59 protein-coding genes, 8 tRNA genes, 1 other RNA gene and 1 pseudogene are annotated in these 56676 nt (G+C 47.6%); 39 read left to right on the forward strand and 30 right to left on the reverse strand.

Translation table 11 applies throughout. The features are described 5' to 3' along the window. Window positions 1–176: 176 nt before the first annotated feature. The 11 genes from acpS to rpoE all read right to left on the reverse strand — a co-directional run bounded on the left by acpS (window position 177) and on the right by rpoE (window position 9274). Complete coding sequence (gene acpS, locus L4D76_RS19885) at window positions 177–557, reverse strand: holo-ACP synthase (RefSeq protein ID WP_428442624.1); 381 nt, start codon at window positions 555–557, stop codon at window positions 177–179. Between the two features lie 2 nt (window positions 558–559). Further along, entirely contained in the window at window positions 560–1291 is a 732-nt protein-coding gene (gene pdxJ, locus L4D76_RS19890) for a pyridoxine 5'-phosphate synthase (RefSeq protein ID WP_428442625.1), read from the reverse strand. Continuing rightward, window positions 1288–1998: a DNA repair protein RecO gene (gene recO, locus L4D76_RS19895; protein WP_428442626.1), complete on the reverse strand. Its 711-nt coding sequence runs from the start codon at window positions 1996–1998 to the stop codon at window positions 1288–1290. Before recO ends, pdxJ begins: the two co-directional genes overlap by 4 nt. A gap of 8 nt (window positions 1999–2006) precedes the next feature. After that, window positions 2007–2912: a GTPase Era gene (gene era / locus L4D76_RS19900; RefSeq protein ID WP_428442627.1), complete on the reverse strand. Its 906-nt coding sequence runs from the start codon at window positions 2910–2912 to the stop codon at window positions 2007–2009. Further along, the gene (gene rnc / locus L4D76_RS19905; RefSeq protein WP_428442628.1) at window positions 2909–3583 is read right to left on the reverse strand and encodes a ribonuclease III; all 675 of its coding nucleotides are present in this window, start codon (window positions 3581–3583) and stop codon (window positions 2909–2911) included. The genes era and rnc overlap by 4 nt, the downstream gene beginning before the upstream one ends. 10 nt (window positions 3584–3593) lie before the next feature. Further along, window positions 3594–4493 carry a signal peptidase I gene (gene lepB, locus L4D76_RS19910; RefSeq protein ID WP_428442629.1) on the reverse strand — a complete coding sequence of 300 codons (900 nt, stop codon included), beginning with the start codon at window positions 4491–4493 and terminating at the stop codon, window positions 3594–3596. A 130-nt stretch (window positions 4494–4623) separates the two neighbouring features. After that, window positions 4624–6417 carry a translation elongation factor 4 gene (gene lepA, locus L4D76_RS19915; RefSeq protein ID WP_428442630.1) on the reverse strand — a complete coding sequence of 598 codons (1794 nt, stop codon included), beginning with the start codon at window positions 6415–6417 and terminating at the stop codon, window positions 4624–4626. Between the two features lie 76 nt (window positions 6418–6493). After that, the gene (locus tag L4D76_RS19920; RefSeq protein ID WP_428442631.1) at window positions 6494–6991 is read right to left on the reverse strand and encodes a SoxR reducing system RseC family protein; all 498 of its coding nucleotides are present in this window, start codon (window positions 6989–6991) and stop codon (window positions 6494–6496) included. Continuing rightward, window positions 6988–7986 (reverse strand): sigma-E factor regulatory protein RseB, encoded by a 999-nt coding sequence (gene rseB / locus L4D76_RS19925; protein ID WP_428442632.1) that lies wholly within the window; start codon window positions 7984–7986, stop codon window positions 6988–6990. Before rseB ends, L4D76_RS19920 begins: the two co-directional genes overlap by 4 nt. Continuing rightward, a complete protein-coding gene (locus L4D76_RS19930; RefSeq protein ID WP_428442633.1) occupies window positions 7986–8672 on the reverse strand; it encodes an RseA family anti-sigma factor in 687 nt (228 codons plus the stop codon). The genes rseB and L4D76_RS19930 overlap by 1 nt, the downstream gene beginning before the upstream one ends. Before the next feature lie 23 nt (window positions 8673–8695). Beyond that, on the reverse strand, window positions 8696–9274 hold the full coding sequence (rpoE, locus tag L4D76_RS19935; RefSeq protein WP_428442634.1) for an RNA polymerase sigma factor RpoE: 579 nt from the start codon (window positions 9272–9274) through the stop codon (window positions 8696–8698). A 516-nt stretch (window positions 9275–9790) separates the two neighbouring features. On the opposite strand from rpoE, the gene nadB reads away from it, so the two are divergent. Continuing rightward, a complete protein-coding gene (gene nadB, locus L4D76_RS19940; RefSeq protein WP_428442635.1) occupies window positions 9791–11413 on the forward strand; it encodes an L-aspartate oxidase in 1623 nt (540 codons plus the stop codon). Window positions 11414–11558: 145 nt separating this feature from the next. Here the strand turns inward: nadB and L4D76_RS19945 are convergent, their stop codons facing one another. After that, window positions 11559–12008: a protein YgfX gene (locus tag L4D76_RS19945; protein ID WP_428442636.1), complete on the reverse strand. Its 450-nt coding sequence runs from the start codon at window positions 12006–12008 to the stop codon at window positions 11559–11561. Next, entirely contained in the window at window positions 11977–12237 is a 261-nt protein-coding gene (locus L4D76_RS19950) for an FAD assembly factor SdhE (protein WP_428442637.1), read from the reverse strand. Before L4D76_RS19950 ends, L4D76_RS19945 begins: the two co-directional genes overlap by 32 nt. A 355-nt stretch (window positions 12238–12592) precedes the next feature. On the opposite strand from L4D76_RS19950, the gene ygfZ reads away from it, so the two are divergent. The 4 genes from ygfZ (at window position 12593) to L4D76_RS19970 (ending at window position 15777) form a co-directional block, all read left to right on the forward strand. Continuing rightward, window positions 12593–13582 (forward strand): tRNA-modifying protein YgfZ, encoded by a 990-nt coding sequence (gene ygfZ, locus L4D76_RS19955; protein WP_428442638.1) that lies wholly within the window; start codon window positions 12593–12595, stop codon window positions 13580–13582. Between the two features lie 3 nt (window positions 13583–13585). Next, a complete protein-coding gene (locus L4D76_RS19960; protein WP_428442639.1) occupies window positions 13586–14047 on the forward strand; it encodes an aminoacyl-tRNA deacylase in 462 nt (153 codons plus the stop codon). 221 nt (window positions 14048–14268) lie between these two features. Continuing rightward, on the forward strand, window positions 14269–14670 hold the full coding sequence (locus L4D76_RS19965; RefSeq protein WP_428442640.1) for a hypothetical protein: 402 nt from the start codon (window positions 14269–14271) through the stop codon (window positions 14668–14670). A 141-nt stretch (window positions 14671–14811) separates the two neighbouring features. Continuing rightward, window positions 14812–15777: a LysR substrate-binding domain-containing protein gene (locus tag L4D76_RS19970; RefSeq protein ID WP_428442641.1), complete on the forward strand. Its 966-nt coding sequence runs from the start codon at window positions 14812–14814 to the stop codon at window positions 15775–15777. A gap of 51 nt (window positions 15778–15828) precedes the next feature. On the opposite strand, the gene L4D76_RS19975 is transcribed toward L4D76_RS19970, so the two are convergent. Then, the gene (locus tag L4D76_RS19975; protein WP_428442642.1) at window positions 15829–16302 is read right to left on the reverse strand and encodes a NifB/NifX family molybdenum-iron cluster-binding protein; all 474 of its coding nucleotides are present in this window, start codon (window positions 16300–16302) and stop codon (window positions 15829–15831) included. 115 nt (window positions 16303–16417) lie between these two features. Further along, window positions 16418–16693, reverse strand: a pseudogene (locus L4D76_RS19980) (DUF134 domain-containing protein); the annotation flags it as partial. Window positions 16694–17223: 530 nt separating this feature from the next. Here L4D76_RS19980 and L4D76_RS19985 point away from each other — a divergent pair. Beyond that, on the forward strand, window positions 17224–17427 hold the full coding sequence (locus tag L4D76_RS19985) for a DUF1107 domain-containing protein (RefSeq protein WP_428442643.1): 204 nt from the start codon (window positions 17224–17226) through the stop codon (window positions 17425–17427). A 118-nt stretch (window positions 17428–17545) separates the two neighbouring features. On the opposite strand, the gene gcvH is transcribed toward L4D76_RS19985, so the two are convergent. From gcvH to L4D76_RS20005, 4 genes are all read right to left on the reverse strand, one after another. Further along, window positions 17546–17938 (reverse strand): glycine cleavage system protein GcvH, encoded by a 393-nt coding sequence (gene gcvH / locus L4D76_RS19990; RefSeq protein ID WP_428442644.1) that lies wholly within the window; start codon window positions 17936–17938, stop codon window positions 17546–17548. Window positions 17939–18315: 377 nt separating this feature from the next. After that, complete coding sequence (locus tag L4D76_RS19995) at window positions 18316–19524, reverse strand: FAD-dependent 2-octaprenylphenol hydroxylase (protein ID WP_428442645.1); 1209 nt, start codon at window positions 19522–19524, stop codon at window positions 18316–18318. A 267-nt stretch (window positions 19525–19791) separates the two neighbouring features. Continuing rightward, complete coding sequence (gene ubiH, locus L4D76_RS20000; protein WP_428442646.1) at window positions 19792–20997, reverse strand: 2-octaprenyl-6-methoxyphenyl hydroxylase; 1206 nt, start codon at window positions 20995–20997, stop codon at window positions 19792–19794. A gap of 23 nt (window positions 20998–21020) precedes the next feature. Beyond that, window positions 21021–21668, reverse strand: coding sequence for a UPF0149 family protein (locus L4D76_RS20005; RefSeq protein ID WP_428442647.1), 648 nt, complete (start codon window positions 21666–21668; stop codon window positions 21021–21023). Window positions 21669–21944: 276 nt separating this feature from the next. Between L4D76_RS20005 and zapA the strand changes: the two genes are divergently transcribed. The 5 genes from zapA (at window position 21945) to serA (ending at window position 25524) form a co-directional block, all read left to right on the forward strand. Further along, a complete protein-coding gene (gene zapA / locus L4D76_RS20010) occupies window positions 21945–22247 on the forward strand; it encodes a cell division protein ZapA (RefSeq protein WP_428442648.1) in 303 nt (100 codons plus the stop codon). Window positions 22248–22254: 7 nt separating this feature from the next. Next, window positions 22255–22436: non-coding RNA, 6S RNA (gene ssrS / locus L4D76_RS20015), on the forward strand. 105 nt (window positions 22437–22541) lie between these two features. Continuing rightward, window positions 22542–23144, forward strand: a complete 603-nt coding sequence (locus tag L4D76_RS20020) for a 5-formyltetrahydrofolate cyclo-ligase (protein WP_428442649.1) — start codon at window positions 22542–22544, stop codon at window positions 23142–23144. A 213-nt stretch (window positions 23145–23357) separates the two neighbouring features. Beyond that, the gene (gene rpiA, locus L4D76_RS20025; RefSeq protein ID WP_428442650.1) at window positions 23358–24017 is read left to right on the forward strand and encodes a ribose-5-phosphate isomerase RpiA; all 660 of its coding nucleotides are present in this window, start codon (window positions 23358–23360) and stop codon (window positions 24015–24017) included. Window positions 24018–24294: 277 nt separating this feature from the next. After that, window positions 24295–25524 carry a phosphoglycerate dehydrogenase gene (gene serA, locus L4D76_RS20030; RefSeq protein WP_428442651.1) on the forward strand — a complete coding sequence of 410 codons (1230 nt, stop codon included), beginning with the start codon at window positions 24295–24297 and terminating at the stop codon, window positions 25522–25524. A gap of 217 nt (window positions 25525–25741) precedes the next feature. Here the strand turns inward: serA and L4D76_RS20035 are convergent, their stop codons facing one another. Both L4D76_RS20035 and L4D76_RS20040 read right to left on the reverse strand, forming a co-directional pair. Next, window positions 25742–26446, reverse strand: coding sequence for an oxidative stress defense protein (locus L4D76_RS20035; protein WP_428442652.1), 705 nt, complete (start codon window positions 26444–26446; stop codon window positions 25742–25744). A gap of 167 nt (window positions 26447–26613) precedes the next feature. Next, window positions 26614–27510, reverse strand: a complete 897-nt coding sequence (locus L4D76_RS20040; protein WP_428442653.1) for a LysR family transcriptional regulator ArgP — start codon at window positions 27508–27510, stop codon at window positions 26614–26616. 147 nt (window positions 27511–27657) lie between these two features. On the opposite strand from L4D76_RS20040, the gene L4D76_RS20045 reads away from it, so the two are divergent. Both L4D76_RS20045 and L4D76_RS20050 read left to right on the forward strand, forming a co-directional pair. Continuing rightward, entirely contained in the window at window positions 27658–28290 is a 633-nt protein-coding gene (locus tag L4D76_RS20045; RefSeq protein WP_428442654.1) for a LysE/ArgO family amino acid transporter, read from the forward strand. Beyond that, a complete protein-coding gene (locus L4D76_RS20050) occupies window positions 28280–28801 on the forward strand; it encodes a YbaK/EbsC family protein (protein WP_428442655.1) in 522 nt (173 codons plus the stop codon). The genes L4D76_RS20045 and L4D76_RS20050 overlap by 11 nt, the downstream gene beginning before the upstream one ends. A 103-nt stretch (window positions 28802–28904) precedes the next feature. On the opposite strand, the gene mscS is transcribed toward L4D76_RS20050, so the two are convergent. The 5 genes from mscS to tkt all read right to left on the reverse strand — a co-directional run bounded on the left by mscS (window position 28905) and on the right by tkt (window position 36064). Beyond that, window positions 28905–29789 (reverse strand): small-conductance mechanosensitive channel MscS, encoded by an 885-nt coding sequence (gene mscS, locus L4D76_RS20055; RefSeq protein WP_428442656.1) that lies wholly within the window; start codon window positions 29787–29789, stop codon window positions 28905–28907. A gap of 217 nt (window positions 29790–30006) precedes the next feature. Continuing rightward, complete coding sequence (gene fbaA, locus L4D76_RS20060) at window positions 30007–31083, reverse strand: class II fructose-bisphosphate aldolase (protein WP_428442657.1); 1077 nt, start codon at window positions 31081–31083, stop codon at window positions 30007–30009. A 145-nt stretch (window positions 31084–31228) separates the two neighbouring features. Continuing rightward, the gene (locus tag L4D76_RS20065; protein WP_428442658.1) at window positions 31229–32392 is read right to left on the reverse strand and encodes a phosphoglycerate kinase; all 1164 of its coding nucleotides are present in this window, start codon (window positions 32390–32392) and stop codon (window positions 31229–31231) included. Window positions 32393–32482: 90 nt separating this feature from the next. Then, complete coding sequence (epd, locus tag L4D76_RS20070) at window positions 32483–33553, reverse strand: erythrose-4-phosphate dehydrogenase (RefSeq protein ID WP_428442659.1); 1071 nt, start codon at window positions 33551–33553, stop codon at window positions 32483–32485. A 498-nt stretch (window positions 33554–34051) separates the two neighbouring features. Beyond that, window positions 34052–36064 carry a transketolase gene (gene tkt / locus L4D76_RS20075; protein WP_428442660.1) on the reverse strand — a complete coding sequence of 671 codons (2013 nt, stop codon included), beginning with the start codon at window positions 36062–36064 and terminating at the stop codon, window positions 34052–34054. Between the two features lie 395 nt (window positions 36065–36459). Here tkt and metK point away from each other — a divergent pair, with 395 nt between their 5' ends. The 7 genes from metK (at window position 36460) to ruvX (ending at window position 42153) form a co-directional block, all read left to right on the forward strand. Next, a complete protein-coding gene (metK, locus tag L4D76_RS20080; RefSeq protein WP_428442661.1) occupies window positions 36460–37614 on the forward strand; it encodes a methionine adenosyltransferase in 1155 nt (384 codons plus the stop codon). A gap of 147 nt (window positions 37615–37761) precedes the next feature. After that, window positions 37762–38244: a SprT family zinc-dependent metalloprotease gene (locus tag L4D76_RS20085; protein WP_428442662.1), complete on the forward strand. Its 483-nt coding sequence runs from the start codon at window positions 37762–37764 to the stop codon at window positions 38242–38244. Window positions 38245–38377: 133 nt separating this feature from the next. Beyond that, a complete protein-coding gene (gene endA, locus L4D76_RS20090) occupies window positions 38378–39100 on the forward strand; it encodes a deoxyribonuclease I (protein ID WP_428442663.1) in 723 nt (240 codons plus the stop codon). Window positions 39101–39273: 173 nt separating this feature from the next. Further along, complete coding sequence (gene rsmE / locus L4D76_RS20095) at window positions 39274–40005, forward strand: 16S rRNA (uracil(1498)-N(3))-methyltransferase (protein WP_428442664.1); 732 nt, start codon at window positions 39274–39276, stop codon at window positions 40003–40005. A 30-nt stretch (window positions 40006–40035) separates the two neighbouring features. Further along, complete coding sequence (gene gshB, locus L4D76_RS20100) at window positions 40036–40989, forward strand: glutathione synthase (protein WP_428442665.1); 954 nt, start codon at window positions 40036–40038, stop codon at window positions 40987–40989. Window positions 40990–41164: 175 nt separating this feature from the next. Continuing rightward, window positions 41165–41728, forward strand: a complete 564-nt coding sequence (locus tag L4D76_RS20105) for a YqgE/AlgH family protein (RefSeq protein WP_428442666.1) — start codon at window positions 41165–41167, stop codon at window positions 41726–41728. After that, a complete protein-coding gene (gene ruvX, locus L4D76_RS20110) occupies window positions 41725–42153 on the forward strand; it encodes a Holliday junction resolvase RuvX (RefSeq protein ID WP_428442667.1) in 429 nt (142 codons plus the stop codon). The genes L4D76_RS20105 and ruvX overlap by 4 nt, the downstream gene beginning before the upstream one ends. Window positions 42154–42412: 259 nt before the next feature. On the opposite strand, the gene L4D76_RS20115 is transcribed toward ruvX, so the two are convergent. Both L4D76_RS20115 and L4D76_RS20120 read right to left on the reverse strand, forming a co-directional pair. After that, window positions 42413–43519 carry a PilT/PilU family type 4a pilus ATPase gene (locus L4D76_RS20115; RefSeq protein WP_428442668.1) on the reverse strand — a complete coding sequence of 369 codons (1107 nt, stop codon included), beginning with the start codon at window positions 43517–43519 and terminating at the stop codon, window positions 42413–42415. Between the two features lie 50 nt (window positions 43520–43569). Further along, complete coding sequence (locus tag L4D76_RS20120; RefSeq protein ID WP_428442669.1) at window positions 43570–44607, reverse strand: type IV pilus twitching motility protein PilT; 1038 nt, start codon at window positions 44605–44607, stop codon at window positions 43570–43572. A gap of 23 nt (window positions 44608–44630) precedes the next feature. Here L4D76_RS20120 and L4D76_RS20125 point away from each other — a divergent pair, with 23 nt between their 5' ends. From L4D76_RS20125 to hemW, 7 genes are all read left to right on the forward strand, one after another. Next, window positions 44631–45332: a YggS family pyridoxal phosphate-dependent enzyme gene (locus L4D76_RS20125; RefSeq protein ID WP_428442670.1), complete on the forward strand. Its 702-nt coding sequence runs from the start codon at window positions 44631–44633 to the stop codon at window positions 45330–45332. An 82-nt stretch (window positions 45333–45414) separates the two neighbouring features. Continuing rightward, window positions 45415–46233 carry a pyrroline-5-carboxylate reductase gene (gene proC / locus L4D76_RS20130; RefSeq protein WP_428442671.1) on the forward strand — a complete coding sequence of 273 codons (819 nt, stop codon included), beginning with the start codon at window positions 45415–45417 and terminating at the stop codon, window positions 46231–46233. Between the two features lie 9 nt (window positions 46234–46242). After that, window positions 46243–46797, forward strand: coding sequence for a YggT family protein (locus L4D76_RS20135; protein WP_428442672.1), 555 nt, complete (start codon window positions 46243–46245; stop codon window positions 46795–46797). Further along, window positions 46794–47090: a DUF167 family protein YggU gene (yggU, locus tag L4D76_RS20140; RefSeq protein WP_428442673.1), complete on the forward strand. Its 297-nt coding sequence runs from the start codon at window positions 46794–46796 to the stop codon at window positions 47088–47090. The genes L4D76_RS20135 and yggU overlap by 4 nt, the downstream gene beginning before the upstream one ends. Before the next feature lie 147 nt (window positions 47091–47237). Beyond that, on the forward strand, window positions 47238–47666 hold the full coding sequence (locus tag L4D76_RS20145; RefSeq protein ID WP_428442674.1) for a DUF4426 domain-containing protein: 429 nt from the start codon (window positions 47238–47240) through the stop codon (window positions 47664–47666). A gap of 169 nt (window positions 47667–47835) precedes the next feature. Beyond that, entirely contained in the window at window positions 47836–48429 is a 594-nt protein-coding gene (locus tag L4D76_RS20150) for an XTP/dITP diphosphatase (protein ID WP_428442675.1), read from the forward strand. After that, window positions 48429–49586: a radical SAM family heme chaperone HemW gene (gene hemW / locus L4D76_RS20155; protein ID WP_428442676.1), complete on the forward strand. Its 1158-nt coding sequence runs from the start codon at window positions 48429–48431 to the stop codon at window positions 49584–49586. Before L4D76_RS20150 ends, hemW begins: the two co-directional genes overlap by 1 nt. 142 nt (window positions 49587–49728) lie before the next feature. Here hemW and glsB read toward each other — a convergent pair whose 3' ends face one another. Beyond that, entirely contained in the window at window positions 49729–50649 is a 921-nt protein-coding gene (gene glsB / locus L4D76_RS20160) for a glutaminase B (RefSeq protein ID WP_428442677.1), read from the reverse strand. 139 nt (window positions 50650–50788) lie between these two features. Further along, window positions 50789–51526 (reverse strand): tRNA (guanosine(46)-N7)-methyltransferase TrmB, encoded by a 738-nt coding sequence (gene trmB, locus L4D76_RS20165; protein WP_428442678.1) that lies wholly within the window; start codon window positions 51524–51526, stop codon window positions 50789–50791. Window positions 51527–51756: 230 nt separating this feature from the next. Between trmB and mutY the strand changes: the two genes are divergently transcribed. From mutY to L4D76_RS20225, 12 genes are all read left to right on the forward strand, one after another. Further along, window positions 51757–52827 (forward strand): A/G-specific adenine glycosylase, encoded by a 1071-nt coding sequence (gene mutY, locus L4D76_RS20170; protein WP_428442679.1) that lies wholly within the window; start codon window positions 51757–51759, stop codon window positions 52825–52827. An 83-nt stretch (window positions 52828–52910) separates the two neighbouring features. After that, the gene (locus tag L4D76_RS20175; RefSeq protein WP_428442680.1) at window positions 52911–53183 is read left to right on the forward strand and encodes an oxidative damage protection protein; all 273 of its coding nucleotides are present in this window, start codon (window positions 52911–52913) and stop codon (window positions 53181–53183) included. Between the two features lie 144 nt (window positions 53184–53327). Further along, window positions 53328–54464, forward strand: coding sequence for a membrane-bound lytic murein transglycosylase MltC (mltC, locus tag L4D76_RS20180; protein ID WP_428442681.1), 1137 nt, complete (start codon window positions 53328–53330; stop codon window positions 54462–54464). A 163-nt stretch (window positions 54465–54627) separates the two neighbouring features. Then, window positions 54628–54703: transfer RNA gene (locus L4D76_RS20185), tRNA-Phe, on the forward strand. 64 nt (window positions 54704–54767) lie between these two features. Then, a tRNA-Asn gene (locus tag L4D76_RS20190) sits at window positions 54768–54843 on the forward strand. Between the two features lie 43 nt (window positions 54844–54886). Then, window positions 54887–54962: transfer RNA gene (locus L4D76_RS20195), tRNA-Thr, on the forward strand. A 66-nt stretch (window positions 54963–55028) separates the two neighbouring features. Then, window positions 55029–55104, forward strand: a tRNA-Phe gene (locus L4D76_RS20200). Between the two features lie 72 nt (window positions 55105–55176). Further along, window positions 55177–55252: transfer RNA gene (locus tag L4D76_RS20205), tRNA-Asn, on the forward strand. A gap of 175 nt (window positions 55253–55427) precedes the next feature. Beyond that, the gene (locus L4D76_RS20210; protein WP_428442682.1) at window positions 55428–56054 is read left to right on the forward strand and encodes a glutathione S-transferase family protein; all 627 of its coding nucleotides are present in this window, start codon (window positions 55428–55430) and stop codon (window positions 56052–56054) included. Between the two features lie 134 nt (window positions 56055–56188). Beyond that, a tRNA-Phe gene (locus L4D76_RS20215) sits at window positions 56189–56264 on the forward strand. Between the two features lie 95 nt (window positions 56265–56359). Then, window positions 56360–56435 (forward strand) — tRNA-Thr (locus L4D76_RS20220). 66 nt (window positions 56436–56501) lie between these two features. Beyond that, a tRNA-Phe gene (locus L4D76_RS20225) sits at window positions 56502–56577 on the forward strand. The last annotated feature ends 99 nt before the right edge of the window (window positions 56578–56676 follow it).

Raw genomic sequence — 56676 nt, forward strand, 5'->3', positions numbered from 1 at the left:
AGGGTCTAGGGTCTAGGGTCTAGGGTCTAGGGTCTAGGGTCTAGGGTCTAGGGTCTAGGGTCTAGGGTCTAGGGTCTAGGAACATTTTAAGTACAAAAAAAGGAGAGCGATAGATGCTCTCCTTTTTATTGGTTTGTCAGATGAAAGTCTATGGTACTAGGACCGCTCTGCCGTTATTACGATTCTAAAATCACCGTTGCCACGGCATAGCGCTTTTCATCCGCAATGGTCAAATGAACGTGGTTAACGCCCATCGCCTCGGCCAACTCAGCGGCTTTGCCTGACAGACTCAAGACGGGCTTGCCCAGCTCATCATTACTGACTGTGAAGTCCTGAAAAGAAACGCCACAGGCAATGCCGGTTCCTAGGGCTTTGGATGCCGCTTCTTTGACGGCAAACCGTTTTGCCAGATAACGCCCCTTAAGCTTCAAACCCGCCAAGATTTCCAGCTCAGGCGCTGACAGAACTCGCTCAGCAAAGGCATCACCGGAGCGCGCATAGACTTTCTCTACGCGCTCGATGTCTGCGATATCTGTTCCCAGGCCGACAATTGCCATGCTTAGCGACGCGCTTCAAGCATGATAGCCTGCATATCAGCAACCGCTTTGTTCAGACCATCAAACACCGCACGGCCCATGATGGAGTGGCCAATGTTCAGCTCATAAATCTCAGGCAGGGCTGCCACAGGCTTCACGTTGTGATAGGTCAGACCGTGACCCGCATTCACTTTGATGCCCTGATCATCAGCGTAGCTTGCAGCTGCTGCAATCTTCTTCAGCTCCGCTTGCTGCTCTTCTTCGCTTTCTGCATCAGCATAATGACCGGTGTGCAGCTCGATATAAGGCGCACCAGAGGCAACTGCCGCATCAATCTGCTCACGGTCAGCATCAATAAACAAAGAGACTTTAATTCCTGCCGCCGTCAGTTTTTCTGTTGCCGCTTTAATTTTGTCCAGCTGACCGGCAACATCCAGACCACCTTCCGTAGTCAGCTCTTCCCGTTTTTCAGGTACCAGGCAAACGAACTCCGGCTGAGTTTCCAATGCAATGTTGACCATTTCATCAGTCACTGCCATTTCAAGGTTCATACGGGTCTGGATCGTTTCACGCAGAATACGGACATCACGGTCAGTAATATGGCGACGGTCTTCACGCAGGTGAATAGTAATACCATCGGCACCAGCACGTTCAGCGACTTCTGCAGCGTGAACAGGATCAGGGTATCGAGTACCTCGGGCGTTGCGTAGAGTGGCAATATGATCGATATTAACGCCGAGTAGTATGTTCTTCATTTTTGGGTACTCCTTCCTCTAGGGATAAATAATTCCCTGCTTTTTAATGGTTTCCCGCCAAGATAAGGTTTCAGGGCCATCCGTGTAAAGCGTTTTGCTGCCTTGAGTTGATCCGGCGTTTCAAAATGTCGGGCAGCTATCGCTTTAAGCTGGCTACCGGTAAAAGTCAGCTGGCCTGTCATCATTGACGCAATAAAACCTTTTTGCTCGCGGTAGTTATAAGTCATGCAGTCTTCCACAGGCAGACCACTACCGGCACAATGAAGAAAATCGATGCCATACCCCAGATGATGAAGCAGTGCCAGTTCAAAGCGCCGCAATGCAGGTTCTGGGTTATCCGCTTGCGCCAGCTCGCGCAGCACATTCAGATAATCCATAAACAACACTGGATAAGGCGTGTCATTCTCGAGAACCCGAGCCACGACTTCGTTAATGTACAGGGCGGAATAGAGGATATAGCCGCGCATGGGCAGGCCGATACTGATAGGTTCGGCATGATTCAATGTTCGCATTGAACCACGGCCGGACCATTTCATAAACAGAGGGGTGAAAGGCTGCAATGTGCCTTTGAGGTTGGAGCGCTTACGGCGCGCTCCTTTCGACAAGATAGTCAGACGACCACTGTCCTCGCTGAACACATCGAGGATCAGGCTCGTCTCACTATACGGGCGAGAATGAAGGACAAAACAGCGCTGCAGCCCCTCCATGGTGTTCCTTACAGATCGTCAATGTAACCCAGGCTACGCAGTGCACGTTCGTCATCTGCCCAACCCGATTTCACTTTAACCCATAGTTCCAGGTACACCTTACGCTCGAACAGATCTTCCATATCAATGCGGGCTTCACGACCAATGACTTTCATTTTCTCGCCATTTTTGCCGATCACCATTTTCTTCTGGCCCTTACGTTCAACCAGAATCAAGCCATTGATATCAAAACCATTAGTGCGCGGATTAAAATCGAAGCGTTCGATCTCAACGGTCACAGCATAGGGTAATTCTTCACCGGTAAAGCGCATCAGCTTTTCACGGATAATTTCAGATGCCATAAAACGCTGCGAACGGTCGGTCACATGATCTTCCGGGAAGTAGTATTCACCTTCCGGCAGGTGCTTGCGAACAATTTTTTCTACCGCATCAACGTTGGTACCGCTTTTCGCTGAGATTGGCACCACATCAACGAAGTCCATCTTCTTCGACAGCGCTTCAATATGCGGGAACAGATCGCCTTTTTCTTTCACGTTGTCGACCTTGTTGATCAGCAGTACTGTTGGCAGCTCACTCTTAATAAGCTTGTTCAGTACCATCTCATCATCGTCAGTCCACATTGTGCCATCAACCAGGAAAAGCACTAGCTCAACATCGGTCAACGAGCTGCTGGCCGCACGGTTCATTAAACGGTTAATGGTGCGTTTTTCTTCAATGTGCAGGCCCGGGGTATCAATATAAACCGCCTGGTAACCATCACGGGTATCAACACCCATAATACGGTGACGCGTTGTCTGTGGTTTACGTGAAGTGATCGATAACTTCTGCCCAACCAGACGGTTGATCAGAGTCGATTTACCGACGTTTGGTCGGCCTACGATGGCTATAAAGCCGCAATGTTGCTTATCTGTCATGATTCCAACTGCTTAAGAGCAAGTTCTGCTGCTGCCTGCTCTGCCTTGCGCCGGCTGCTGCCTTTACCAATCACAGGCTTATCCAAGCCTGTAATATCACATTGTACCGTGAACTCTTGATTATGAGCTTCACCGTGTACCTTAACTACAGTATAAGCAGGTAGCGGCAAACGACGCCCTTGCAAACACTCTTGCAGCCGTGTTTTAGGATCTTTCTGGTTAATACCAGGCTGAATGGTTTCAAGACGAGACTGATACCATGCAATAATGATTTTACGTACCTGCTCAGTGTCACTATCCAAATAGATCGCACCAATAATCGCTTCTACGCAATCCGCCAGAATGGAGTCACGGCGATAGCCACCGCTTTTTAACTCACCCGGGCCAAGCAGTAAATACTCACCAAGATCAAATTCACGCCCCAGCTCAGCCAGGGTCTTACCGCGAACTAATGTGGCACGCATACGACTCATGTCCCCTTCATCCACTTCAGGAAAGCGGTGGTATAAGTCATCTGCAATTACAAAGCTTAAAATGGAATCGCCCAGAAACTCCAGACGTTCATTATGAGTACTGTTAGCACTGCGATGTGTCAGTGCTAACGTCATCAAATCGCTATTATTAAATTGATACCCCAGCATGCGCTGAAGTCTATTAGCAGGAGATGTCATTTTATCTCGATCAGTTTATGCTACCGATGCGGTTAAAACGCACACCAGTAGGAATCCAGGATGGTAAGACACTCTCGGCACTTCTTTCAAACTCAAAGCTGATCCAGATCACGACCGCCTTTCCGACCAGGTTTGCTTCTGGTACAAAGCCCCAGAAACGACTGTCTGAACTGTTATCGCGGTTATCACCCATCATGAAATACTGGCCTTCAGGTACAACCCACTCGCTGATCCCCGGACGCGGATAATACTTTAGCGTGTGGTCTCGCTTCAGTGGATGTACTAAAATCTGATGATCTGCATCACCCAGTTTTTCATCTAGTTGGACAAAACGTGTCATGCCCTGACTGAACTCACTGTCAGTCATATTCGTCAGTGACACAGGGGTACAGGCTGCAGAACCTTTCGGAGCAATACAAAGCTGCTTGCTGGAACTGTAACGAATCGTATCGCCAGGCATACCTACAACACGTTTAATGTAGTCAACATTGGGTTGAGGCGGATACTTAAAGACCACGCTATCACCACGCTCTGGCTCACCGGTTTCAATCAACTTGTGACGGAATACCGGATCGCGAAGACCATAAGCGAATTTTTCAACCAGGATGAAATCCCCCACGAGTAACGTCGGCATCATTGAGCCGGATGGGATCTGGAACGGCTCATAAATAAATGAGCGAAATACCATAATGAGCGCAATCACCGGAAACATCGAGCTGGCTGATTCCACCCAGCTCGGTTGCGGTGCAATGGCTTCAAGGGTTTTGACATCTACTTGATCGCCAGCGTTAGCTGCTGCCGCATCAATCTTTAATTGACGTTTCGGTGCCCAGATAAATTTATCTAACGCCCAAATGATCCCAGTCAGTAGCGTGGCCAGAACCAGAATTAACGAAAAAGTATTTGCCATTTTATTCCCTATGAATGTCTCAACTCATCACAAACGGGTTAGTCCGTGAAACAGAAGTGCCGATTTAATGAATATAAATCAGCACTTCGTATGACTTCAAACTCGCTTGCGATGAGAAAAAAGTTACTACTTATTTTTTACCCACATGCAGAATTGCAAGGAACGCTTCCTGAGGCAGTTCGACATTACCGATCTGCTTCATACGCTTTTTACCTTCTTTCTGCTTCTGTAGCAGTTTCTTCTTACGGCTGATATCGCCACCGTAACACTTAGCAATAACGTTTTTACGTAACTGCTTAACGGTTGCACGGGCAATAATCATACCGCCAATCGCCGCTTGAATGGCGATATCAAACATCTGACGAGGAATAAATTCCTTCATCTTGTCGACTAAATCACGGCCGCGACCATTTGCATTATCTTTGTGCGTAATGATTGCCAGTGCATCAACACGCTCGCCGTTGATCATTACATCAACACGTACCATGTTTGATGGCTCGTAACGCTGGAAATTGTAATCTAGCGATGCGTAACCACGTGATGTCGATTTCAAACGGTCGAAGAAATCCAATACCACTTCTGACATTGGAATATCGTATGTCAACGCAACTTGGTTGCCGTGATAAACCATATCGACTTGCATACCACGTTTTTCAATACACAAGGTAATTACATTACCTAGGTATTCTGATGGTACCAAGATATTACAACGTGCAATTGGCTCACCAATGACTTCAATATCATTGACTGCCGGTAGCTTTGATGGGCTATCAACATAAACGGTACCGTTACGTGTTGTTTCGACTTCATAAACAACCGTTGGTGCCGTTGTAATAAGCGCAAGATCGTATTCACGTTCTAAGCGTTCTTGAACGATTTCCATATGCAACATGCCAAGGAAACCACAACGGAAACCAAAACCAAGTGCAGTAGAACTTTCTGGCTCGTAAAACAGTGACGCATCATTTAGGCTTAATTTACCCAGAGCATCACGGAAGTTCTCGTAGTCATCAGAAGAAACAGGGAACAGACCCGCATAAACCTGAGGTTTCACTTTCTGGAAACCAGGTAATGGTTCTTCACTGCCATCTTTGGCCGTTGTAATCGTATCACCAACAGGTGCGCCCAGGATGTCTTTAATACCACAAACAACCCAGCCTACTTCACCGGTATTCAGTTCGGTGGTATCGATTTGCTTAGGTGTAAAAATACCCAGGCGGTCAACATTCCAGACCTGACCGGTACTCATCATTTTAATTTTTGCATTTTTCTTTATTGAGCCATTTTTAACTCGAACCAAAGATACAATGCCTAAATAATTATCGAACCATGAGTCAATGATCAAGGCTTGTAACGGACCGTCAGGATCACCTTCTGGCGGAGGAATAGCGGCTACGATATTTTCAAGCACATCTTCAACGCCTAAACCTGTTTTCGCAGAACAACGCGTTGCTTCTAACGCATCGATACCGACAATGTCTTCAATTTCTTCTGCTACACGTTCTGGATCAGCAGCTGGCAGGTCGATTTTATTCAAAATCGGCACAACCTCTAAGTCCATCTCCATCGCTGTGTAACAGTTTGCTAATGTCTGAGCTTCAACGCCCTGACCTGCATCAACCACCAGCAAAGCACCTTCACAGGCAGCTAGGGAGCGCGATACTTCGTATGAGAAGTCAACGTGTCCTGGTGTATCGATGAAATTAAGCTGATAAGTTTCACCATCTTTAGCCGTATAGTCGAGTGTGACACTCTGGGCTTTGATAGTGATACCGCGTTCGCGTTCGAGATCCATGGAATCTAAAACCTGCGCAGACATTTCACGGTTGGAAAGGCCACCACAGACTTGAATTAGACGGTCGGATAAGGTCGACTTACCATGGTCGATATGTGCAATAATCGAAAAGTTACGAATGTGCTTCATGAATGGCGTGACTAGCTCGTGATTGAAATGAATGGGATCTTTTGATCAAGTTGACGGATTCTACCGAATTTCAGGGCTACTCGCTATCTTTCGATGTGGCATTTATCATCTTATCCACTGACAGAGGCTGCCCCAGCACTCGAATCAAGCTCGGTTCGTAAGCTGAATTTCCATCTAAGCGCCTGGCATAATGCCTGGCTATCAGCAAGCCAATGCCAGCACTGACAACTGCTGTCAGCACTACGCCTAACTCGCTGGTACCTGCTAATTCGACAAACCACCACTGCCCCAGCGCTGCACCCAGCAGTAAAAACAGCAAAGGCACGACATAAACCAGCAGGGCAGAACTCAGTACACTCTGTTCAGACAGGCCAATTTCAACCACCTGTCCAATCGTCAGCGACTTTTTCGTGGTGATTTTTACCTGATGGGCACGTCCCGGCACCGCTTTGCTCACAATACCCGTTCCACAACTATCTCGGGACGCGCAATGGCCACAGCTGGTTTGTTGCTGGCAACTGACGGTGATACGACCCGGCTCAACGGCAACGACGGTTGCCAGTGTGTTCATCATGGTGCAGCCTTTTCAGCCGTAGAATTAGCCCCGTTTTTTGAACCGACAAAAGCAATCGACTCTGCGACCCGACGCGCCGTCGCTGGAGGAATATCTCCGACAACGGTCACTTCTTTCTCACCTTGTAAATGGCTGTGCAACGTACGGCGCCCTTGTCTTACTAATTGCTCACGTACAGTATAGCTGTCTGCTTCTGAAACATAGATAGAAAAGCTAAATAATCCGTCACTGTACATTTTGCTTTCAACCGGCCGTTGAGTCAGGACTAAGCGATGGCGGTTACGAGAGACTGACTCAAACCCCTGAGGCAACCAGTTTACCTGCCAGCTCAGTTCGGCCTGAGGCTGGGGCGGCAACTGAACAACGGCAGGTAAATCAACACTGCGCAAGCTTTTCAGCACATCACCCACTTTAGGGTTCACAACATACGATACCGCACGATACTGCTCTAACGGTTCACCGTCACGATCGAGCAAATCTGCACGCATCACTAACCGGTTGCGATGATCAATCCACAACAGATAAGAATAACGTGCACCGTCTTTAGGGGCGATACGTACTACATCACAGGCAACGCCCGCCTCGCGAGCGCGCCCCATCGAGATGAAGTCATAATTGGCCGACAGCTCGTTAATATCAGACTGCATGATCGGCGGCAGGGGAGCCACCATCTTGTTGCTATCGATCGTAAAAGGATCCAGTCCTGGCTCGAAATAACTGATTTCATTGCCACGCTGAATCACCTCACGCGGCGGTCCGCTGAGGTAGATCAAATGCGCATACGTCTGGCCATCCTCAAGCGCATGGCGATAACGTAACGGTTCAATACTGTTTTTCTTAATTAAAATGTAGGACAGCTCGTAACTGAGCTCTCGACTAGCCTCATCCATCTGATGCAACAAAGCCTCTGCTGAAGCTATAGGTTCTTCGGCAAAGGCTTGCAAAGGCATCATCAGGCTGACCAGTGTCACGGCACCGACCAGAATTTTTCTCATTAATCCGCCACAGATGAATTTGTTTCTAACAACGTTCTGTCAATACTGCCATCTTCGGCATTAAAACGCAGCTGAAGCTCATAGTCTTGCAACATCGCATTAATACGACGGCGCTGCTCCATGAGCTGCGCTTCATCAGGTGTATTGTTATGCGCACCACTGCGGACAGAATCACGGGTTAAGCTGACAGGCTCAGCTTTGCCTGAAAATGGAATGGTTTGTAATACCGACAACTGCGAATCAGTCGCATCGGCAACCAATCCTTCGTTACCGCCATTGTATTGTTGTACACCAACAATAACCGCTAATGATACGGATGCCGCGATGGCTACCTGACCAAACTGGGTAAACCAAGCCGGTAGCGAGCGTTTAGCCTGACGCGGTGTCGGCTGAGACTCAGGGGGTTGCTGTGCAGTTCTTATATCAACAACAGGAGCAACCACTTCCGGCTCGGCACTAAAGTCCGTAAAACCTGTATGAGCAGGTTCATTTTCTAACGCCAGCGCGACATTCGCAGCAATGCTCCATTCTTTGCCTTGCGGAGCATCACCACGCATCACATCACCGATCAGGTTGAAGTTCTGCCAGACTTGCTCACTCTCTTTGTCAACGGCCAGCGCATTGATAATGCTCTGATCCAGTTCTTCGCCGTCAAGTAGCGCCGAAATTTTTTCTTTATCAGCCATTTTTTTCACCGTTTGGCTCAACATTATCGTTGCATAAGAGGACGGATACGTTTTTCAACCGCCTCTCGTGCACGGAATATTCGTGATCTTACTGTACCCACCGGACAACCCATCACCTCGGCAATATCTTCATAGCTTAAACCATCCAGTTCACGCAATGAGATCGCGGTTTTAAGATCGTCAGGTAATCCATCAATGGTACTAAAGACAACCCGCTTTAATTCATCAGACAACATTTGGTTCTCAGGGTTCGAAATTTCTTTCAACGCATTGCCATTTTCATAGTATTCCGCATCTTCAGCATTAACATCGGATGCTGGCGGACGGCGCCCCTGAGCGACTAAATAATTCTTCGCAGTATTAACAGCAATACGGTATAGCCATGTATAAAAAGCACTTTCGCCACGAAAAGTCGGCAAGGCGCGATACGCCTTAATGAAAGCTTCTTGCGCAACATCAGGCACATCGCCCGAGTTGCTGACATAACGTGCGACGAGGTTACAAACTTTATTCTGGTACTTAATCACCAGAAGGTTAAACGCTTGCTTATCGCCTCGCTGTACTCGTTCTATTAATACCTGATCTGTTTGCTGCTCGCTCATTCGAGCGTGTACTCCTATATCTGCCTTGCACTCGTTATTTCATACCTGCTTTGGCCTGACCTTGGGTTTAATGTCACTTTTGACACCATTCCCCGACCACCGAACCGGTGTTCTATGCAGACTGATTTTGTGAAAACACTCCCTACAATATTCAGTCAAATCGCAATAGTATGAAACATTTATGAGCATGAGCACTATCTAAGACCCGGGCATAACGGCAAAGTTCCGGACCGAATGAAATAAAATCTCAACAATAGTGCGCGATTTTTTTATCACGATGACGCATTATACAGCGATAAGTGCATAACGTTACACCAATTCCATTAATTATCAGGGTAATTAAGAGCCTGTCATCCGTAACCAGCCAAGCTCAGACTTTTTTTACATTGAGACTATTTGCTCTATATTGAGATTGTTTTCTCGTAATTGATGGTAATTGGTATTTGATGGTCACAATGACCAATCCAGATGGAATTTGGTAAGATATGGCGGATTGCCACAGGGATATGAATCGATATGAACGAAAACCGTGAACATCTTTGCGATGTATTAGTTATTGGTAGTGGTGCTGCCGGTTTATCACTTGCACTGCGCTTAGCACCACTAGGTAAAGTTATCGTCTTAAGCAAAGGTCCACGTAGTGAAGGTGCTACCTATTACGCTCAAGGTGGTATCGCCGCAGTATTTGATGAATCAGACAGCATCGATTCTCACGTTCAGGATACCCAGATTGCCGGTGCCCATTTGTGCGATGAATCTATCGTTCGCTTTATTGCCGAAAACGCCAAACACTGTGTACAGTGGCTAATCGATGGTGGTGTGCCTTTCGATCGTGAAGAAAACGACAATGACGATAGCAGCCCTCGTTATCATCTCACCCGTGAAGGCGGCCATAGCCACCGTCGAATTTTACATGCAGCAGATGCAACGGGCATGGCCGTTCAAAACTCGCTGCAGGAAAACGTTCTTAACCACCCTAATATCGAAGTATTAGAACGCCATAACGCACTCGATTTAATTACCCATCAGAAAATGGGGAACCACGATCAACCTAACCGTGTACTTGGCGCATACATCTGGAACCGAAATCATGAAGTGGTTGAAACCGTTCGCGCTAAGTTTGTGGTCTTAGCCACCGGCGGCGCTTCAAAAGTTTATCAATATACCTCCAACCCGGACGTCTCATCCGGTGATGGTATTGCCATGGCCTGGCGTGCTGGATGCCGCGTTGCCAACCTCGAATTTAACCAGTTCCATCCAACCTGCTTGTTCCACCCGGAAGCCCGTAACTTCCTGTTAACTGAAGCACTTCGTGGTGAAGGGGCCTATTTACGCCGCCCTGATGGTAGCCGCTTCATGCCTGATTTCGATGAGCGTGGCGAGCTGGCTCCGCGTGATGTCGTTGCACGGGCTATTGACTATGAAATGAAGCGTCTGGGTGCTGACTGCATGTATTTGGATATCAGCCATAAGCCTGAAGATTTTGTAAAAAAACATTTTCCGACGATTTATGAGAAGCTGTTAGGTTACAGCATTGATATCACTAAAGAGCCGATCCCTATCGTCCCTGCCGCCCACTACACCTGTGGCGGTGTCATGGTCGATACCGAAGGCCGCACGGATCTGGATGGCCTGTATGCAATAGGCGAAGTGAGTTATACCGGCTTGCACGGTGCTAACCGCATGGCGTCTAACTCTCTGCTCGAATGTGTAGTGTATGCCTGGGCTGCTGCAGAAAGCATCACCAAGAAACTAGAGCAAATCAGCATGCCCGGTTCACTGCCGAACTGGGATGAAAGCCAGGTTTGCTGCTCAGATGAAGAAGTCGTCATTCAGCACAACTGGCATGAACTGCGTCTGTTTATGTGGGACTATGTGGGTATTGTTCGCTCAACCAAACGATTGGAGCGTGCAATGCGCCGTATTCAGTTACTCAAACAGGAAATCGATGAGTACTACAGCCACTTCCGAGTATCCAATAACCTGCTGGAACTACGCAACCTGGTACTAGTCGCAGAGCTAATCGTTCGCTGCGCCATGGAACGAAAAGAAAGCCGCGGCCTGCATTACACGTTGGATTACAAAGAATCCAAAGCCGATTCAGGCCCGACGGTTCTGACGCCTGATCAGCCGTGTTAAGCAGTATTGAGGCAAGAAACGAGATACGAGATACGAGAGGCTAGAAACTCGACACTAGTAACTCGACACTCGACACTCCAAGACAAAATCCCTGCCAAGGCAGGGATTTTTGTTTCCGCATGTAAATAACGTTACAACAATACGTTTATTTTTCATTTAACTTTTCTTCAGCACAATGAAAGTTTGCATTGCGACACAATAAACTCAGGGTACGGAAATCTTTTTCATCACAGGCATCATGACAGATCAGCAGCCAACGCTGGTGCGTTACTTGCCTCACTCGGAGCAGAATAAAAAAACGCGTGATCACTTTGATCTCGATGATCTGCCAGGATTGTTGTTGCCAGGTCATCTGACCCGAAACCGTGATGCTCACACGGCCTCGCAGCCGAAAACAACGCTGCCATAGCTGAAGCCATTCCAGCCATAAACATTCGATAATAATAACAGCGGCAATGAAAGGGATAGCAGAGCGGAATACGGCAAGCAAAAGAAACATTGCCACACTAAGATATAACAGGCTCAGTGCGGCAATTGTAAGTTTGGAAGGGCGTAATAAAAGATCAGCGAAGTTTGCTGTTGTTGTGGGCAACAATTTTGTCCACCATTACCGCATGCGCAGGGTTTTCACTACGACCGTGGCCCATCATCCAGCTGAACAAATCAGGATCGTCACATGTCAGTAATGAGACTAAATCGTGCTGTTCCTGCTCTGACAAATCGTCAAAACACTCTTCAAAAAAAGGCATGATAAGCACATCTAGCTCAAGCATACCCCGGCGGCATGCCCATCTAAGGCGTGCTTTTTCATCGGCACTCAACATATACAACCTCAATTCTCTGTGTGATCGTTCCTAGCCGATAAGCACTCTTGCTCTATACCGCTCTAGGATTTGCAACCAATATTAACAGCCGCTTATCCCCTCGACCATGAGCAAAAACAAGCAAACAGCCAAGATGAGACATATGATCAAAAATAGTATGGCACTTCAGTCAGGTATTATTTGCGATAATCACGTAAGCAGGCTGACAAATGATAGCCAGCGATTTAACATAGTGGTCATAAAGTTATTCACCATATATTTGTAATGGACAGTCTCACGCCCTGCCGTTTCATTGCCTCGCAAGCAAGAAATCGTGATTTGAGCTGCAGTTACAATGTAAATCATGGAATGTCCTATGAGCACCTGGTCTAACGCACTGAATTTCAAAAAAATCGCATTGACAGCACAAGATAACCTACCTGAACTGGCTTTGGTTAATCTGGATGATTGGGGTCTGGTCACCTTGATTGGTGATGATAAAAAATCCTACCTGCAAGGCCAGGTAACCTGTGATGTCGTCTCTCTGCCAACCGATGCATCGACTCTGGGTGCCCATTGTGATGCCAAGGGAAAAATGCGCACAGTTTTCCGCTTGTTCAACCACAATGACGGATATGGTTTCCTGCAACGTAAAAGCGTAATGGCCAGCCAACTGCCTGAGCTGAAGAAATACGCGGTATTCTCTAAGGTTGATATCGAAGCAAGCGATAACGTATTACTTGGCTTAACGGGTGAGAAAGCACAGGCTGTCGTTGATCAGTATTTCACCGGTGAAGGTGAGGTACGTGTTATCACCGCAGGTACGGCAGTTAAAATTGACGATGATCGCTGGTTATTTGCTGTCACTGCAGAACAAGCAGAAACAGTAGTAAACACCATTGTTGAAACCTGCAATGACGTGCTGCTATCTGATAGCACGCTGTGGGATCTGTACGACATCCAATATGCTATACCCCGTATCGATGCTGCAACAGAACTTGAATTCATTCCGCAGGCAATGAACTTACAAGCCGTCGATGGCATCAGCTTCAAAAAAGGCTGCTACACCGGCCAGGAAACGGTCGCTCGCGCTAAGTACCGTGGCATCAATAAACGTGCGATGTATATCGTCAGTGGTGAAGCGGTGCAATGCCCGCAAGCGGGTGATGCATTAGAGCGAAGTATCGGTGAAAACTGGCGTAAAGGCGGCACGCTCATTGCGGGTTATCAGTATGCCGACAACCAAGCTGTCGTCCTCGTGGTACTGCCAAACGATCTGGATTCAGATACCCAATTCCGTCTTGCTGCGCAACCAGAATTCATCTGGGCGAAGCAGGATCTGCCTTACACGTTGGATGACGAGTAAGTAATGAACACTTCCGTTATTAAATACTTAGAAAAAGAAGGTGTCGACTATCGACTCCTTCCCCATTCGAAGCCAGCCAAAACCATCGAAGACGCTGCGAAAGAGCGCGGCGTCGCTCCGGAACAAATGGTGAAATCGATCCTGCTGCGCGACATGAGTGGCTTTCATGTCTTAGCCTGTGTACCAGGCCCCGCTCAGGTTGATCCAACCAAAGTACGTGCGATGTTTGGCTGTCGGCGTATGACCTGCGCCGATGCCACAGACGTCGAAAAAGTCACGGGCTTAGTGATCGGTACTGTGGCTCCTGTTGGTTTAAAACACCCCTTGCCGCTCATTTTTGATCATGCAATTAAAAAGCACCATAAGGTCAACATCAGTAGCGGCGACCGCATGGCTGGTGTCGAATTGGAAACAGAAGATTTACTGATGATATGCGACCCAATGTTCGCTGACATTTGTCGCTGACGCCGCCGGGCCTTATTCACTAACGGTTCCTTCACTAACAACTGTTTGGGGGCCGTTTTTCTGCCTGCTTGACCACAATTCACGGCAAATGATTCATTTTGTTACATTCTGGTGTGGCATATTTAATATTATTATCCCTGACCGCTTTTGAATAGTTTCTCATCAATGTAGAATAACCTCTCAATAAATGAATAAATCATATTTATTGAGAAGGACCCTCCATGCACCAGCAAACGATCAACCAACAAGCGATCTCCTGTGATCAATGTGACTACCATATCAACAACGTTCATCCGCAATCTTATGTCATGGATCAGCATGGCAATCGTATTACCGCCAACTCCCTGAGTCATACCTTCAAAAGCATCTATGGGGTTAGTGAGAGCACCATTAATGCTGTCCTCAAAGGTCAAATCAACGATGGTGCTACCGAAGCACTACAAAAAATGATTTTGAGCCTGAGTGGTAAGCTGTATACCCATAGCTGCCAGGAGTGTGCCGCCCACTTTACGTTAGATCCCTCGAAAGATAAGCATGCTTGTCCGCACTGCTGGTCACAGAGCATTGCTCAGATCAATGATGGGGACCACTGCCCTAAATGTGGCGAAGGTAAACTGAACTAACGAATTGGTACTAAGCCTTTCGCAACCATAAAGGCGCAGACGCGTCTTTATTTATTTGACGCATTAAAAATCGTCTTATTGACTTTCCCCTGACTTATCAGCAGTGTAGATACCTGTTGGCAGAAGTGGGAACCAAGTAAGATGAAAAATATCAACTGGCGTGGCGTTGACCTCAATTTGCTGGTGGCTTTTTCGGCCCTGATGGAAACCCGGAGCGTAACAAAAGCTGCCGCCAAACTCTCGATTGGTCAGTCAGCTATGAGCCATAACCTGTCGCGATTACGTCTGCTGATGAACGATCCACTGTTTGAACGTCAGGGCCATCAGATGATCGCCACTCAAAAAGCCGCTGAACTGGCTCCCACCATCGAAAATATTTTAAACCTGGTGACAACTCAGATTTTACAGCCAGATAGTTTCGAGCCTCAGCATTATTCAGGCACTTTCCGGATTGGTTTAACCGACTACGCCGAGCTACTGTTTGCGCCCGCTCTCTTTGACGCGATCACTCAGCTTGCCCCCCAGTGCCAGCTGAGTTTCTGCAATGTGGATAGAAATAACTACAACGAAAAATTTAATGAGCGGGACGTTGATGTGGTGATCGGCTCTATGACCAACTTGCCAAAAGAATTAGTGAGCCAATATCTTTATACAGAGGATCATGTCTGCCTGTTTGACAGTGAAGCGACCGGACTAACAGCACCGGTTAGTCTGGCACGTTATATCATCACACCTCATGCCTTAGTTACGCCGGATGGTAAATTAGCCAGCCAGATCGATAGTCAATTGCACGATCAGGGATTCACACGCCACATCGCGGTGGGATCGAGTAACTTCCTGACCATACGCCATCTGCTAAAAGGACGAAACTTACTCTGTGTCGTTTCACAATTAATGGCACGACTGGACCTCTTCAATGACGAACTCGTCCAGTGCCCGGCTCCGGTTGAGATCCCGGATTTTGATATCAATATGCTGTGGCAGCGTCGAAATAGCAGCCACCCGAAAATTGAGTGGCTGCGCCAAGTGGTCAGCAAGACCATTACTCAACGAGTCGCATCCTTGCGTGGAGAAAATGATGCGATGAAAAAATCTAAGGCGCTATAGTGGAATATCATACAGAGTTAGCGCTAACAAACATCGTTAACACAAATACCATTACTTGAACCCTTCTATCTTCATTAGACCTTGGATCGACGGATTTCTATTCATCATCATGCCAATTTTTGCTGGTTCTGCTTTTTTCTTACTGCCACAACCGCACCCGCAGTCCCCTTTTTCACGCTTACAGGGACGACCTTGATCTGCTGCCGTTAGCGCCACTTTTGCCACATTACCCGCGAGCACGGCTTCCACAGGGCTACGTGAAGGAACCTTGCTCACGGCAAATCCGGCATTTAATAAACGCCCCAACGAGCGCTGGCCGATATTGCCAAGCACAATCTCTTTCACGCCAAATTCACCTAATTGACGCTGGATGATTTTCTTGTGTTTGCAGCCAAGTTCTTTGCTGCCTCCATTTTCAATACGAGCAATCATCTCCCCTTGCGGATCAAAAACCATAAATGCCGCAGCCTTACCGAAATGACCGGCGACTTCAGAGCGAGGAGTAATGGCAATTGCAATAGACATATCAGTGTTCCTTTATTTCAGCCTCAGCGCATGGCTGATGAATTAATGAAGATGAAGCGGGGCATGCTGGCTTCAGCGGGACGGTTGCTTCTTTTTGAGTTGTCTCATGCAAGTGCGCAGCTTGCAAATCGATAGCCTGTCCTGTAACTAACGCCTGTGCCACTTTCTGACGGGCACGAGACACAATATTTCCCAGCGTCTGACGAGAAACACCAAGTTGCTTGGCCGCCTCTATTTGGCTAAGGCCATTCATGTCAACCAGACGCATTGCCTCCAGTTCATCCGCCGCCAGCTCAATCGACGTCAGCTGTGACATTGGCACACCGTTAGGCTTAAAACAGCTGTAAGCCGGACGGCAACCAATCCGGCGTTGAATTTTAGGTCTTGCCATCGAACCCTCGTTTTTGGCATAAGCTAATAACTTATACATTATTGGCCTATGCCAATAATCATTTATTGATCTAACACAAACTGTGGCATCAATTCTCACCATTATTCCGCCGTGAGGAAGCAAGTCAGACATTTATCCGAACACGTATTGAACAACAGGAAAATGAGATTTCAGAAGATAATGCTATTTACATGCGAGAAGAAAGCGAACAATGCACAAAAAAAAGATCGGAAAGCAGCGTGATTTTACACCTCTGGTCGCAGCGATATATGAATAAAATGGCGTAACACAATAATAAACAACCATTAATCCGGCAAAACAATTGTATTTGACATAATGCCACAAGACAGAAACATGATTATCCAACCCGACAGGCGCAGTTAATTATTCTGCAAGCAGATATTTACCACTAAATATAATCTACTCAATTGAATTTAACATTATTATTATGCTGATAAAGTCACAAAAGCGTAATGCAAATTGTTTTATAATACGTCGCGTTAGGAAAACCAGACAAGGTTGAGTTTTTTATGCGCATGTTCAAACGCTACTTGCCTAAGTTAATTGCTAAGCATGTAAGTCGTTTATTTAGTGGAAGAATTTATATTGATGGCCGAGGAGGCTATCATTTCGACAAGGGAATGTTGCTTGTGCCAGTAAAAGCCCAGCAACGGCATTACCAAACCGTCAATGAGGTTAACCAAGAGATAAAGCGTTTGAAGGAACCCTGCTGAGAGCATTAATGCCCGGCGTGAGTCTCTTTTATTAAGGATCTCTGTTTATTTAAGCCCACTGATTGTGGGCTTTTAAATGAACAGGTTATACTCATCGGGATAAATGCCCCGATAGGTATTACTCCGATTCATCCACCAGATCCTGGTAACTTTCGGCATCGAGTAAATCTTCAAATTCCCCTTCATCTTCAGCTTTTATCTGAAATAACCAGCCATCACCGTAAGGATCACTGTTTACCAGTTCAGGGGAATTCTCTAAGTCTTCATTCACCGCAATGACAACCCCGGTTAACGGCGCATAAACATCAGTTGCCGCTTTCACCGACTCGGCAACCGCGCAGTCTTCACCCGCCTCAGTGTCTGTATCCAGATCAGGTACATCAACAAATACCATATCACCCAACATTGACTGAGCATGATCGGTAATGCCGACAGTAAAAACGCCATCCCCTTCAGGACGAACCCATTCATGGGTATTGGTAAATTTCAATTCAGAGGGAACATAACTCATTGTGTAACTTCCTTATGAAAAGACTGCTTATCACTCGATAACTGATTCGGTTTAAGCAGATGATTTAAGACCAAAACGCCTCAGCCCCATGTAATTCACCATGATATGCACTGAGATAACACCTAACAAATCAGTCTGGTACAACTACAGCCTACAGTTTTTGCTGTAACTCACACGGCATCGATTTCCTGTTATTTACTGTAGGTGAAAAAAGCCATTTTGTGATCAATTTATCTTTTTTATCTGTACAACATCTCAGATCTATTCAATCACACCGGTCACTTTGCCCGACACCAGCCAAGTTATTGTGACAGGTAAAAAAAAGCCATCTCAATGGAGATGGCTTTAATATACGATTAGGTATATACGATTCAGCATTAATATTTGGCTAGTTCAGGTAACTCACCCGATAAGCCCAGAGCCCGGCGCATAAACTCATCTTTGACTCCCGGAGCTTTATCCGCAATCAACATACCCAGATCCCGCACCAACTTTTTAGCCGGGTTGCTACCGTCAAATACATCCCGGAATGTCTGCATTGCGGTGATCATTTTAGCCGCTTCCGCTTTACGCCAGCGCTCATAATGACGCAAGTTGACTTTCTTGCCGATGTCCTGCTCTTGCAGCCACAACGCTTTGAGTTCCTGAGCCAGACTTGCCGCATCCAGCAAACCAAGGTTCACGCCCTGGCCCGCTAAAGGATGAATGGTGTGCGCGGCATCACCGACAAGAGCAACACGGTCACGAACAAAATCGCGGGCATAACGCATTTTCAGTGGGAACGCCTGACGTGCTCCGTCGACTTGACATAGACCTAAACGGTGATCAAAAGCAGCAGTGAGTGACTTATTAAATTCTTCGTCACTTAACCCGCACAACTGCTCAGCCTCTTCTGGTGCTACAGACCAGACAATAGAGCATAAGTCGCTTTCAGCTAACGGCAGGAAGGCCAGCGGCCCTTGCGGACGGAAGATCTGGCGGGCTGTTTTATCATGGGTTTCATCACAACGAATATTGGCGACAATTGCACTATGACCGTAATCCCAGTGAGTCAGTGGAATATCCAGCTGGTGACGAACCCAAGAGTTAGCGCCGTCTGCACCGACCACCAGCTTGGCCGTCAGGTTTTTGCCCGATTCCATGCTTAGCCAGGCTTCGCTCTCACCGAAAGCAATATTTTTACAGCGTTCAGGCGCCAGCAGAGTCACATTGCTCAACTGCTTAATGCGATCCAGCAGAGCTAATTGAATGACCCGGTTTTCTACAATGTAACCTAAATTCGGCTGGGCTAAACGTTCGGCATCAAATTGAATGCTGGCAAAACTATCTTGCTCCCAGACCTCCATTTTGCTGTAAGGACTCAGGCGACGGGCTTCAATACCCGGCCAGGCACCGGTCCGGCGAAGAATGCGTTCGCTGGCTCGGCTTAATGCGGAAACACGTAAATCCGGTAATGGAGCAAGCTCTGGATCTGGCAACTGGCCTTCAATCACGGCAACACGCAGCTCGGTGTCTGCTAACGCAGCGGCCAGGGTTAAACCAACCATTCCCCCACCAATAATGGCAACATCAACACTCTGCATCATTATACCAATTCCATTAATTATCTAACCATTCAGAACACCACTGGGAGTCTAGTTCAAGGATAGCGATTGATAGAAGAGTGGTTCTCTTTTGATATCGCTAGACACAGAAATTGGCTTCCAGTGGTGTTCCCTTTGGGCGAGTTTAAAATACTTTTATACTACGTTAATAAATTTCAATTTAGAGCCACTAGATTTTCAATTTACCTCCTTGTCTAAAAGCATTTTAACTCTCGCTGAATTGATCAGATAATTAATGGATTTGGTATTTTATCTTTCTACCTGTCCCATCGCACGCCTTAGCAGCGGTGCTTTTAACGTATCAAAAAAGTTCATTACCATCAGGCCGATATTACGGCCAGCAACAAGAGGAAAACTGTCATTGGCAAAGAGACTCACCAGCCCTGATGTCATTGCAACGGTCGCTTCACGATCCGGCGTGCGACGCTGGCGGTAACGGCTTAACATCGCAGCACAACCTACATCTTCGCCCTGCTCGATACCCTGTACGATCTCTTCGGCCAGTGACATGACATCACGCAGTCCTAAATTAAACCCTTGTCCGGCAATCGGATGCAGCGTTTGCGCCGCATTACCCACGACGGCGACACGGTGCGAGATCAGTGACTGTGACTGGCGCAGCAATAACGGATAGGCTGCACGCTGGCCAGTTTTAACTAACTGACCTAAACGCCAGCCAAAAACCTGCTGTAACTCAGCCAGGAACCGCGCATCGTCCCAGCCCATTACCGCGGCCTGATGCTCGGGCTTAATGCACCATACCAACGAGCTCCGCCCTTCTGACATCGGTAACAGGGCAACCGGGCCATAAGGGGTGAAACGCTCAAAAGCTCGGCCCTGATGCGCTTTTGCGGTGGTTATATTGGCAATCACGGCCACTTGTTCAAAGTCATGCTCAGTGCGAGCAATGCCTAACAGTTCACAACAACTCGACATGGCACCATCAGCCGTCACCAGTAACCGGGTTTGCAGTTGCTCCCCCGACTCAAGGGCTAGATTGACTTGCTGCTGAGTGCGTGAAATGTCGGTGATCGTTGCCGGGCAATAGAGATCGGTCTGATCCTGTTCATTAAGCTGCTGATGAAACAAAGCGCCGGTATCAGCCAGTTCAACCACATAACCCAGCGCATCAACCGCCATCTCTTTCGCATCCATACGAACCATACCCGCATGGCCGCGATCAGAGACATGAATATGAGAAATCGGGGTCGCGACATTAGCCAGTTTCGGCCAGATCCCAATTTTATCCAGCAGATTGGCAGAGCCTAAAGATAACGCGATACTGCGTGCATCGTAACCCGGGTGCTGATCCAGTCTGGGGTTGACGGCTTCAACAACCGCAATACGCAACCTCTGATCACTATCACAACAATTACCACTGAGTTTATTCAGTGCAATTGCCAATGCCGCGCCAGCCATCGCGCCCCCGGCAATCACAACATCATACTGTTTCACATCCAGTCCCTTAGCGTTAATAATTAATGCTGCGTCGGTTTTTCACCCTGACCAATACCCGGGATATTCGGCTCTTCAACGGCACCTGGACGCTGACTCAGCTCAACCAGACAGGTCAACACACACTCGGGCACATAAGCGACCACATTATCGAACAGCTGAACCTGCTCTACCATGTCTTCGTCTTCATCGATACCTAATTGGGAGATCTCTTCCAGCACAGAAACGGCTTCAGTCACTTCCGGTGACAGCTTGGATTTTTCCAATCCCATCAAGCCCAGGCCTGAAATAAAATTAGTGGTCCACTCTCTCAATGCTTCGGCGCGCAGCATCAGCTCGGCCTCTTCGGCGGGCAGCAGTAAAGAAATGTTGAATTCATAATTTGCCAGCTCAGCCGCTGTCGAGGTAAACAATATTGTCGCTAATTCACCCAGCTCGGTTGAGGCTGCATCAAATACAGTCCGTACTGCCGCTTTCGCACCATCAGTCAAAGGTTCACCCTCGTTGGCGTAGTCGCTTACCGGACCGACCCAGCTTTCATCGTCTACCGCCAGGCCGCCGCAGATCATACCGCTCAGCAGGCCGTGCAGCTCTGACGGAGAAGCCGCTAAACCGTGATCTTTTAATGCTGCATCAACAGCGTCATATGCGGGTACTTTAACTTCGCTCATGGGCGTTTCACCTTAGTCTCATTGGTGCTAATCTTAATTGTATTATGCTACCACTTAGCCTCAAGTCAGGCTAATACCCTTTCTGGAAAGCTTGGGCTATGTTTGCAGTTGCAGCAGATTGCAGCAGACTGGTTAATATCTGATTAGTCAGTGACTCATCCATCTAAAGCGTGATGAGTGAGCTTGCATGTTGAAAAGGCTTTTTCTATATTATCTGTCCATTGCAAGCGGAATGCTAAGTAGACAGTGTTCTGGCACGGAGCTGATTAAAGGTTTATGAGTACTCAGGCAGTTGAAATTCAAGTTTTAGGCAGGATCTTACAGGTTAACTGTCCATTAGGTCAGGAAGATGCATTGCGAGAAGCTGCGGCAGATTTTGACCAGCGTTTGAAAGATCTGTCTGAACGCACAAACGTAACAAACACCGAGCAGCTACTGATGTTTGCCGGTTTAAATGTGTGCAACGAAATGCACACAGAGCGTAGAGAGCACAACGGCAGTGCTTCAAATTTATCCAACAGAATCAATCTGTTAGCAGAAACTTTGGATAAAGCATTGCAAAATCAACCAAAGCGTTGATAATGAATTGACCCTGGGGTGTACGTCAGCGTATTAACGTCCCCGAGCCGATAAGCAAAAAAATAGGATTAGCTGCCTATTAACTATTGAGCATGCTCAGCCCGACTGAGAAGCCTGCGGTTAATGTTGCTGATCCACCTTGAACTCGGGTTCAAGGGCCACAATGCGCAACGGCACCTTGGGGCATACCCTCTACTCTATAGTAACGAGAATCGAGATATGTGATTCTAGAAACTCGTTCGCTAGATACTCGCTTCTATAATTACCCGAACAACCTCTGTCATTGGATGACCTATGAGTGCACCTGTTCAACCATCTTCTTCTCGCCAGCACATTCGCCAACACATTCGTCTGCGTCGCCGTGCCCTCGGCCCTCAGCAACAACAGCATGCCGCGCAGGATCTGCTCGTACTATTCCAACAGGTGCCGAGTGTTATCGACGCCCACCATATTGCACTGTATTTATCCAATGACGGTGAAATCGATACCCAGCCACTCATTGACTGGCTGTGGCAGCACGGCAAAGCGGTCTACCTGCCCGTGCTGCATCCATTCAGCAAAGGCCAGCTGCTATTTCTGCACTACACACCAGATACGCGAATGACACTGAACAAGTATCAAATCCAAGAGCCGGTGTTAGATATTCGCTTGGTCAAGCCGGTGAATGAACTGGATCTGATCTGCACCCCGCTGGTCGCCTTTGATAGTACCGGTCAGCGCCTGGGTATGGGGGGCGGCTATTATGATCGTACGCTCAATCGCTGGCACCATGAAAAGCAAGGCCCGCGCCCGCTGGGGCTGGCTCATGATTGCCAGCAGGTCGAAAACCTGCCGTTCGAAGCCTGGGATGTCCCGCTACCAGAAATCATTACCCCCTCTTGCCATTTTTCCTGGTAATGATCGAATACTGACGTCTTTCCCGTCATATGCGCGCCCCGCGCAAACGTTTGGTTTTTATGTACCACAGCCATGATCGCTAACTCTATGTTATTAATAGCTTTATGATTTCTTATTATGAGAACAGAGATCTCAGTCAAAATTTGCCCTGACGTACCACACACTCTTCGTTATAATCAGCGCACTGCGGTTGGTCATCACTAGGAGAAAGGCATGACACAAGATGAAATGAAAAAAGCGGCTGGCTGGGCTGCACTGGAATACGTAACAAAAGGCAGCATTGTCGGTGTCGGGACAGGCTCAACCGTTAATCACTTCATCGATGCACTAGAAACCCGTAAAGAAGAGATCAAAGGGGCTGTTTCAAGCTCAGTCGCCTCTACTGAACGTCTGGAAGAAATCGGTATCCCTGTTTTTGATGCCAACGAAGTTGCCGGCCTCGACATTTATGTTGATGGTGCCGATGAAATCAATGGTCAATATGACATGATCAAAGGCGGCGGCGCGGCACTGACTCGCGAGAAAATCGTTGCTGCAATGGCCAAACAATTCATCTGCATTGTTGATAACACTAAACAAGTAGACGTTCTGGGTCAGTTCCCTCTGCCTGTTGAAGTGATCCCAATGGCACGTTCATTTATCGGCCGTGAGCTGGTAAAGCTTGGTGGCGATCCGGTATACCGTGAAGGTGTTGTGACGGATAACGGCAATATCATCATTGACGTGTATAACATGGCAATCACTGACGCGAAAGCGATGGAAGACAAAATCAATGCCCTGCCAGGTGTAGTGACTGTCGGCCTGTTTGCTCACCGCGGAGCGGATGTTCTGCTGGTTGGTTCGCCTGACGGTGTAAAAAAATTCGAAAAATAAGCAATCATAACCGCTGCTTATGTTATTAGATTACGAAACGGCATAATATATGCCGTTTTTTATTATCTTTTTTGTAATATTCTTACCCATACTGGTTATTATTTGATACTTTAATGAACAGCATGTAGCAATCATTTGAGTGTAAGCCTCAGGCTACTGGCGCGCAGGAAAAGGATATTACCCGCAGCCGCTATATCCCGTTAATCCTTTTCCGTTCAGCATCGCTGGTTGCCCAACCTGATTTCCTGCCACTCATGTTTTAAAGGATGAAAACCCAATGGCTAAAGTTTCACTGGATAAAGAAAAGATTAAAATTCTCTTATTGGAAGGCCTTCACCCTTCTTCTCTTGAGGTTTTACAGCACGCTGGTTACACCAATATTGAATACCATAAAGGTTCACTGGCAGGTGACGAACTGCTTGAAGCGATCAAAGACGCTCACTTTGTTGGTATCCGATCCCGTACTCAGCTAACTGAAGAAGTCTTTGAGGCTGCCAAAAAACTGATGGCTGTGGGCTGTTTCTGTATCGGTACCAATCAGGTTAATCTTGCAGAAGCCAGCAAACGGGGTATTCCGGTTTTTAACGCTCCTTTCTCAAATACCCGAAGTGTGGCCGAGTTAGTTCTGGGAGAAATCCTGCTGCTGCTTCGTGGTATTCCGGAAAAGAACGCCAAAGCCCATCGTGGCGAATGGCAGAAATCCGCCGATCACTCTTTTGAAGCACGAGGCAAACGCTTAGGTATCATTGGTTACGGCCATATCGGTACGCAGCTGGGTATTCTGGCTGAAAACCTTGGTATGCGAGTCTATTTCTACGATATTGAAAACAAGCTTTCACTGGGTAACGCCACTCAGGTTCGCTCGATGACCGAGCTGCTCAACAAGTGTGATGTGATCAGCCTGCATGTACCGGAAACCCCTGATACTCAAGATATGATGGGCGCCGATGAATTTGCTCGTATGAAACCAGGGGCGATCTTCATCAATGCTGCGCGTGGTACTGTGGTTGAAATCGATGCGTTATGTAGCGCACTGGAAAGCAAGCACCTCGCGGGCGCTGCGATTGACGTGTTCCCGGTAGAGCCTAAAACCAATAAAGACCCGTTCAAATCGCCACTGGCGCAATTTGATAATGTGATCCTGACACCGCATATCGGTGGTTCAACCCAGGAGGCGCAGGAAAATATCGGGATCGAAGTCGCTGGTAAGTTAGTGAAATATTCCGATAATGGTTCAACACTGTCAGCGGTTGGCTTCCCTGAAGTGTCACTGCCTGAGCACCGTGACTGTTCGCGTCTGCTACACATTCATGAAAACCGCCCGGGGATCCTGAATCAGATCACCACGATCTTCGCCGCAGAAGGGATCAACATTGCCGCCCAGTATCTGCAAACAGGAGCCGAGATCGGTTATGTGGTTATTGATGTGGAAACCGAGCGCTCGGAAGAAGCCCTCCGTAAGCTGAAAGCAATCGACGGCACCATTCGTGCCCGTATTCTGCATTAAGATCAAAACGACAGAATCGAGATCCTAGTTTCGAGATACGAGAAAGGAGAGCATTCGCTCTCCTTTTTGTTTTTTGGTCCTATGGTCCTATGGTCCTATGGTCCTATGGTCCTATGGTCCGGCAGACTCTTCAAGTCAGCTTTTGAAGTCAAGCTTTTGATTTTCCTAGTCACTCGAACCTCGTAACTCAAAATCTCATCTTCACAGAGCCGATCTTCTACTCCTCGAGCTTAAATGTCACTTCCACCCGATCCCGGATCGTAATTTGAGTATCTTGATAGGTTGCAGCCGTTTCTACGGCAGCGTCCATCGCCATTGCCCTCATCATTATCGGGCGCGGGCTAGAGGCGTGATACGTGATCTTCCACACCCCATCAATACTCTCACCAAACCCCTTCGCAAGTGATTCAGCTTTTTCCTGGGCATCTTTAATCGCAGCCTGACGCGCTTGCTCGATAAACTCCGCTTCATTGCTGACTTTCAGCTCAATATGATTAATCTTGTTGATCCCATCACCCAAAGCGCCATCTAAGTATTCGTTAAGTTTATCAAGCTCTTTAATAGTAACCGTGATATGACGACTGGCACGGTAGCCCGTTAGCTCTGGCTTTTTATCCTTTGGATAATGGTATTGAGGGTGCAGCGTAATATTCGCGCTCTTAATATCTGTACGGTCCACACCTTGCTTCTTCAGGCGCTCGTTAAATGCGGTTACGGCTTTATCCACCGCCAGCTTGGCTTCTTTTGCCGTCTGACGGGTTTCGACAACTTCAACCGAGAACACCGCCATATCAGGCTGAACCATGACTTCGCCCATACCTGTGGTTTCCAGGTGCGGGAAAGCGACGTCTGCCGCCATGGCTCCCGCAGAGATCAATGAACTGGCGCCTACTAATACCACCGCTAGTAAATGTTTCTTCATATGGCTTTCCTACTCTCTTTTTATTGAAGGCATTATTGATGACGTATTTTTTGATAATGCGTATCGTGTATGGGTTCGACAACAGAATTCACAAAATTATCCCATCCTTACTATTTTTTTGAATGCTGTTTTATTTATCAATAAATATTGACTGCCGAGCACATTCATTACTGTGGTAACACCTTCTGTGCGTGGCTTACCAGCATCTCTGACAATACTGTTAACACCCCGCTTTCTAATGCCCAGTGATGCCAATACATTCTGCGGGTCAGAAAAATCTCCGGTGTCACATTGATGAGCTCTCCGCTGGCCAGCTCATCTTGGATCTGTACTCTCGGGATCAGACAATAAGCAATCCCCTCCATGGCAATCCGGACAAAGGCCTCGGACGATCTGACGGTATGCTTCATCACACTGCCTAACGGTAAATTAAAGTGCTGCTGGACAAAGAGTTCGTGCATATCATCATGATGATCGAAGGCAACGCCCGGTGCTGCCAGTAAACTGTCACGTGTTACGCCATTGGCAAAATATTTATCCGCAAAATCAGGACTGGCCACACAGAGAAAATCGACCCGGCCAAGATAATCGGCGACACACCCAGGCATAGGAGTCGCTTCCATGCTAATGGCACCCACTACTTCACCGCCACGCAGTTTGTCTAACGTACGGGCCTCGTCCTCCACCAGCAAGTTAAGCTCAATTCGGCGTGACTTTAACAGCGGACTCAATGCCGGTAGTAACCAGGTTGCCAGACTATCCGCATTAGTTGCCAATGAGACCGATAGTGGCTGACTGGTATCATCCGGGTTAATTTCCGGTAGCAGCTCCTGCTCCAGTAAACGTACCCGACGGTAGAGGCCTAACATTTTCTGGCCGGCCGGTGTCGGTCTTGGCGGTTGCTCCCGTACCAGCATTGGTTGCGCCATCAGCTTTTCCAGCTGTTTGATCCGCTGCGAAACAGCCGATTGCGTAATACACAAATGATCTGCTGCACGCTCAAAACCACACTGCGAAATCACCGCATCCAATGCTTCTACCCAGCGGTAATCCAACCCTCGCATACTTGCTCCCGTTACGGTTAACAACGATCATTAGAGAAACTAATAATGTATTAATTTTATTAGTTGTACTTAATCCTACACTCGGGAGTAAGCTTGCGCCATTAATTAACACCATAGATTTCAAAACGATAAAGGAAAGCTGTAACAATGAGTATTTGGGCACTATTACAAGGGTTTGGCTTAGGTGCCAGCATGATTATTCCAATAGGCGCGCAGAATGCCTATGTATTAAATCAAGGTATTAAACGGAATCATCATCTGACCACCGCGACCATCTGTAGTATCCTCGATACCCTGTTTATCAGCCTGGGTATTTTTGGTGGCGGTGCCTTGCTGTCGAGTAATGAGACCCTGCTGATCAGCGTTACCGTCGGCGGTGTACTGTTTCTGCTTTTCTATGGCTCACTGTCACTGAGCAGTGCACTGCGTCCCGCCCAGGAACAAGAGCAGCGTAAGCAGGTACTCGCCCGTGGTCGTCGTACCGTGATCCTTGGTGCCCTGGCTGTCACCGTGCTTAACCCTCACATGTATTTAGATACCGTGGTCATTCTGGGCTCCATTGGCGGCCAGTTTGAAGGTAATGACCGGATCGCTTTTGCCATCGGTACCATTATGGCTTCCTTTGTCTGGTTCTATACCTTGTCTATCGGGGCGGCAAAATTAGGTCCGACCTTGTCAAAACCAAAGGTGAAGCGCGGTATTGATCTCGCCGTTGCCGCTATGATGTTCTTCATCGCCGCCCACTTAGCCAAAGGACTTTGGACACAATATGTTGCCTGATCAATTAGAAGCTATTTATCTCAAAAATCTTGCCCTGTTCAGCGAAGCCGGTGTCGGCTATCAACAATGGCAGCATGACCCCATACTGGATTTCGAGACCGATCAACGCATCAGTACCGAACTCGGTATAACTGCAGCACCAACCAAAAGTTTATTCATGAAACTCAAAGGCGGCGGTCATTGCTTGTTATTGACCCATCGCGACAGTCGACTCGACAGCAAGTTGGTGAAATCGTTGGTGGGTAAACGCGTATCGATTTGCAGCAATGATGAAATGGTGGCAGCCATCGGTTGTGAGCCTGGTGCGGTCTGTCCATTCGGTCTCCCAGAGCACATCACTTTGCTGATCGACCCTGTGCTCTATTCGTTTGACGAATTGATGTACACCCCCGGCAAACCAACCATGACATTCGCCTTTGCCAGCGACAAACTGGATGCGCTGTTGGCGTTACTGCCAAACCCGCAGATTCAGCTACCGTCAGCACCGGAACAGCAAGTGCACATCGCCTAGCTATCGCAACACACGCCGCTTACATTCCTAATTTATCCATAAAAAATGGAGCCCCCTGAGGCTCCATTTTCTATTTTCATCAAAGATGACTGACAGGCAGGAATTAGCCTTCCAGCTTATTCAAATGCACATCCATTTGAGGATATGGAATACCGATATTTTCTTTATCAAGCTCTTCTTTGATCGCTTGTAGCAAATCGAAGTATACACCCCAGTAATCAGAGGTTTTAACCCATGGGCGAACCACAAAGTTAACAGAGGAATCCGCCAGTGCCACGACACCAACTGTTGGTGCAGGATCTTTTAATACCCGAGACTCTGCTTCAACAACACGTGCTAGTACTTCTTTGGTTTTCTTCAAATCAGCGTTATAAGAAACACCTATCACGAAATCAATACGGCGAGTTTCATGACGAGAGTAGTTAGTAATTGCACTACCAATTACTGCACCATTGGGTACAACTACCATTTTATTATCAGGTGTACACAATACCGTTGAGAAAATTTGAATGGATTCAACAGAACCTGCAACACCACCAATTTCAACGTAATCACCGGATTTGAACGGACGGAAGCTGACAATCAGTACACCCGCGGCAAAGTTAGACAGTGAGCCTTGCAGCGCTAAACCAATCGCTAAACCCGCGGCACCGATAACCGCAACCACAGATGCCGTTTGAACACCTAAACGACCAAGCGCTGCGATTAAAACAATTACAAACAGCAGATAGCGCACGAGCGAATGCAGAAATTCAACAACCGCCTCATCCATGCTCTTTTTACGCAGCACTTTCGCCACGCCATTCGCAATCCCTTTTACAATAAGATTACCAATAAATAGGATCAGAATCGCCGAAATAAGGTTAACACCATACTGGATCAGCAGCTCCTGATTATCTGCCACCCAGTTGCCGGCACTAAGGACGCCATTCGTTAACTCATTATCGGTAATAGTATCAACAACCTTGTCTGTAACGCTCTCACTCATTATTTGTCTCTCTTTATTTATTCCGAAAGAATTACCACTCCCCGATAGCCTCGATATACCCGCAAGGGTTATAAGGCTACTGATAGGAATAGGTTTTTGTTTGCCTGCTAATATATACCAATTTATTTGGCCGGATAATAAAAAAGCCCGCAATGCGGGCTTTTAAATAATCTCAATGTTCCACGCCTAAGCGTAGGTTACATCTGTCTGTAATAAATTACAGTACGTCGATTGCGTTAAGGTCTGAGAATGCTTTCTCAAGACGAGTAACCATAGACGCTTGACCAGCACGTAGCCATACGCGTGGATCGTAGTACTTCTTGTTTGGCGCAGCTTCGCCAGTTGGGTTACCGATTTGACCTTGTAGGAAATCACGGTTTGCAGCTTCGTATTGACGAATACCATCCCATGAAGCCCACTGAGTATCAGTATCGATGTTCATTTTGATAACACCGTAGCCGATTGACTCTTGGATTTCTGCTTCAGAAGAACCAGAACCACCGTGGAATACGAAGTTCAGAGCGTCAGATGCAATACCGAACTTCTCTGCACAGTATGCTTGAGAATCACGTAGGATAGTTGGAGTAAGAACAACGTTACCCGCCTGGTATACACCGTGTACGTTACCGAAAGATGCTGCGATAGTGAAACGTGGGCTAATAGCGTTTAGTTTCTCGTATGCATAAGCTACATCTTCAGGTGAAGTGTAAAGCTCAGAAGCGTCCATATCAGAGTTATCAACGCCGTCTTCTTCGCCACCAGTACAACCCAGTTCGATTTCTAGCGTCATACCCATCTTAGCCATACGCTCTAGGTACTGACCACAGATTTCGATATTTTCTTCTAGTGTTTCTTCAGAAAGATCGATCATGTGAGAAGAGAATAAAGGCTTGCCAGTTTGCGCGAAGAACTCTTCGCCCGCGTCTAGTAGACCGTCGATCCAAGGAAGTAGTTTCTTAGCAGCATGGTCTGTGTGAAGAATTACAGGGATACCGTAAGATTCAGCAATAGCGTGAACGTACTTAGCACCAGCTACCGCGCCAGCGATTTGTGCGCCCTGACCTTCTAGTTTCAGACCTTTACCAGCGAAGAAACCAGCACCGCCGTTAGAGAACTGAACAACTACAGGAGCTTTAACTTTAGCTGCAGCTTCTAGAACACCGTTGATAGTGTCAGTGTTAACAACGTTAACAGCTGGAAGAGCAAATTTGTTTTCTTTTGCTACTGCAAATACTTTCTGAACGTCATCGCCAGAAATTACGCCAGGTTTTACAAAATCGAAGATCTTAGACATAACAATAGTCCTATTAACTTACGTAGTCGGTGTTAAATATTAAACGAAACTTTGCAAACGTTTGCTTCTGGTCAAGCATTCTATAAAAACTTGATTCGATTCACAAACATTAAAAGAAGGGAGCATTCGCTCCCTTCCTATTTAATTATGCTTTTGCGCGCTCTTCTAGCATCGCAACGGCTGGTAATACTTTGCCTTCAACGAACTCAAGGAACGCACCGCCGCCAGTAGAGATGTAAGAAACGTCAGCCTTGATACCGAACTTGTCGATAGCCGCTAATGTGTCACCGCCGCCTGCAACAGAGAAACCTTCAGAATCTGCAATTGCTTTAGAAATACCAGCAGTACCTGCTTCAAAGTTTTTGAATTCAAATACGCCAACTGGGCCATTCCAAAGAATTGTCTTTGCATTGCTGATGATTTCAGCAAGAACTGCAGTTGATTCTGGACCTAGATCGAAGATCATGTCGTCGTCTTGAACTTCAGAAACATGCTTGATTTCAGCTTCTGCGTTCTCATCAAATGCTTTTGCACATGCAACGTCAGTCGCAACAGGGATTGCACAGTCTTTCATTAGTTTCTTAGCTGTTTCAACTAAATCTGCTTCGTACAGTGATTTACCAACATTGTGGCCTTCAGCTGCGATGAACGTGTTCGCGATACCGCCACCAACAACAAGTTGGTCAGCGATTGTAGATAGCGACTCTAGAACAGTTAGCTTAGTTGATACTTTAGAACCACCAACGATTGCAACAAGTGGACGAGCAGGATTGTCCATTGCTTTGCCCAGTGCTTCAAGTTCAGCAGCTAGTAGAGGACCTGCACATGCGATAGGTGCGTTCATGCCAACACCGTGAGTAGATGCTTGTGCACGGTGAGCCGTACCGAATGCATCCATTACGAAGATGTCACATAATGCTGCGTACTTCTTAGAAAGTGCTTCTTCGTTCTTCTTTTCGCCTTTGTTAAAACGAACGTTTTCAAGAACAACTAGCTCACCAGCGTTTAGTTCAAGACCATCTAGGTAATCTTTCGCTAGTTTAACGTCACAATCTAGTGCGTCATTTAAGTAGTTAACTACTGGAGCTAGAGAGAACTCTTCGTTGTACTCACCTTCAGTTGGACGACCAAGGTGTGAAGTAACCATTACTTTAGCGCCAGCTTCTAGGCAGCGCTTGATAGTTGGAAGAGACGCTAGAATACGAGCGTCAGATGTTACTTTACCGTCTTTAACTGGTACGTTTAGATCGGCACGAATAAATACGCGCTTACCAGCAAGTTCCAGATCAGTCATCTTGATTACAGACATGGTTTGTCCTCTCAACAGTGTTAAAAATAAAATTTAAAGTTCTTTACCAGCCCGGCGTCACTGCCAGACCCAAATAATTCTTTACTGCTGTTATGCTTCGCTATACTGCATCGTGGCATCACTATGTTGCACGATGTCACAAGCCTGCATGGCCAACGCGGTATCTAACATACGGTTGGCAAATCCCCATTCGTTATCACACCACACCAGCAACTTTATTAAGTGCTTATTACTAACTCGCGTTTGGGTGCCGTCGACTATCGCGCTATGGGGATCGTGATTAAAGTCGATGGAAACCAGCGGTGCTTCGGTGTAATCCATAATACCATCTAATGTACAACGAGACGCCTCAGACAGTGATTGATTTACGTCATTAACTTTCACATTTGTTTTAACTGTGACACTTAAATCCATTGCTGTGACGTTAATTGTAGGTACGCGCACAGAAATCGCTTCAAATTTGTCAGAAAGTTTCGGGAATACACGGCCAATTCCAAGATGCAGTTTAGTATCAACAGGAATGATTGACTGGCTGGCTGCCCGGGTACGACGTAAATCAGAATGGTAAGCGTCGATAACCTGTTGGTCATTCATCGCTGAGTGGATGGTGGTGATTGTGCCTGATTCGATACCGAAGGTTTCATCAAGCACTTTAATTACCGGGACAATACAGTTGGTGGTACAGGAACCATTAGAAACAATGCGGTGCTCAGGCTTGAGCGTCTCATGGTTCACACCATAGATAATCGTATTGTCGATATCAGTGGCAGCAGGATGAGAAAATAATACTTTCTTCGCCCCCGCCTTAATATGGGCAAGGCCATCGTCACGAGAGCCATACACACCGGTACAGTCGAGAACGATATCGACATCTAAATCATGCCAGGGCAAAAGGGTTATATCACTTTGATGCAAGATGCGAATGCGGTCTTGCTCGCCATTATCATGAGCAATAAAGAGATGCTCCTGATCGTGGGAAACAGGCTTAAAGAATCGGCCATGGCTGGTGTCATACTGCAACAAGTGAGCCATAGCTTCAGGCTCAGCCAGTTCATTGACTGCCACGACTTTAATTTTTTGATATTTGTCGCTCTCGTACAGCGCGCGAAGCACACTGCGACCAATGCGACCGAATCCATTAATTGCGACTTTCAGTGTCATATCCATGCTACCAAAATACTAAGCGGCGATAGTGTATACCAAGCTCAGCCCAGAATCACCCTAATTGTGACAGCTATCACGACTCGACATTTAAAACCAATAAACCCAAGTAATTAAAGATAAATATACCCAAACCACCTCAAGATGCGAGATTCAGAGCTTCCTCTGGGAACTCAATTCGAACGAAATATGTGTAGGAATGGCGATCCCTTTCAAACACATTTTGTGAAGAAGTGATTTTCCAGAGGAGCTCCCAAAGGGCGAGTTTCATCGACATTTATTCTGTGTTAGCCATTTTCTAAATAAAATCACTATTCAATCAAATGGCTGCCTTGACTAAAAGCCAATGAATTCTCGCTGAACTCTGCATCTTGAGGTGGTTTGGGTATACACCATAAAAAAACGATAAAAACAGACGGAACAATTATTTTCATCCGACTGAAAGTAACAAAAAAGGCTTCCAGAGGAAGCCTTTTTTCAATCATCGAAATAAATTGCTTACGCGAGCAACTCTTTCGCTATGTCGACGACGTTTTCAACCGTGAAGCCAAACATCTTAAACAGCTCGCCAGCAGGCGCTGACTCACCAAATGTTGTCATACCGATGATACGGCCATCGAAACCAACGTACTTGTACCAGAAGTCGGCAATACCGGCTTCAACAGCAATACGTGCAGTCACATCAGAAGGCAGTACCGATTCACGGTAAGCTGCATCTTGCTTGTCGAATGCGTCTGTTGCCGGCATAGAAACAACGCGAACCTTTCGGCCTTCAGCTGTTAGCTGTGCGTATGCCTCTGTTACAAGCTCAACCTCAGAACCGGTCGCAATCAGAATAAGCTCTGGCTTGCCTTCGCAATCTTTCAGGATGTAACCACCCTTCGCGATGTCAGCAACCTGTGCTTCAGTTCGCTCTTGCTGTGCCAGGTTCTGGCGCGAGAAGATCAGCGCTGTCGGGCCATCTTTACGCTCGATTGCCAGTTTCCAAGCAACGGCAGATTCAACCTGATCACATGGACGCCATGTGCTCATGTTTGGTGTCAGGCGCAGTGAAGCAATTTGCTCTACCGGCTGGTGGGTAGGACCATCTTCACCCAGACCGATTGAGTCGTGAGTATAAACCTGGATGTTCTGCACTTTCATCAGAGCAGCCATGCGCATTGCGTTACGTGCGTATTCCATGAACATCAGGAATGTCGCGCCGTAAGGAACGAAACCGCCGTGAAGGGCAAGACCGTTCATGATTGCCGTCATACCGAATTCACGAACACCGTAGTGGATATAGTTACCCGAGAAGTCTTCAGCCGTTAGCGACTTAGAGCCAGACCACATGGTCAGGTTAGACGGAGCAAGGTCAGCAGAGCCGCCCATGAACTCAGGTAGCATTGCGCCAAACGCTTCTAGCGCATTTTGAGACGCTTTACGTGATGCGATGTTCGCCGGGTTAGCTTGAAGATCAGCAATGATTGCATTGGCTTTTTCTTCCCACTGTGCAGGCAGATCACCGTTTACGCGGCGCTTGTATTCAGCAGCAAGCTCAGGGTAAGCAGCGGCGTATGCGGCAAACTTCTCGTCCCATGCTGATTCCTTCGCGGCACCCGCCTCTTTCGCATCCCACTGGGCTGCGATATCTGCAGGGATTTCGAAAGGACCGTGGTTCCAGCCCAGGAATTCACGTGCTGCTGCAATTTCTTCAGCACCTAGTGGTGCACCGTGGCAGTCGTGAGAACCCGCTTTGTTAGGCGAACCAAAACCGATGATGGTCTTAGTACAAATCAGCGTTGGTTTGCCTGTTTCTGCCTTCGCTGCTTCAATTGCAGCATTGATTGCGTCAGCATCGTGGCCATCAACAGCAGGAATAACATGCCAGCCATAAGCTTCGAAACGCTTCGGCGTATCGTCAGAGAACCAGCCTTCGACTTCACCGTCGATAGAAATACCGTTGTCATCCCAGAAAGCAACTAGCTTGCCCAGACCTAAAGTACCAGCCAGTGAACAGGCTTCGTGAGAGATACCTTCCATCAGACAGCCATCGCCCATGAACACGTAAGTGTTGTGGTCAACGATGTCATGGCCGTCACGGTTGAACTGTGCAGCAAGGGCTTTTTCCGCCATCGCCATACCTACACCGTTGGTAATACCCTGTCCGAGTGGACCTGTTGTCGTTTCGATACCTGGCGCGTAACCGTATTCAGGGTGACCCGGTGTTTTAGAGTGCAGCTGACGGAAGTTCTTCAGATCATCGATAGACAGGTCATAACCTGTAAGGTGAAGCAGAGAATAAATAAGCATTGAACCGTGACCGTTTGACAAAATAAAACGGTCGCGATCAGCCCACTGCGTGTTTTGTGGGTTGTGGTTCATGTGGCTGCGCCACAGTACTTCAGCGATATCTGCCATACCCATAGGTGCACCAGGGTGGCCAGAGTTAGCTTTTTGAACACCGTCCATGCTCAGGGCACGGATTGCATTTGCCAGCTCTTTACGAGAATTAGCGTTACGTGAAGACATGTCTGCTCCAGAAATTTGTAGACTGTATATGGTGGCTATCTGCTCGCATCGGCGTAACAAATTAACCATGATTCGGCGGGCGGGTATTGTCGCAAAGTCTACCCCCCGACTGCAAACGATTTCCTGAAGAAAATAAGACCAATTTCAATAAGCTGGCAGAACGGCAGGCTTAACTAACTGTAATCAAAGCAACCACAAGTAAACGATTGCTTTATGATTCGGTCATTTCCCTACAATTCACAATGTTGATTTTATTCCCGTTGTGGGTATTATAGACGTCTAGACGGAGGTAGCTCTATACATTCAAACGTATATCCGTATGCATCAAGGTTATGTATTCCCTTGATTCAGGGCTCCCCATTATCAACCCATAATCATATAAAGCGAGAGTACGCATGTCGAAGCACCTGTTTACTTCTGAGTCTGTATCAGAAGGCCATCCAGATAAAATTGCCGATCAAATTTCTGATGCAGTCCTGGATGCGATCCTGGAACAAGACCCAAAAGCACGTGTTGCGTGTGAAACTTACGTAAAGACCGGCATGGTTATGGTAGGTGGTGAAATCACTACCTCTGCTTGGGTTGATATTGAAGAAATTACCCGTGAGACTGTACGTGAAATCGGTTATGTTCATTCCGATATGGGCTTTGATGCCAACTCTTGTGCGGTACTAAGCGCAATTGGTAAGCAGTCTCCAGACATCAACCAAGGTGTTGACCGTGAAGACCCGCGCGAACTAGGCGCCGGTGATCAGGGCATCATGTTCGGTTATGCAACCAATGAAACCGAAATCCTAATGCCGGCACCGATCACTTATGCTCACCGTCTGGTTGAACGTCAGGCAAAAATTCGTAAAAACGGCACCCTGCCTTGGCTGCGCCCTGATGCAAAAAGCCAGGTAACGTTCGCTTACGATCAAGGCAAAATCGTCGGTATTGATGCCGTCGTTCTTTCAACTCAGCACTGTGACAGCATCGAGCTACCAGTACTGCAGGAAGCGGTGATGGAAGAAATCATCAAGCCGGTACTTCCTGCTGAGTGGCTGAACAAAGACACCAAATACTTCATCAACCCAACCGGCCGTTTCGTAATCGGTGGCCCAATGGGTGACTGTGGCCTGACTGGCCGTAAGATCATCGTTGATACCTACGGCGGTGCAGCTCGTCACGGTGGCGGTGCATTCTCAGGTAAAGATCCATCAAAAGTTGACCGCTCTGCTGCTTACGCTGCACGTTATGTTGCGAAAAACATCGTAGCCGCGGGTCTGGCTGGCCGTTGTGAAATCCAGCTTTCATACGCTATCGGCGTCGCGGATCCAACGTCTATCATGGTAGAAACGTTCGGTACCGAGAATGTACCTCATGACGTTATCGTTGAAGCAATTCGTCAAAATTTCGACCTGCGCCCATACGGCCTGATCGAAATGCTTGATCTGCTTCAGCCTATCTACCAGAAGACTGCTGCTTACGGCCACTTCGGTCGYGAAGAATTCCCTTGGGAAGCAACTGACAAAGCAGAAATGCTACGCGACTTCGCTAACATCAAGTAAGCGACAACGCACTGATTATAAAAAAGGAAGCTTCGGCTTCCTTTTTTGTTTTCTAAGAAACTAGAAACTAGAAACTAGAAACTAGAAACTAGAAACTAGAAACTAGAGTATGATGTCAGACTTCGTTACAGCATCAAGCATATTCCGATGGATCCACTTCACACCCAAGTCATTGAAAAAACCCAAAACTGCATCGCACTAGCCGAAGTAAAACTGGGAAAGAGCTTCCCGTTACCCACAATCAAGTTCAACCAACGTGGTAAAATTGCCGGCAGTGCACGATTACAAGGGTGGGAAGTACGCTTCAATCCGGTACTGCTCGCAGAAAATACAGAGGCCTTTCTCACCGAAGTGGTCCCCCATGAAGTCGCACATCTGCTGGCTTTCAAGTTATTTGGCCGGGTCCGCCCTCATGGCGCTGAATGGCAGACCATGATGACGCAAGTTTTTGGCATTCCAGCCCGCACAACACATAGTTTCGATATTCAATCTGTCCGGGGGCAGACTTTCCCTTACTCCTGTGCCTGTTGTGAGCATCAGCTTACCGTCCGTCGCCATAATAAAGTGCTTCGCCAGCAAGCCGTCTATCACTGCACACAATGCCGCCAGCCACTCACGCCACAACAATAAAGACTGAACCTTTATTGAATACCTCTCTCTGCTGCGCACGAAATGTAATTGATAACAATATAAGTGTGAAGTGCTTCTAAATTAGAGAAATATTGATAAGCTTGCCAAACTGATCTTCAGCGCAGGATAATCAATGAAAACCTCGTTTAAAAAGTGGCTGGCACTAATATTAGTGCTTGCCGCTACTGCTATATCCACAAGTTCGATAGCAGCACCGCCAACTTCATTCTCTAAAGCAAAAAAAATCGCAGTGAAGATCTATCAGGATCACCCCACCAGCTTTTACTGTGGTTGCGATATAAAATGGCAGGGGAAAAAAGGCGTGCCAGATTTGGCCAGCTGTGGTTACCAAGTACGTAAACAGAAAAAACGTGCCAGCCGTATCGAGTGGGAGCATGTTGTCCCGGCCTGGCAATTTGGCCACCAGCTCCAGTGCTGGCAAGACGGAGGCCGTAAGAATTGTAAAAAAAATAAGCAGTTCAAACGTATGGAAGCAGATCTTCATAACCTGAGACCTGCGATTGGAGAGGTCAACGGCGATCGCTCTAATTATAAGTTTCTGCCGTGGAATGGTAATAGCGGCGCTTTCTACGGCCAGTGCGAGATGAAAATCGACTTCAAAAATCGTCGTGCAGATCCACCGGCCAAAGCACGTGGCGCGATAGCCCGAACCTATCTGTACATGAACCAGGAATACAAATTTTCGCTCTCCAGACAGCAACGTCAATTAATGGAGGCCTGGAACCGTCAATATCCTGTAAGTAGCTGGGAATGCGAGCGTGATCGCCGCATTGCGAAAGTTCAGGACAGCCATAACCCGTTTGTCTACCAAGACTGCCAGAAAAACGGTTTGTAATCATAACAACCAACCCTACCCCACATTATCAAGAGAGCCCTCTTCGGGGCTCAGTTCACTATAAAGAAAGCACACGCTAATTTTCAATTCACCTTGTAATTTGCCTCCGCTGTATCCATGTTAAGATGCAATAAGCGAATTATTTAGACAGTAGACAGGTTATCGATCTCACCATGAGAATCCCACGTATTTACCATCCTGAGTCGCTACCGGCTCAGGGCAAAGTTATGCTTAGTGATGATGCTGCCAACCATGTTGGCCGTGTTATGCGTATGCAAGCCGGTCAGGAAATCGAAATGTTTGACGGCAGTGATGCTGAGTTTCCGGCAGTTATCACCAATACCAGCAAGAAAAGCGTTGAAGTTGAGATCCAGTGCCGACGCGAAAACAGTGTGGAATCTCCACTGGATATTCACCTCGGTCAAGTGATCTCTCGTGGTGAAAAAATGGAATTTACCATCCAGAAATCGGTTGAACTGGGTGTAAACACCATTACACCGCTTATTTCTGAACGCTGTGGCGTCAAACTGAATACTGAACGTTTTGAGAAGAAACTGGCGCAGTGGCAAAGAATTGCAATCAGTGCCTGTGAGCAGTGCGGCCGTAATACCGTGCCGGTGATCCGTCCGGTTATGAAGCTGGAAGAGTGGTGTGCCGAAGATTACGACGGTCTGAAACTGAACCTGCACCCTCGGGCCAACTACTCTATCAATACCTTACCTGCTCCGGTCACTAAGGTTCGCCTGCTGATTGGCCCTGAAGGCGGCCTGTCCGCCGAAGAAATCGGTATGACAGAGCAATATAAATTTGATGAAATCCTGCTTGGTCCACGCGTATTGCGTACCGAAACCACAGCGATGACCGCAATCACAGCCCTGCAAGTCCGCTTTGGCGATTTGGGCTAACGATCTGCCTAATAATACTAGGAGAAAGAAATGATCAAACTGGGTATCGTGATGGACCCAATCGAGTCTATCAATATCAAAAAAGATTCCAGCTTTGCCATGATGATGGAAGCTCAGCGTCGCGGTTGGGAAATCCACTACATGGAAATGAACGACCTGTCTTTAGAGCAAGGTAAAGCTGTCGCTCGTACCCGTGTCGTTAGCCTGAAAGAAGATCCTAACGGCTGGTTTGAATTCACCAGCGAGCAGGAAATCGACCTGTCTGATCTCGATGTAGTACTGATGCGTAAAGATCCGCCGTTTGATACTGAATATATTTACGCAACCTACATCCTTGAGCGTGCTGAAAACGAAGGGGCACTGATCGTCAATGAACCTCGCAGCCTGCGTGACTGCAACGAAAAACTGTTTACGGCCTGGTTCCCGGATCTCACCCCAACCACTCTCGTGACCCGTCGTACTGACAAAATTAAAGCCTTCCATCAAGAGCATGGCGATATCATTTTAAAACCACTCGACGGCATGGGCGGTGCGTCAATTTTCCGTGTAATGCATGGCGATCCCAATGTATCGGTGATCATTGAAACGCTGACCAAGCATGGTCAAAACTATTGCATGGCACAAACCTTTGTGCCGGATATCAGCAATGGTGATAAGCGTATTCTGGTTGTTGACGGCGAGCCGATGCCATATTGCCTGGCACGTATTCCGGCAAAAGGTGAAACCCGAGGAAACCTGGCTGCCGGTGGCCGCGGTGAAGCGCGTCCGATCAGCGAAACCGACCGTAAGATCGCAGAAACTGTTGCCCCTGTTCTGAAAGAAAAAGGACTGATTTTTGTCGGTCTGGATGTGATTGGCGATAAGCTGACTGAAATCAACGTCACCAGCCCAACCTGTATTCGTGAAATCGAGGCGGCTTTCGATATCTCAATTACCGGTAAGCTAATGGATGCCATTGAGCGTCGTGTTGCTGCGCGAGCTTAATCACTCGCGAGTAAGCTAACGCAACGCGATAGTGAATCACTATCAGAAAGCGCTGACTTCACCAGAAGGCGGCGCTTTTTTAAGCCTAGTCTAATCAGCAATGTGGCTACGTTGTACCAATTCCCCCAAATACTCTGCATACTGTAGTTATGAGAACATGTTGTCGGTGTTAGCTATGAATTTAACCAATCATTTTCTGGTCGCCATGCCAGGCATGCAAGACCCTCACTTCAAACGTGGTGTGATATATGTTTGCGAGCATAATGAAGAAGGCGCTATGGGCCTTGTCATCAACCTGCCTATCGAAATTTCTGTCGGCAGCATGCTTGATCAAATTGAAGTAGAGCGCCTGCTTCCCGTCAATAATCCCGATAGCTTAGAGCAGCAGGTACTTAACGGTGGTCCGGTCGCGGAAGATCGTGGATTTGTGCTGCATAAGGGTAAAGGCAACTTCGATTCCAGTATCAATATCAACGAAGAGTTATCCGTAACGACTTCACAAGATATTCTGCCACTGCTGGGAACCAGTGAAGCACCTGAAAAATTTCTGGTCGCTCTCGGTTATGCCGGATGGTCAGCCGGTCAGCTTGAGCAAGAACTCGTTGATAATAGCTGGCTAACCATGGAAGCTGACAGTGACATTATTTTTGAAACCCCAATCAATAAGCGCTGGGATAAAGCCGTCGCCAAATTAGGGATTAATTCAGCCAACCTTTCGATAGAAAAAGGACACGCATGAGCACCACACGCAGTGTATTAGCATTTGATTACGGCACCAAAAGTATTGGTGTTGCCATTGGCCAGGAATTAACTGGCACAGCAAGCCCTTTAGCCGCCTTAAAAGCCAAAGATGGTATTCCCAGCTGGGAAGCGATAGAAAAACTGCTTAAAGAGTGGCAACCGGATTTAGTGGTCGTCGGCCTGCCACTGGATTTAAGAGGGGGAGAGATGGAAACCATTACCCCGCGCGCAAAGAAATTTGCCAACCGGCTGCACGGTCGCTTTGGTTGTGTGGTTGAACTGCATGACGAACGCCTGAGCACCGTTGAAGCTAAAGCTGATCTGTTTGATCGTGGCGGTTACCGTTCGTTGAGCAAAGGGAATATCGATTCACAATCCGCTGTCGTGATCCTGGAAAGCTGGTTCGAGCGCCAGTACGGTTAATCGAGTATTGAGTACGTACAGCTTTTTATCTAACATCCAGCTCCAAGCTGCCCTCTCGAAACACACCTTAAGATCTTAACTCAAGGATCCCCTGTTCATCGGGTCTGATCAGCTTGTACAGCTTTTGGACTACTATAACTCAAAAGCTGTATTTGCTGTACAGTACGATCTTACGATCCTTTATTGTTCTGTAATATCAAGGCCTCAACGATCATGTGCAGCACTTAAAGCTTTGGGATCACAGGAAGTCTAAAGCTGATCATCCCAGCTCAACCGTCACCCCGTCTAAGGTGCTGCCACTCATCTGTTCCGGGTTACCGACCTTGATCATCAACCGCAGATCATTGGCCGAATCCGCATGGTGCAATGCTTCCTGCTCGCTGATCTTGCCATCATTGAACAACTCATACAGAGATTGATCAAACGTCATCATGCCGGACTCGCCCGACTTGGTCATAACACCTTTAATCTCATGTAACTCACCACGGCGGATCAAATCGGCTACCCGCGGGGTATTGATCAACAGCTCAAAGGCCGCGTGTCGCCCTGCTCCTTGTGCATCCGGGATCAACTGCTGAGCCAGAATACATTTCAGGTTCAATGACAGATCAAACAAGAATTGCTCACGTCGCTCTTTCGCGACCAAGTGCAAAATTCGTTCAAGCGCCTGGTTCGCATTATTCGCGTGCAGGGTTGCCATACAAAGGTGACCGGTTTCGGCGAAATTCATCGCGTACTCCATGGTTTCCGGGGTACGGACCTCACCAATCAGGATCATATCCGGCGCCTGACGTAGCGAGTTTTTCAGCGCCACTTCATAGCTTTCGGTATCCAGCCCCACTTCACGCTGGGTCACAATACAGCGATCATGTTGATGAACAAATTCAATCGGATCTTCAACGGTCAGGATATGGCCGCTGGAGTTGTGATTACGAAACCCCGTCATCGCTGCCATTGAGGTTGATTTACCCGATCCGGTCGCCCCGACCACCAGCACCAGGCCACGCTTAGCCAACGCCATATTCTTCATATCGACCGGCAGGTTTAGCTCAGTCAGATCCGGGATCTCGGTCTCGATCCGGCGGACAACCATTCCCGGTAACTCTCGCTGCCAGAAAGCACTGACGCGAAAACGCAAATCCCCCCTGACTAACGCAAAGTTTGCTTCTCGGCTGGCAACAAACTCTTGGTATAATTCGCTATCCATCGCTTCATCAAATAACGCATCGACCCTGCTCCGTGTCAGTACCTCACCCAGCGCATGCAAGTTGCCATCAATACGCAACAGGCAGGGTGAATCTACCGTAATATACAGATCCGACGCTTTACGGCTCACGACTTCGTTGAGGATCTCTTGCAGCTTCATTCTCGTTCCTTCGTCACTTATTTCGTTTTCAGGCTAAATCGCGGTTGGTATTACATAATGGAAGTTGAGCCATCGACAATCCTGCGGCCTTCTTCAGATTCTACCATCCCCTGTGCCACCAGCATCTTAATGCTCTGCTCCATGGTTTGCATCCCCATCGCTGAGCCGGTCTGGATCATCGAATACATCTGCGCCACTTTATCCTCGCGGATCAGGTTTCGGATCGCCGGTGTCGCCATCATAACTTCATGGGCCGCTACCCGACCGCCACTGACACACTTAAGCAGGTTTTGTGACACCACGGTACGTAACGATTCTGACAGCATTGAGCGCACCATGGCTTTATCATTGCCCGGGAACACATCAATGATCCGGTCTACGGTTTTCGCCGCCGAGCTGGTGTGCAATGTGCCTAACACTAAGTGGCCGGTTTCCGCTGCCGTCAGAGCCAGGCTGATCGTTTCTTGATCCCGTAATTCCCCGACGACGATAACATCCGGATCTTCACGCAGTGATGAACGCAGCGCATTTTGGAAACTATGGGTATCACGGTGTACTTCACGCTGGTTGATCAAACTGCGTTTGCTGGCATGAATAAATTCCACCGGATCTTCAATCGTCAGAATATGACGGTTATAGTTTTCATTGATATAGTCTACCAATGCCGCAATGGTGGTCGATTTACCCGAGCCGGTCGCCCCGGTTACCAGTACTAAACCACGCTGACACTGGGCAACTTTATAGAACACCTCAGGGACATTGAGAGACTCTAAGGTTGGAATATTGACAGGGATGGTACGGAACACCGCGGCACTGCCGCGGGATTGATGGAAGGCGTTGACACGGAAGCGGCCAACATTCGGTAATTCAAACGAAAAATCAACTTCCAGCTTTTCTTCGTATTCACGGCGCTGTGCATCGTTCATAATGTCAAACACTAAACGATGTACATCAGAATGCTCTAAAGATGGCAAACTGAGTTTTCTTACATCACCGTCCACTCTGATCATTGGCGGAACACCTGCAGAAAGGTGCAGATCAGAGGCATTATGTTTTACACTAAAGTCCAGCAGTTCGGTGATATCCATAAATTTTCCCCACAGAATCAATTATGAGTAGTATCAAGCAAAATATTGAACAGGTCATCACTCAGATAACCACAGCGGCCGAAAAATGCGGTCGAGCGACAGATTCCGTGCAATTATTGGCGGTAAGTAAAACCAAACCGATAGCAGCAATCGACGAAGCGATCGCTGCCGGCCACCGCGCATTTGGTGAAAACTACGTGCAGGAAGGGGTCGAAAAGGTGCAGCATTTTGCCAAGAGCCCCCACGCAGGCCAGCTCGTCTGGCACTTTATTGGTCCTATTCAGTCCAATAAAACCCGTTTAATCGCCGAGCATTTTGACTGGGTACACTCTATTGATCGCGCTAAAATAGCCCGTCGCCTGAGTGAACAACGCCCAACCGAGCTACCGCCGTTGAATGTACTGTTGCAGGTCAATACCAGCGATGAGAAAAGTAAATCAGGGGTTAGCTTTAGCGAATTACCGGCATTGGCTGACGAAATTTCCAGTATGCCAAATCTGGTTCTGCGCGGCCTGATGTCAATTCCACAGCAAGCCGATAGCTATGACAGCCAATATGCCGCCTTTAAGTTACTGGCTGATGCTCAGCAGCAACTGCAAGCCGAACATCCGCAACTCGATACCCTGTCGATGGGGATGAGTGGCGACATGGAAGCCGCTATTGCCGCTGGCAGCACGATTGTCCGTATTGGTACGGCAATTTTTGGCGCCCGGGATTACACGTAGAAGGAACGAGTAACTAGAAACTAGGAACTCGAAACTAGAGGCTAGAAACTCGCCCCTCTCTACTTACTAATAAGGATTTTACATGGAACAACGTTCTATCACTTTCATTGGTGCGGGCAACATGGCGCGATCCATCATCGCCGGTTTAGTCGCCAGCGGTTATGCCGCCGACAAAATCACCGCCACTGCGCCCAGTGCTGCGCGCCGGGAACCTCTGGCTCGTGATTACGGCATTCATACCGACTCCGATAACCTCCGCGCTGCCGGGCAAGCCGATGTCATTGTACTTGCCGTTAAGCCGCAGTTAATGGAAAACGTATGTAATGAACTGCAGGGCATTAACTTTGCTGGCAAGCTGGTGATTTCAATTGCCGCCGGGATCTCAGTTACCCGTCTCAATGAGATGCTGAATACCGAGCTGAACCTGGTCCGGGTAATGCCCAACACGCCATCATTAATTGGTAAAGGTATGAGTGGCCTGTTTGCCCCACCGGCAGTGCAGGCTGAAGATAAAACCTTCGCCGAAAATCTGATGAAAGCCGTTGGTAAAGTATGCTGGGTTGAGCAGGAATCTGGGATTAACGGTATCATTGCCGCGGCAGGTAGTGCGCCGGCGTACTTCTTCTTATTCATGGAAGCCATGCAGGCAGAAGCGATTAAGCAAGGTTTTTCTCCTGATACCGCCCGTCAGTTGGTACAACAGTCGGCATTGGGTGCCGCTGAACTGGTGGTAGCGAACCCGGATACCGAGCTGGCAGCCCTGCGTGAGCAGGTAACATCAAAAGGCGGAACCACCGCTGAAGCACTACGCACATTTAACGAACATCAACTTAGTGATATCGTAGCAAAAGCAATGCGTGCTGCTGTATCTCGCGCTGAAGAAATGGAAAATTTGTTTTAAGGTTAATATATGAATTCTATTGGTTTTTTAGTAAGTACTGCATTCGATCTCTACATCATGATCGTATTGCTAAGAATTTGGCTCCAGTGGGCCCGTGCTGATTTCTACAATCCGTTTTCTCAATTTGTAGTAAAAGCCACCCAACCTATTGTTGGACCACTACGCCGTATGATCCCACCGATTGGCGGCTTAGATTTAGCGACGTTAATTTTCGCTTATCTGTTAAGCATGGGTAAGTTCTTAATACTGCAGTTAGTCATAAATGGTACGATCTCATTTAGCCCAGAATTCCTCTGGATTGGTGGTCTATCACTGCTGAAAGCCGCTGGCGGCCTACTGTTCTGGGTACTGTTGATCCGCGCCATTCTGAGCTGGGTAAGCCAGGGCCGCAGCCCTGTCGAATTCGTGATGCACCAGTTAACGGAACCAATGACAGCACCTATTCGTCGTATTATCCCTGCCATGGGTGGTCTTGATCTGAGTGTCTTAGTTCTGTTCATTGGCCTGCAATTCGCCAATTTCTTAATGGGTGATCTTATCGGTCCAATCTGGTTCCAGCTGTGAGCCAAACTGCCGCAGTAAGCCAGGCAGGCGATGATCTGGTGATCCGCCTGTACATTCAACCGAAAGCCAGCCGCGATCAGATCGTAGGCCTGCATGGTGATGAGCTGAAAGTTGCCATCACCGCTCCCCCGGTTGATGGCAAGGCGAATGCGCATTTAGTAAAATACCTAGCAAAACAGTTTCGGGTTGCCAAAGGGCAAGTCGTAATGGAAAAAGGCGAGCTGGGCCGTCACAAACAGGTTCGTATCGAAGCGCCACGAGAAATCCCGGCGGAGATCGCTGAGCTGCTCTAGCAACCTGCTTTAACGAACCACTGAACAGCGGAAATTAAGGGGCGAATTCATAACGATGGATTCGCCTCTATACTAATAGGAGCCGCTGTAATACCTACCGGGACAGAGTTATCTCATGATCTGGTAAGTATAAATAAGGAAAAAATCATGATTCGGATTCTATGTTTATTATCGGCAATGCTCTTTACGGCATTGCCAGCCCAGGCAGAACAATTAATAAATGTCGGTGATCTGGAAATCCATTACTCCAGCTTTCCTTCCACCTTCCTGACGCCTGACGTTGCCAATACCTATCGCATTAAGCGCAGCCGCTATTCCGCGGTTGTGAATGTTGCCGTACTGGACAAATCTCAGGAAGGTAAGCCAGCGGTTCAAGCTTTACTTTCAGGAAAAGCCCGCAACCTTCTCGGTACCGAGAAGAAACTTTCTTTTCGTGAGATCCGTGAAGGCAATGCCATTTACTATATTGCAGAGTTAAGCCACACCAACGAAGAACGCTTCAAGTTCATCATTGATGTAACCCAGAATGGGACTAACGGCCAAATCAATTTCGAGCAGACCTTCTTTGTCGACTAAATCATCTTTGTTACCAAGATAAGATCACCATTCCCAAAATAAGAACAGCTGCCAGAGGAGCCTCCGCTCCTCTTTCTTTTCCTGCTTTTACTTTTACTAGATAGCGCCTGCCGTTATCATATCGCCCCAGCTGAATATTCAGCCAGATTTCATTTTCCGAGGAACAGTAATGAGTAAACTAGTGCTAGCAACGGGTAACCAGGGCAAAGTAAAAGAAATGGCCAGCCTGCTTGCTGACTTTGGTTTTGATGTTGTCGCGCAAAGTGATTACCAGGTTTCTTCCGTCGCTGAAACCGGCACAACGTTTATTGAAAACGCCATCATCAAAGCACGCCATGCCGCCAAAGAAACAGGCTTACCTGCCATTGCTGACGATTCCGGCCTGGAAGTGGACTTCTTAAAAGGTGCACCGGGGATCTACTCTGCTCGCTACGCGGGCGAAAATGCGACTGATCAGCAGAACCTGGAAAAGCTACTGGCTGATATGGAAGGTGTACCGGCCGAGCAACGTACGGCGCGCTTTCACTGCGTGCTGGTCATGATGCGCCACGAGAACGATCCGACCCCACTGGTTTGCCACGGTAGCTGGGAAGGTAGCATTCTGACTGAGGCTCACGGTGAAAATGGCTTTGGTTATGATCCGGTATTCTGGGTCCCGGAAGATCAGTGCGCTTCTGCAGAGCTGGAATCGGTACGCAAGAAACAACTGTCACACCGCGGCAAAGCGCTGCAAAAGCTCTTTGCAGCCCTGAAGGACGCCTAATGTTAGTTCCACCACCGCTAAGCCTGTATGTTCACATCCCATGGTGTGTGCAGAAATGCCCGTATTGCGACTTTAACTCACATGCACTTAAAGCTGATATCCCGGAGCTCGACTATATCGATGCCCTGATCGACGATCTGGAGACAGATCTGGCGAAATATCAGCTGGAAAGTGGCAGTCGCCCGCTGCACTCAATCTTTATTGGTGGTGGTACGCCAAGCCTGATCTCCCCTGCCGAAATCGGACGCTTGCTAAAAGAAATTGAAGCGAGGATCCCGTTTAGCGGTGACATTGAAATCACCATGGAAGCAAACCCGGGCACGGTTGAAGCCGGCCGTTTCCAGGCTTATCAACAAGTCGGGGTTAATCGTATTTCGATCGGCGTGCAAAGCTTTCAGGATGAGAAACTGACTCGCCTTGGCCGTATTCATGGCAGCGATGAAGCGCGTAAAGCCGCACAACTGGCAACGGAAGCTGGCTTAAACAGTTTTAATATCGATCTGATGCACGGCTTACCGGATCAATCGATTGACGATGCCCTGTATGATCTTAAGCAGGCTATTGCACTCAACCCACCGCATTTATCCTGGTACCAGCTGACGATAGAGCCCAACACGTTATTCTATTCCAAGCCGCCGACATTGCCAGATGACGACAACTTATGGGATATCTTTGAGCAGGGCCATCAGATCCTGACTGAAGCCGGATATGTCCAATATGAAATTTCCGGCTACAGCAAACCCGGCTTACAGTGCCGCCACAACCTCAACTACTGGCGCTTTGGTGATTACCTCGGTATCGGCTGCGGTGCTCACGGTAAGATCAGCTTTACTGACGGCAACATCACCCGCACAGTGAAAGTGAAGCATCCGCGTGGCTACCTCAATCGGGATAAGCCTTATCTGGACAAAGAAGTTCAGGTCGAGACCCAAGAGCGGCCATTTGAGTTCTTCATGAACCGTTTCCGTCTATTAGAAGCTTGTCCCAAGCAGGATTATGTCGAGCGAACGGGCTTACCATTAGGATCTATTGAAACCGAGATTCAATGGGCTTTAGATAAGAACTATCTGACCGATAACGGCGAAGAGTGGCAGATCACCGAGCACGGTAAGCTGTTTCTCAATGATCTGTTAGCGATTTTTGTCGAGGAAGAGTAGACAAGTCAAGAGATTCGAGTGTCGAGTGTCGAGTGTCGAGTAGCATCCTCTCGAAACTCGTATCTCGAAACTTTATTCTCTATTTAATTTTTTCACGCGCATCCCCCAAGGCTAGCCGGGGCATACGCGAAAGACGATACCCCTAAAAGATCGAGCGTCCAATCCGCTCGGCAAGCAACTCTAATGCTGCCGTTCCTGCCAGTGAATTTCCGGAAGGATCCAGCTCCGGAGACCATACCGTAATGGTCATTTCTCCCGGCACGATCGCAACAATGCCACCACCCACACCAGATTTGCCTGGCATACCCACCCGGTAAGCAAACTCACCCGCTCCATCGTACAGACCGCAAGTTGCGAGCAATGCATTCATTTGCTTACTCTGAGTTTGGCTGATAATTGTTTTTTTTGCGTCTAAAGGAAGCCCTTTATTCGCTAAATAACTAAATGTACGCGCCAAATCGACACAACTCATTCTGAGTGCGCAATAACTGAAGTAATTGGTCAGCACCGGCATCACTTCATTGTCGAAGTTACCGAATGAACGCATCAAATAAGCAATCGAGGCATTGCGATCACTGTGCTGCATCTCCGATGCGGCAACCGCTTTGTCATAGACGATATGCGGATTACAGGCCAGTTCACGGACCAATTCCAGCATCCGGTATTGCGGCGCTGATAAACGGCTATGCAGCAAATCCGACACCACTAAAGCACCGGCGTTAATGAATGGATTACGCGGAATACCATTTTCCAGTTCGAGTTGGATCATCGAGTTAAACGCATGGCCTGACGGCTCTTTGCCCACACGACGCCAAATTTCATCCGGCTCATACAAGGTCAGCGCCAGCGTCAGCGCCATTACCTTAGAGATAGACTGAATAGAGAAACCTTCCTGACTGTCACCCGCCTGAATAACTTCCCCGTCGTTATAACAAACCGCAATACCCAGCTTGTGCGCTGGCACATCGTTCAGTGCGGGAATGTAATCAGCGACTTTACCCTGACCAATTAACGGTCTGACTTCATCTAGAATGTCAGCGAGCAGCTGTTCAGTAGGCTTCATTCTTCTTCTCCAGGGGGCAAAAAAGCCAACACAACGGTTGGCTTTAGAGGCATGATCCAATCATCACTATTCGGCGATCATTCTCACCATTTAGTTACTTATGCTTATTATCTCAAAGCGAATAACAAAGCGATGAAAACTATTCAGTTCGGGCGTATTTCATGTCCCATACACCATGACCTAAACGGTGGCCACGCGCTTCAAATTTAGTTAACGGGCGATCTTCCGGACGTGCAATGTAGTCACCGTCAGTCGCCGTATTCTGGTAACCTGGTGCGGCATTCATCACTTCAACCATGTGCTCTGCGTAGTTTTCCCAATCAGTAGCCATGTGGAAGATACCACCGATTTTCAGTTTTTTACGTAACATTTCAGCAAATGCAGGCTGTACGATACGACGTTTGTGGTGACGAGCTTTATGCCATGGGTCAGGGAAAAATAACTGTACCGTATCCAGGCTGCCATCCGGGATCATATAATCGAAAACTTCTACGGCATCGTGGCACATTACGCGTAAGTTTGTCAGCTCAGCGTCCCCGGCAGCCATCAGACATGCACCCACACCCGGGCTATGTACTTCGATGCCGATAAAGTCCTTCTCCGGGGCATTTTTTGCCATTTCGACAAACGATGCGCCCATGCCAAAACCGATTTCCAGCACCACAGGTGCCTCACGGTGATAGACTTCTTTCCAGTCCAGCATTTGCTGAGCGAAATCGATACCCATTGTCGGCCAATTGTTTTCCATGGCCGTCTCCTGGCCCTTGGTTAAACGACCTTCACGACGTACAAAGCTGCGGATCTTACGTACCAGTTTGCCGTCTTCGGTAAATTCAGACACTGTTACGTCGCCTGAGGTCTTTGAAACTTCGCTCATGATTAATACCTAAAACTGAAAATGAATAAAAACTAAGCGCTGGCATTATCCAAAGTTATGGCTTAAGTGCAAGCATATATAACCAAACCACTTCAAAATGCCGAGGTCAGCGAGAGTTGCAGAGGTTTGGGTATAGATTGCGACAAGGGGCCGTTTATGATGCAATCACGCCAAATAATTATAATCGTGCGGTCCCACCGCCACTAAAATCAGCCGAGTGAGTTAATTCTGTGAGTACTACTTTTTCTGATGCCATTTTAGCGTGGTATGACAAATTTGGTCGTAAGACCCTGCCCTGGCAACAAAATAAAACACCCTATAAAGTATGGCTATCCGAAATCATGCTGCAACAGACCCAAGTGGCCACGGTTATTCCCTATTTTGAACGTTTTATCGCGCGCTTCCCCACCGTTGAAGCATTAGCGGCAGCTGAGCAGGACGAGGTGCTTCACCTCTGGACCGGGCTGGGTTATTACGCCCGTGCGCGTAATTTACATAAAGCCGCTCAATTGATTGTATCTGAACATCACGGTGAATTTCCTGCCGACATCGTTGAGGTTCAGGCCTTACCCGGTATTGGCCGCTCAACAGCAGGCGCCGTATTATCACTGTCTCTCAAACAGCATCATGCGATTTTAGATGGTAACGTGAAACGGACACTGGCCCGTTGCTATGCCGTAGAAGGCTGGCCGGGCAAGAAACCGGTTGAAAATACCTTGTGGGAGATTGCCGAAGCGAACACACCTGCAACCGGTGTCGAACGCTACAACCAAGCCATGATGGATATGGGGGCAATGATCTGCACCCGCAGTAAACCGAAATGCGAGCTGTGCCCGGTAGCCAAACAATGTGAAGCGAAAGCACAAGATCGCCAGAGCGACTTCCCGGGTAAGAAACCAAAGAAAACCATGCCCGAGAAACAAGCCTGGTTCGCGATTTTACAACATGGTGAAGAAGTCTGGCTTGAGCAACGTCCGCCGGCAGGGATCTGGGGAGGATTGTGGTGTTTCCCGCAAAACGACACCGATGATCTGGCCCCGCTACTGGAACAGCGCTTCGGCTCTGCCCCTGTTAATATCACCGAAACCGAGCAGTTACATGCCTTCCGCCATACATTCAGCCACTATCATCTCGATATCGTCCCGATCAGGATGCAGCTGGCAGCCCCCGTTAATGTTGTTCAGGAAGGGGGAAACGGACAATGGTACAACTTAAATGAGCCGCCTAAAGTCGGTTTAGCTGCACCGGTACAACAGATCTTAGAAAGTCTGCGTTATGAGCTGAACGCAGCCTTGTCCTAGAATGCCATATATCTAGAAGCAACGGCAACACTCTGGTATAACTAGCAGCATACTCATTAAGGTCATGATTAAGGAGCCACTCAATGAGCCGTACTGTTTTTTGTACCCGTCTGAAAAAAGATGCGGAAGGTTTAGATTTCCAACTTTACCCCGGCGATCTGGGAAAGCGCATTTTTGACAATATTTCGAAAGAGGCCTGGGCTGAGTGGCAAAGCAAGCAAACCATGCTGATCAATGAGAAAAAGCTGAATATGATGAACACAGAACATCGCCAGCTACTTGAAACTGAAATGGTTAACTACCTGTTTGAAGGCCAGGACGTGGTGATCGACGGTTATACCCCGCCAAGCGAATAACCCCTCACTTAACATTCCTAACATTCCAATCGGTATAGCATCACGGTTTGTCGATATTTAGCGGTTAAAAAGCTTACCGGGAGTGACAGAAAATGACATCATTGATGACCAATCAATGATGTCTTTTTTTTACCTGTCAAATTTATGAAAAAACGCTTTTTTATCTTATTTTCTTTAATTCTGCTAAACGGATGCAGCCGTGAATTAGTCGAAAAAATGTATGACGTCGACTACGGAACAACCAACCGTTTTGCCAAAAACCTTGCACCGCTGCCGGGGCAATTTACCAAAGATGCCGCTGCGCTTAACCGTTTGCTCAGCTCCTTTAACGGTAAAGTCAAAAGGTATTGGGGTGACGATGATGCCCTAATGGCCAGCAAGCGCCAGTATGTAAAATACACCGATGGTTATCAAAGCCGTACCCATGTCGACTTTGAACGCGGGGTGGTTATCGTCGAAACTGTTGCCAAAACCGAGCCGGAGAAACATTTAAGAGAAGCGATCACTACCACGTTACTCACCCCCGACAACCCCGCCGGCGTCGATCTCTACTCAGATTTAGCCATTGAACTGAGGGGGAAACCTTTCCTCTATGGCCAGGTTTTAGATCAGGAAGGCAAACCGATTGAGTGGTCGTGGCGGGCGAATCAATTTGCCGAGTACCTGGTCGACAGCCAACTGAAAAAGAAGAAGATCCGTTACCAGCAGGCTTATTATGTTGAGATCCCGATGGTGGCCGATCACGTCAATAAACGACGCTATAAATATGCCAGCATTGTACGAGATGCTTCGCGTCGTTATGGCATTAAAGAAGATCTCATCTACGCCATCATTAAAACAGAAAGCAGTTTTAACCCCTATGCCGTCAGCCGGGCCAATGCGTACGGCCTGATGCAGGTGGTTCCGAAAACTGCCGGCGCCGATGTATTCAAATTAGTCAAAAAGAAATCAGGCACGCCATCTCCTGAGTATCTATTTGATCCGGCGAGTAATATTGATACTGGCACAGCCTATTTTTACATATTGCGCAACCGCTACCTGAAGGATGTACAAAATCCGTTATCACTGCACTACAGTATGATCTCGGCCTACAACGGAGGCACCGGAGGGGTCTTGAATACTTTCGATCGTGATAGAAAGCGGGCAATGCGTGACTTAAACAACTTACAGCCAAACCAAGTTTACTGGGCATTAACCAATAAACACCCAAAAGCAGAAGCGAGGCGCTACCTGCAAAAAGTCACCAACTATCAAAAAGAATTTAATCAGGGAAATATCTAGCCTGAAGCTGCCGTTGAGTGGTGATTTCATCACCGCTCAACCATCAAATAACCAAAGCTCTCGCTACGAGTGAACAAAAAGCGAGCAAGCGAACTATTTCCGCACTTTTTCTCGAAAAATAAGTTGACGAAGCGACTGAAAACCCGTTTAATAGCGCTCCGTTGCCTCGATAGCTCAGTCGGTAGAGCAGAGGATTGAAAATCCTCGTGTCGGTGGTTCGATTCCGCCTCGAGGCACCATTACTTCTTTTAGCCTGTTCGTAAGAACACTTTTAGAAGACGGTGCAAGCAACGAAAAAACAATTCCCTTTTAGTTCAGTTGGTAGAACGCCGGACTGTTAATCCGTATGTCGCTGGTTCAAGTCCAGCAAAGGGAGCCAATTCGTCTTTAAGCGTAAGCTTGAAGACAAAAAAAATTAGTGTGCCGACTTAGCTCAGTAGGTAGAGCAACTGACTTGTAATCAGTAGGTCACCAGTTCGACTCCGGTAGTCGGCACCATTTTTTAGCRATTGTTGYSAAYAGCARCATTGCAAGAGTAGAAAGCCTTAACACCTTTTTACTTTTGCCTCGATAGCTCAGTCGGTAGAGCAGAGGATTGAAAATCCTCGTGTCGGTGGTTCGATTCCGCCTCGAGGCACCAYATTAAAAGAGYCGAGATTAAAGGTTCGAGAATCGAGTTCTAGAAACTCTCTACTCGTCTCTTAGGAATAATTCCCTTTTAGTTCAGTTGGTAGAACGCCGGACTGTTAATCCGTATGTCGCTGGTTCAAGTCCAGCAAAGGGAGCCAAACACTGAAAGCCTCATCTTCGGATGAGGCTTTTTTTGTATCTGATGATTTCTTCACTTATGCCCTTCGCTGTAATACCAATCATTCCACTCTCGGATTTTGTTCTTTTTTACGTTTTTTCGACTAAATTTAGAGAGTACCTGTCATTAGGAAGATCAGACTCAAGGAAGAATAGATGATCACGTTGTTTGGTTACCCTCGCTCCCGTTCATTGCGTGTCTCCTGGCTGTTAGAAGAATTAGGGCTGGAATGGCACTACCACTTAGTTGACCTGGCCAAAGGTGAACATAAATCATCAAGCTACCTCACCTTATGCCCGCAAGGCAAAGTACCGACATTAAAAGATGGCGAAATCATCATCTGTGAGTCTTCCGCCATTTGCCTCTATCTTGCCGAAAGATATAACCGTCACTGGTTGCCGGAACCCGGCGGTGCCGAAGCCGCCCTGCACCATCAATGGGTGAGTTTTATTACCACCGAATTGGAACAACCTTTGTGGAGTATGGGAAAACATAAATTTGCCCTGCCTGAACAAATCCGTCTGCCGGAAATGCTCGCCGTCGCAAACTGGGAATTTAAAAAAGCCGCTCAAACCGCAGAGCGTTGGCTGCCGGTTTCTGACTATCTGTTAGGAAAATCACCATCTGTCGCTGATATTCTCTTGGCCCACACCTTAAACTGGGCCGTCAAATTTGAACAAAAACTCCCGCCCGGATTAGAAAAATATCGCCAGAACCTCAGTAAACGCCCCGCTTTAATGCGCGCTTTAAATCAGGAGCTATTTGCTTTAGCCGAGAATTGAGAAACGTTACCGTGCCTTAATTAGTGCGGAAAGGTTCAAAATACAACCAATCCGCACAAAAAATCAAAGGTCGCGCCTCATTTCACAAAAAACCGTTGACGAAACAGCTGAAAACCTTTTAAATGCGCCCCGTTGCCTCGATAGCTCAGTCGGTAGAGCAGAGGATTGAAAATCCTCGTGTCGGTGGTTCGATTCCGCCTCGAGGCACCATGATTTTAAAGTGATTGATTTTATTACTGCTTGTCAGTTATTCATCAGTCACTAGCTGGGCAGGGTTAGTCCCCCCGGGCAACAAATTAAAGTGTGCCGACTTAGCTCAGTAGGTAGAGCAACTGACTTGTAATCAGTAGGTCACCAGTTCGACTCCGGTAGTCGGCACCATTTTTTAGCRATTGTTGYSAAYAGCARCATTGCAAGAGTAGAAAGCCTTAACACCTTTTTACTTTTGCCTCGATAGCTCAGTCGGTAGAGCAGAGGATTGAAAATCCTCGTGTCGGTGGTTCGATTCCGCCTCGAGGCACCATATTAAAAGAGCCGAGATTAAAGGTTCGAGAATCGAGTTCTAGAAACTCGAAACTCTCTACTCGTCTCTTAGGAATAATTCCCTTTTAGTTCAGTTGGT

This window comes from Photobacterium sagamiensis, from assembly GCF_050337085.1.
Taxonomy (GTDB): Bacteria; Pseudomonadota; Gammaproteobacteria; order Enterobacterales; family Vibrionaceae; genus Photobacterium; species Photobacterium sagamiensis.

Bases quoted from the DNA above. Each gene is read 5' to 3' on its own strand.
- acpS (WP_428442624.1), bottom strand. From the start codon at position 557: ATGGCAATTGTCGGCCTGGGAACAGATATCGCAGACATCGAGCGCGTA.
- pdxJ (WP_428442625.1), bottom strand. From the start codon at position 1,291: ATGAAGAACATACTACTCGGCGTTAATATCGATCATATTGCCACTCTA.
- recO (WP_428442626.1), bottom strand. From the start codon at position 1,998: ATGGAGGGGCTGCAGCGCTGTTTTGTCCTTCATTCTCGCCCGTATAGT.
- era (WP_428442627.1), bottom strand. From the start codon at position 2,912: ATGACAGATAAGCAACATTGCGGCTTTATAGCCATCGTAGGCCGACCA.
- rnc (WP_428442628.1), bottom strand. From the start codon at position 3,583: ATGACATCTCCTGCTAATAGACTTCAGCGCATGCTGGGGTATCAATTT.
- lepB (WP_428442629.1), bottom strand. From the start codon at position 4,493: ATGGCAAATACTTTTTCGTTAATTCTGGTTCTGGCCACGCTACTGACT.
- lepA (WP_428442630.1), bottom strand. From the start codon at position 6,417: ATGAAGCACATTCGTAACTTTTCGATTATTGCACATATCGACCATGGT.
- L4D76_RS19920 (WP_428442631.1), bottom strand. From the start codon at position 6,991: ATGATGAACACACTGGCAACCGTCGTTGCCGTTGAGCCGGGTCGTATC.
- rseB (WP_428442632.1), bottom strand. From the start codon at position 7,986: ATGAGAAAAATTCTGGTCGGTGCCGTGACACTGGTCAGCCTGATGATG.
- L4D76_RS19930 (WP_428442633.1), bottom strand. From the start codon at position 8,672: ATGGCTGATAAAGAAAAAATTTCGGCGCTACTTGACGGCGAAGAACTG.
- rpoE (WP_428442634.1), bottom strand. From the start codon at position 9,274: ATGAGCGAGCAGCAAACAGATCAGGTATTAATAGAACGAGTACAGCGA.
- nadB (WP_428442635.1), top strand. From the start codon at position 9,791: ATGAACGAAAACCGTGAACATCTTTGCGATGTATTAGTTATTGGTAGT.
- L4D76_RS19950 (WP_428442637.1), bottom strand. From the start codon at position 12,237: ATGTTGAGTGCCGATGAAAAAGCACGCCTTAGATGGGCATGCCGCCGG.
- ygfZ (WP_428442638.1), top strand. From the start codon at position 12,593: ATGAGCACCTGGTCTAACGCACTGAATTTCAAAAAAATCGCATTGACA.
- L4D76_RS19960 (WP_428442639.1), top strand. From the start codon at position 13,586: ATGAACACTTCCGTTATTAAATACTTAGAAAAAGAAGGTGTCGACTAT.
- L4D76_RS19965 (WP_428442640.1), top strand. From the start codon at position 14,269: ATGCACCAGCAAACGATCAACCAACAAGCGATCTCCTGTGATCAATGT.
- L4D76_RS19970 (WP_428442641.1), top strand. From the start codon at position 14,812: ATGAAAAATATCAACTGGCGTGGCGTTGACCTCAATTTGCTGGTGGCT.
- L4D76_RS19975 (WP_428442642.1), bottom strand. From the start codon at position 16,302: ATGTCTATTGCAATTGCCATTACTCCTCGCTCTGAAGTCGCCGGTCAT.
- L4D76_RS19985 (WP_428442643.1), top strand. From the start codon at position 17,224: ATGCGCATGTTCAAACGCTACTTGCCTAAGTTAATTGCTAAGCATGTA.
- gcvH (WP_428442644.1), bottom strand. From the start codon at position 17,938: ATGAGTTATGTTCCCTCTGAATTGAAATTTACCAATACCCATGAATGG.
- L4D76_RS19995 (WP_428442645.1), bottom strand. From the start codon at position 19,524: ATGATGCAGAGTGTTGATGTTGCCATTATTGGTGGGGGAATGGTTGGT.
- L4D76_RS20005 (WP_428442647.1), bottom strand. From the start codon at position 21,668: ATGAGCGAAGTTAAAGTACCCGCATATGACGCTGTTGATGCAGCATTA.
- zapA (WP_428442648.1), top strand. From the start codon at position 21,945: ATGAGTACTCAGGCAGTTGAAATTCAAGTTTTAGGCAGGATCTTACAG.
- L4D76_RS20020 (WP_428442649.1), top strand. From the start codon at position 22,542: ATGAGTGCACCTGTTCAACCATCTTCTTCTCGCCAGCACATTCGCCAA.
- rpiA (WP_428442650.1), top strand. From the start codon at position 23,358: ATGACACAAGATGAAATGAAAAAAGCGGCTGGCTGGGCTGCACTGGAA.
- serA (WP_428442651.1), top strand. From the start codon at position 24,295: ATGGCTAAAGTTTCACTGGATAAAGAAAAGATTAAAATTCTCTTATTG.
- L4D76_RS20035 (WP_428442652.1), bottom strand. From the start codon at position 26,446: ATGAAGAAACATTTACTAGCGGTGGTATTAGTAGGCGCCAGTTCATTG.
- L4D76_RS20040 (WP_428442653.1), bottom strand. From the start codon at position 27,510: ATGCGAGGGTTGGATTACCGCTGGGTAGAAGCATTGGATGCGGTGATT.
- L4D76_RS20045 (WP_428442654.1), top strand. From the start codon at position 27,658: ATGAGTATTTGGGCACTATTACAAGGGTTTGGCTTAGGTGCCAGCATG.
- L4D76_RS20050 (WP_428442655.1), top strand. From the start codon at position 28,280: ATGTTGCCTGATCAATTAGAAGCTATTTATCTCAAAAATCTTGCCCTG.
- mscS (WP_428442656.1), bottom strand. From the start codon at position 29,789: ATGAGTGAGAGCGTTACAGACAAGGTTGTTGATACTATTACCGATAAT.
- fbaA (WP_428442657.1), bottom strand. From the start codon at position 31,083: ATGTCTAAGATCTTCGATTTTGTAAAACCTGGCGTAATTTCTGGCGAT.
- L4D76_RS20065 (WP_428442658.1), bottom strand. From the start codon at position 32,392: ATGTCTGTAATCAAGATGACTGATCTGGAACTTGCTGGTAAGCGCGTA.
- epd (WP_428442659.1), bottom strand. From the start codon at position 33,553: ATGACACTGAAAGTCGCAATTAATGGATTCGGTCGCATTGGTCGCAGT.
- tkt (WP_428442660.1), bottom strand. From the start codon at position 36,064: ATGTCTTCACGTAACGCTAATTCTCGTAAAGAGCTGGCAAATGCAATC.
- L4D76_RS20085 (WP_428442662.1), top strand. From the start codon at position 37,762: ATGGATCCACTTCACACCCAAGTCATTGAAAAAACCCAAAACTGCATC.
- endA (WP_428442663.1), top strand. From the start codon at position 38,378: ATGAAAACCTCGTTTAAAAAGTGGCTGGCACTAATATTAGTGCTTGCC.
- rsmE (WP_428442664.1), top strand. From the start codon at position 39,274: ATGAGAATCCCACGTATTTACCATCCTGAGTCGCTACCGGCTCAGGGC.
- gshB (WP_428442665.1), top strand. From the start codon at position 40,036: ATGATCAAACTGGGTATCGTGATGGACCCAATCGAGTCTATCAATATC.
- L4D76_RS20105 (WP_428442666.1), top strand. From the start codon at position 41,165: ATGAATTTAACCAATCATTTTCTGGTCGCCATGCCAGGCATGCAAGAC.
- ruvX (WP_428442667.1), top strand. From the start codon at position 41,725: ATGAGCACCACACGCAGTGTATTAGCATTTGATTACGGCACCAAAAGT.
- L4D76_RS20115 (WP_428442668.1), bottom strand. From the start codon at position 43,519: ATGAAGCTGCAAGAGATCCTCAACGAAGTCGTGAGCCGTAAAGCGTCG.
- L4D76_RS20120 (WP_428442669.1), bottom strand. From the start codon at position 44,607: ATGGATATCACCGAACTGCTGGACTTTAGTGTAAAACATAATGCCTCT.
- L4D76_RS20125 (WP_428442670.1), top strand. From the start codon at position 44,631: ATGAGTAGTATCAAGCAAAATATTGAACAGGTCATCACTCAGATAACC.
- proC (WP_428442671.1), top strand. From the start codon at position 45,415: ATGGAACAACGTTCTATCACTTTCATTGGTGCGGGCAACATGGCGCGA.
- L4D76_RS20135 (WP_428442672.1), top strand. From the start codon at position 46,243: ATGAATTCTATTGGTTTTTTAGTAAGTACTGCATTCGATCTCTACATC.
- L4D76_RS20145 (WP_428442674.1), top strand. From the start codon at position 47,238: ATGATTCGGATTCTATGTTTATTATCGGCAATGCTCTTTACGGCATTG.
- L4D76_RS20150 (WP_428442675.1), top strand. From the start codon at position 47,836: ATGAGTAAACTAGTGCTAGCAACGGGTAACCAGGGCAAAGTAAAAGAA.
- hemW (WP_428442676.1), top strand. From the start codon at position 48,429: ATGTTAGTTCCACCACCGCTAAGCCTGTATGTTCACATCCCATGGTGT.
- glsB (WP_428442677.1), bottom strand. From the start codon at position 50,649: ATGAAGCCTACTGAACAGCTGCTCGCTGACATTCTAGATGAAGTCAGA.
- trmB (WP_428442678.1), bottom strand. From the start codon at position 51,526: ATGAGCGAAGTTTCAAAGACCTCAGGCGACGTAACAGTGTCTGAATTT.
- L4D76_RS20175 (WP_428442680.1), top strand. From the start codon at position 52,911: ATGAGCCGTACTGTTTTTTGTACCCGTCTGAAAAAAGATGCGGAAGGT.
- mltC (WP_428442681.1), top strand. From the start codon at position 53,328: ATGAAAAAACGCTTTTTTATCTTATTTTCTTTAATTCTGCTAAACGGA.
- L4D76_RS20210 (WP_428442682.1), top strand. From the start codon at position 55,428: ATGATCACGTTGTTTGGTTACCCTCGCTCCCGTTCATTGCGTGTCTCC.